Origin of the sequence: Pseudoalteromonas sp. OOF1S-7 (genome assembly GCF_022347765.1) — a bacterium.
Classification (GTDB): Bacteria; Pseudomonadota; Gammaproteobacteria; order Enterobacterales; family Alteromonadaceae; genus Pseudoalteromonas.
Genome location: NZ_JAKRFZ010000026.1, coordinates 1 through 55,927, shown reverse-complemented (window position 1 = coordinate 55,927; position 55,927 = coordinate 1). Strand labels below are relative to the sequence as shown.

Sequence of the window (55,927 nt, the reverse complement as noted above, 5' to 3'; positions counted from 1 at the left end):
ACAAAAACCCTGATTGCGATGGAAGATACTGACAAGGCGGATCTGACAATTAAAGTGACTGGTTCACAATGGAAGTGGCATTACGAGTATCTGGGACATGATGTTGATTTCTACTCTCTGATGTCGACTCCCAGAGCTCAGATAGACAACATGGAGAGTAAAACCGAACACTATTTACTAGAAGTCGATAAACCTTTGGTAATTCCTACTGGTAAGAAAGTGCGGTTTTTGCTGACCTCTGACGATGTGATTCATTCCTGGTGGGTACCTGATTTTGCAGTAAAAAAAGATGCTAATCCTGGTTTCATTAATGAGGCATGGACGAATGTGAACGAGCCCGGCACCTATCGGGGTCAGTGTGCTGAGCTGTGCGGTAAAGATCATGGCTTTATGCCCGTTGTAGTAGAAGCAAAGCCTGAAGCAGAGTTTCAGGCGTGGCTTGCTAACGAAAAAGCGCAAAACGTACTCGCTGCGCAGCAGGAGGCTGCGTTACTGGAGCAGACGCTTAGCAAAGAAGAGTTGATGACGACCGGCGAGCGCGTTTACATGGCTTACTGTGCGGCGTGTCACCAGCCTACAGGATTGGGTTTGCAAGGTGTTTTTCCTGCATTGAAAGGCAGCCCAATGGTTACCGGAGATTTGCAGGCACACATAGAAATCATCATGGAAGGGCGTCCGGGTACTGCGATGCAAGCCTTTGCAAAGCAATTATCGTTAAAAGAAGTCGCTGGAGTTATTACTTATAAAAGAAATAGTTGGGGGAATGATACCGGAGAAGTCATTCAACCTAGTCAGATACAAGCTTACCTTGACGACAAACAGGAGAAAGCCAAATGACTTCGAGTACACAGCAGGCTGCTCATGAGCAAGAGCACGACCACCACGGTCCGGCATCCGGCATCAAGCGTTGGCTTTTTACGACTAACCATAAAGATATAGGGTCGTTGTATTTACTGTTTTCTCTATTGATGTTCCTAATCGGTGGCGGTATGGCCATGGTGATCCGGGCAGAGCTGTTCCAGCCAGGGCTTCAGCTTGTAGATCCCCACTTCTTTAATCAGATGACGACAGTACATGGTTTGATCATGGTGTTTGGTGCCGTAATGCCGGCCTTTACTGGGCTTGCAAACTGGATGGTGCCCATGATGATAGGTGCGCCCGATATGGCGTTGCCGAGGATGAACAACTGGAGCTTTTGGATCTTACCATTCGCTTTTCTGATACTACTCTCCTCATTATTTATGGAAGGCGGTGGCCCGGCGTTTGGTTGGACTTTTTATGCGCCGCTTTCCACTACTTACAGCAACGACAACACAGCTTTATTCGTCTTTGCCGTTCATATCATGGGAGTCAGTTCAATAATGGGGGCTATTAATGTCATCGTGACCATAGTCAACATGCGAGCGCCGGGCATGACATGGATGAAGTTACCCTTATTTGTCTGGACCTGGTTAATCACCGCATTTTTACTGATTGCTGTGATGCCTGTACTGGCTGGAGCAGTGACTATGGTATTGACAGATAAGTACTTTGGAACGAGCTTCTTTGATGCTGCTGGCGGGGGTGACCCAGTGATGTTCCAGCATATTTTTTGGTTCTTTGGTCATCCTGAAGTATACATCATGATATTACCGGCATTCGGTGTGATCTCTACGATAGTGCCCACCTTCTCGAGGAAAAAGCTGTTTGGATATGCATCCATGGTATATGCAACCTCCTCCATAGCATTGTTGTCTTTCATTGTATGGGCCCATCATATGTTTACCACCGGTATGCCGTTGGCCGGTGAGCTCTTTTTTATGTATGCGACTATGCTTATCTCTGTACCGACCGGTGTTAAGGTCTTCAATTGGGTAGCTACAATGTGGCGTGGCTCTATTAGCTTTGAAGTCCCGATGTTGTTTGCCATCGCATTTATCGTGTTGTTCACCCTGGGAGGTTTCTCTGGGCTGATGCTGGCAATTACTCCGGCTGATTTTCAGTATCACGATACTTATTTTGTCGTTGCTCATTTTCATTATGTGCTGGTCACGGGGGCTGTCTTTTCAATCATGGCGGCAGCTTACTACTGGCTGCCTAAGTGGACGGGCTATATGTACAGCGAGACCTTGGCTAAATGGCACTTTTGGTTGTCATTGGTCAGCGTTAATATCTTGTTCTTTCCGATGCATTTTGTTGGGCTCGCAGGAATGCCACGACGGATCCCTGATTACGCCCTGCAATTTGCAGATTTCAATGCGTTGATCAGTATTGGTGGCTTTGCCTTTGGTTTGTCTCAGCTGTTGTTTGTGGCTGTGGTATTCAAGTGTATAGCTGGCGGGCAGCGTGCGCCAGCCAAAGTGTGGGATGGCGCAGAGGGGCTGGAGTGGGATGTTGCCTCCCCAGCGCCTTATCATACTTTTAGTACACCGCCCGAGGTGAAGTAATGCATACCCCGTTACTGAGAAAGCTCGTGTTATTGGTGCTGGGCATGTTTGCATTTGCGTTTGCCTTGGTACCACTTTACGACGTGTTCTGCGATATCACGGGGCTCAATGGCAAAGTTGAACTGAAAGCCGCTGAAGCAAGCGAAGAGCAAGACTTAGCGCGCAAAGTTGATGTGAGCTTCACAACGCACACACAAGGGAAAGCGCCATTTAAAGTGCAGGCTGCGACCTACCAAGTCACAGTTACGCCTGGCACGTTGACTGAAGTGAGTTTTACGGCTGAAAACTTGAGTGGCGATGCTCGCATTATGCAGGCTATTCCATCAGTCTCACCCGGTAAGGCAGCCAAGTACCTGCATAAACTCGCGTGTTTTTGTTTTGACCAGCAGAGTATGAAGGCACATCAGAAGATGGCATTTACGTTACGCTTTTATGTCGACACGGAACTACCAACAGGTATTGGAGAGCTGACACTCGCATATACGTTGTATGACATTACAGACAGAAATGCGGCTAACCAAAATTTTCCTACGCACCCAACAACAAAGCAGCTAGGTGATTTTAGCCGCGCCGCAGTCGGAAGAGATTATGCTCACAGCATTCAGGTAGCAGTGTATCAACAAATACGAGGATTAAGTCATGGCTAATGGTTACGAAAAATATTATGTACCAGAGCAAAGCCCTTGGCCCATCGTGGGAGCCATTGCCCTGTTTGGGGTTGCCGTCGGGGGAGGGTTAACTGTGATGAAAAGCCCTGCTGGCCAATTTATTTTATACGCTGGTATTGGCTTACTGCTATTTATGTTAGCCGGGTGGTTTAGGCATGTTATTAGAGAGTCGCAGGGGGGCTTGTATTCTGAGCAGATGGATCGCTCATTCCGACAAGGAATGGCTTGGTTTATCTTTTCTGAAGTGATGTTCTTTGCCGCGTTTTTCGGCGCCTTGTTTTATGCTCGCATGTTTGCCGTCCCTTGGTTGGGTGGTGCTAGCAACAACGTAATGACACATGAATTACTTTGGCCGAGCTTCGAAGCTGTATGGCCACTGCTAAACACGCCAGGCGGAGACAAAACACAGGCTATGGGCTGGCAGGGTCTACCGTTAATAAACACCATCATTCTCTTGATATCATCTGTGACACTGCATTTTGCACACACTGCAATGGAACAAGGGCAAAGAAATAAAGTAAAGGTATTTCTAGGATTAACCATTTTGCTGGGCTTTGCTTTTTTGGTCCTGCAAGTTGAGGAGTACGTTCATGCTTATCAGGATTTGGGCCTAACCTTAGAGTCTGGTATTTATGGTAATACCTTCTTTATGCTCACCGGGTTTCACGGCATGCATGTCACACTTGGGGCTATTATTTTAGCGGTGGTGTGGCTTCGGGTAATGAAGGGTCACTTCACCGCGCATAGCCATTTTGCGTTTCAGGCTGGTGCCTGGTATTGGCACTTTGTAGATGTAGTCTGGTTGTGCTTATTTGTGTTTGTTTATGTGTTGTAGCGCCTGGAGCCGGGTTGAAGTTAAGCCAGCCCAACCCTTTGGCTAGTAGTATAAGCAGTAACACGCCGGCTGAAAAAAACACCCTTTTTCCCAGGAGTTGAGACATGGACTCATCAGAGTGAGTCCCTTTGAGCATAATGAACAAAGCTCGAAACAGGTTATAAATGATGCTGAAAAGCAAAACAATAATAATTAACTTGAGTAGCATGGCATATGACGCAGTTAAACATGAGTAGATTAAAGGTTAGCGCATATTGCTCAATTTTGGCAGTGAGTGTAGTGGTGTGTACATGTCTGGCACTTTCGGTGTGGCAATGGAAAAGAGCAGCCCAAAAGGAGTATCTTATTGAAAAACGGCAAAGTAACCAGTCACTGCACGAGTTTAATGCGCTTGAGGACTTGCAAAACCAAAGTGCGTTGGAAGGAAAGCAATACCGAGTGCGTGGCTATTTCGAAACGTCACGTTTGTGGTTGCTCGATAATCAGATATTAAGTGGCGTACCCGGTTATGATGTTGTCACTCTGTTTCGTCCTATTTACGGCGAGAAATGGCTGGTTGTCAACCTTGGCTTTATCCCGGCTGCACAAAGCCGCGCCGTTTTACCGCAGATTGAGCTCCCAACTGCGTTACAAACCGTCGACGTTGAATTCAAGATAGGTAAGTGGGCTGGCTTTACGTTAGCTGACCGGCCTGATCTGAATGCGGCTCAGCCTGAACTGATCCAATATCTGGATCACGCCTTTTTTGTTGCTCAGACACAGCGCCCGATAGCGTCTTCTCTGGCCTATGCGTCGCACCCGGTTGTGAGCGAGGTTCAGCCACACTATGAAGCCGTCGTTATGGGGCCAGATAAACATCGGGCTTATGCAGTGCAGTGGCTGTTGTTGGCGGTGGCGGCGGTGATTATTCCCTATTTTGCTTACAAAAGGAAGAATGATGAATAAGGTGCCCGGATTATTTTTAGCCTGCTGCGTGTTACCTCTGATCGCTGCATGGGTAGTGCTCTGGTCGGGATGGCAACCGGAGAGTACGACCAATCAGGGAAGCTTTTTGAGTCAGGAGGTCATACTGGATGTGCCTGAACAAGGCCACAATGCTTGGTTTATTGCGTTGAATCAGCCTGAGAATTGTGGCCAGTTGTGTCAGGGTCAGTTGGCTGTAATGGAGCAACTAACCGTCGCGCTGGGGAAACATCGTCAGCAAGTAGGCTTACTGTTGATAGGTCAGGGACAAAGTGAGGTGGCCGATGTTGTGCCTGAAGTTTCGACTTTGTCTCCGGGTGCATTTTATCTGGTCGATAAGCGCGGTCTGGTAGTACTAGAATATTTGCCGCAGCCGGACCAAACCGCCAACAGGGTGTTGCTTAAAGGCCTGCTAAAGGATTTAAAAAAGTTACTGTCTTACGAACGAAGCAGCTCAGGAGGCAAGCAATGACACAGGGGTTTAGAAGATTGGTGCTCATATCAGCGCTACTGGCGGCGTTGGTTGTAACATTAGGCGCGTATACCCGGTTGAGTAATGCTGGTTTGGGGTGCCCGGATTGGCCGGGTTGTTATGGCTTTCTCACTGTGCCCAATGAGTCACATGAACTGATGTCGGCGCAACAAAAGTTTCCTGGTAGTGAGGTACATCAAAAGAAAGCCTGGATTGAAATGATACACAGGTATTTCGCAGGCAGCTTAGGCTTGATAGTCGCTGCGATTTTTTTCATAGCGCTGCGTCATCCGAACTATAGTAAGCATATCAAAGGGTTGTCGACGCTGCTTGTCATATTAATCGTATTTCAGGCAATGCTGGGCATGTGGACCGTGACGATGAACTTACAGCCTCTCGTTGTCATGGGCCACTTGCTGGGAGGATTCACCATACTCAGTTTGTTAACTTTGTTGTGGCTGAAAGCTCGTCAGCCAGCGGCCGTCTTGATACCGAATGTCACTGGATTGAGGATTATGGCTTTGGTTGCACTGACGATATTGATACTGCAAATCGCACTGGGTGGATGGTTAGCCGCTAATTATGCTGCACCACATTGTCGGGGCTTGCCATTGTGTGAAAATGGTCAACTCTTTTCGTTGACCAGTTTATTTCAGTTACCTCATTCCTCTGCCAGCTACGAGTTTGGTGTGTTGCCATTTGAAACCCGACTTTCCATTCATCTGGTTCACCGGATCTGGGCGATGGTAACGCTGGTTGCAATCTTATTATTATGCTGGCGCTTGTACGGACAGATTGCTGACTCTCACATACGGCCTGTAATTGTATTACCAGCTATGCTGGTGCTTTGCCAGGTGCTACTGGGTGGGGCGATTGTACATTGGCAATTTCCGTTGTCGTTGACGTTGTTCCATAATGTGATGGCTGCACTTTTACTACTAAGTATGGTTCGGGTGTGTTATCTGCTGTTTTATCAATCGAAGGAGTAAGTTATGGCTATGAGCGTACATCAACTCGGATCAGCATTTCCCGATTTCTACGCAGGTATCAAGCCCTATCTGGCGATCACCAAAGCTAAGGTGGTCATGATGCTGGTGCTTACTGCCTGGGTAGGCCTTGCGCTTGCACCGGATACAGGGCGCACTCTGGTGCAACAACTAATGAGTTTGCTGTCAATTGGTCTCATCTCTGCGGCGGCTGCGGCGGTTAATCATATAGTTGACCGAAACAGAGACAGTAAGATGGCACGAACGCGCCACCGCCCTCTGGCGAGGCAACAACTCTGTGTATCAAAGGCTCTGCTTTTTGCAGCTTGCCTGGCTACTATCGGAACCACAGGTTTATTGGTGTTCAGTAATTGGTTGTGCACCGTGTTAACTCTACTGGCTTTGCTCGGATATGCGGTTGTGTACACTATGTTTCTCAAGCATATGACACCACAAAATATTGTCATTGGCGGGCTGGCAGGCGCTCTGCCCCCTTTGCTGGGGTGGGTTAGCGAAACGGGGAGTCTGGCTGCAGAGCCCTGGCTATTGGTCATGATCATTTTTGCCTGGACGCCACCGCATTTCTGGGCCCTGGCGATCGCTCGCGAAGCTGATTATGCCAGAGCAGGTACGCCGATGCTGCCTGTAACACACGGGATTCAATTTACTAAACTGTGTATGGTCGTGTATACATTATTGTTGGCGTTGATATGTGTACTTCCCTATCTGATAGGTATGGTCGGATATGTGTATCTGGTATCGGCAAGTACTCTTAACGGACTGTTTATTTATCTGATTGTACGGCTGTATGTTAATCATACGGTGTCGCAGGCGATGGGGGTTTTTCGTTTTTCTATCTGGTATTTACTGTTACTCTTTGTCTCATTGTTTGTTGACAGAGCGCTGATATGAGAAATTTTTTTCTTCTTTTTTTTATGGTCATGTTGTTTAGCGGGTGTCAGCCAGCCCCTAAAATATCAGAGTTTGCTGTACATTATGAGCAGCCTCGGATGCTCAAACCTTTTACTTTGCAAGATCAACATGGCATGCCGGTCACTGCCGAGCAATTAAAAGGGCAATGGAGCTTGCTATTTCTGGGCTATACACATTGTCCTGATGTGTGCCCAATGACTTTGGCTAAGCTCACCAATATTGCTGCACAGCTCGAGTCTTACCAGAACTTGAACGTCTGGTTTGTCGCGGTAGACCCGCAGCGCGATACGCAAGAAAAGCGAAAGCAATATATTGATTACTTTAATCCTGATTTTGTCGCAGCATCTGCGCCTCATAACATCTTATTCCCATTCGTGCGGGACATTGGTTTGATCTATGCCATTAATAGCAGCGACCAACCAGAGTATTATGTCGACCATAGTGCATCGATTGCATTAGTTAACCCACAGGCACAATTGGAAGCCATATTTAAACCCGAATTTAAGGTGGGTGAAGTGCCCGTTATTAATGAGGCTCAGTTGATTAAAGATTTTAAGGTGATTGTACCTGAGTACTAGCAAGTCCCGTAAAGTTACTGAATTTCATAATTAATTATTTCTTTTCCGTTATAAATATGGCAATTTCACGGTCACGGTCTAATCTATTCATATCAATAAGATTTGCAAGGAATGTGCAAGGCGCATGATTAAACTTCCCCCTGAGCTGGTTATAAACCAGGTTGAAGAACTGCATCAACAGTTGATGCTTGAGCTTGATGCTGGCCATGCTATTTCTTTAGACATCAGTGAAATTCAGCGTGCAGACACCGCTTCGATCCAACTGCTGTGTGCATTACAAAAATATTTGCTGGATATTGGGCAACATATTTCCTGGGTGGGCGAAAGTGCCGCGTTGTCTTCATCTGTTGAGAAACTAGGGTTAACCGAACTTTTATCTATCAGTAGTACGAATTAAGAGGTCATTATGAAAAAGATTTTAGCTGTGGATGATTCTGCTTCAATGCGTCAGATGGTTGGCTTTACATTAAAAAAAGCGGGCTTTGATGTAGTCGAAGCAAAGGATGGCAGTGAAGCGCTCAATCTGGCTAAGCAACAAGGGTTTGATGCTGTGATCTCGGATGTGAATATGCCTGTTATGGATGGTATTACCCTAATTCGGGAGCTGAGAAACTTGCCTGATTATAAGTTTACACCACTTCTGATGCTCACCACCGAGTCCGGCCTGGATAAGAAAAGCGAAGGTAAAGCCGCAGGCGCAACAGGTTGGATTGTGAAACCATTTAACCCTGAACAATTGCTGGCTGTGCTGAAAAAAGTCATTCGTTAACCCTCGCGAGGTGCTGCCATGAGTATCGACTTAAGTCAGTTTTTCGATGTGTTTTTTGAAGAAAGCTTCGAGGGGCTCGATGCGATGGAGTCTGAGCTGCTGAATCTTGAGCCTGGCAAAGAAGATCAAGAGACCATAAATACCATTTTTCGGGCTGCACATTCAATAAAGGGGGGAAGTGGTACTTTTGGTTTTACAGCGGTTTCTGATTTTACTCATGTACTGGAAACCTTATTAGATCAAATCCGTAACGGACAACGGCAGCTCACCGCAGAGCATGTCAATTTGCTGCTCAAGGCTGTTGATTGTTTGCGCGCCATGCTGACTGCTTTGCAAGCGCAACAGGAACCCGAACAGCAAGATGCAAACGAATTGAAACAACGCTTTGAAGCCATTCTGAACGGAGACAGTTGTGCTGATAACCGGGGAGACGAGAGCAGTAAGTTCGAGAACAAGTCTGAAGATCAGATGCATCTTCCCATAACTTTCCAGGTAGATTTCAAGCCGTTGCCCTATCTATTTAAAACGGGTAATGAGCCGCTATACATGATTGCCGAGCTCTCTGAACTCGGAGAACTGGAAACCCGGGCGCTACACGATGAGTTACCGAAGTTTAAACAGCTGACACCTGATGATTGCTATCTTTATTGGCGATTTTTTCTGACGACAACACGTGGAGAGGCGGCAATTCGCGAGATATTCGAATGGGTTGAAGATGATGCTGAAATCAGCATAGTGCATTGTGGCGGCCTGTTCGATGAGCCTGAAACTCATATTAAACAAGCTGAATCACTGCAAAGTGTTCAGGCTGAGCCGGCGTTACCAGTCGAGATAAATGCGCCCTCCCCAGCTGTTACGGAAGTTAAAACAGAGTCTGCGACGGGCAAAGACGCACGTAAAAATGCGGACCCCAGCACAACCTCTATCCGGGTCGGCATAGATAAAGTTGATTCACTGATCAACATGGTAGGCGAACTGGTCATCACACAAGCTATGCTTAGCCAGATAGGTGAGCAGGACATTACTGAATCCAGCATTGCGGCGCTGCAGGAAGGTTTGGCTCAACTGGCACATAATACCCGCGATCTGCAGGAAAATGTAATGCGAATTCGCATGCTGCCTATCAGTTTTGTATTCAGCCGCTTTCCAAGGCTCGTCCGCGATATTTCGCAAAAATTAAACAAGCAGGTTGAACTAAAACTGATTGGTGAACAAACCGAGCTGGATAAAACGGTAATGGAAAAGCTGTCAGATCCTATGGTACACCTGGTGCGCAACTCGCTGGATCATGGCTTGGAGACTCCCGAACAACGTATTGCGCAGGGTAAAGATCCCGTCGGGACGGTCACGCTGAATGCATTTCATCAGGGGGGCAACATTGTCATCGAGATTATGGATGACGGCAAAGGGTTGGATACAGATAAAATCCGTAACAAGGCCATCCAGAAAGGGCTGATCCAGGAGCTGGACGATCTCTCTGTTGACGAAATCAATGAATTGATTTTTATGCCGGGTTTTTCAACTGCGGACAATGTCAGTGAAATATCTGGCCGGGGTGTCGGAATGGATGTGGTTCGTAAGAACATTCAGGCATTAAATGGCTCTGTGGAAGTGAGTTCGCAAGCTGGTGTGGGGTCGACTTTTACGATTCGCTTGCCGCTGACTTTGGCGATTTTAGATGGTCAGTTGGTGCAGGTTGCAGAGCATACTTATATTATTCCGCTGATCTCAATCGTTGAATCGTTGCAAATTGACATTACCAAAGTCAGTAATGTCGGCAAGGGCTTACAGGTTCTGCGTTTGCGCGATGAGTACATTCCTATCTTGCGTTTGTATGACATTTTTAATCACAAAGGTGCGCGTGAAGAACTGGATAAGACCTTGTTGGTGGTAGTTGAAACCGACAATTACAAAGTGGGTATTCTGGTGGATGATTTATTGGCACAGCAACAGGTCGTGATCAAAAGTCTGGAAGCCAACTATCAGCGCGTAGACGGTATCTCAGGGGCAACCATTTTAGGAGATGGCACGGTGTCTCTGATAATTGACATCAGTGGTTTAATTAAGCTGAGCGGCTTAAGGCGACCTGGTTCTTCTGAGCTACTGGTGGACCTGAAAACGGATGAGGGTGTCCCGGCATGACAGATCGTGTGAACTTAAATCAGCAGCTAGTGCTGGATACCGAATCGGACGAAAAACAGTTTCTGACATTTATGATGGACGAAGAAGAGTATGGGATTGATATTTTGGCGGTCCAGGAAATTCGTGGCTGGGAGCCTGTTACGGTGATCCCCAACTCTCCGCCATTTGTAAAAGGCGCGATGAACCTGCGTGGGACCATTGTGCCCATCATCGATCTGCGACAACGATTTGGTATTACCCATATTGATTACGGTCCACTCACCGTGGTGATAGTGGTGTCGGTGACACTGAAAGAACAAACCAAATTGATGGGCATTGTTGTGGATGCTGTATCCGATGTTTACAGCATCTCCGAAGAGAAGGCGAAAGATGTTCCAGATTTTCAGGACTCAGATAATGCGCAGTTTGTTCATGGTCTGGTCAATGTTGGGGAAAAGATGGTGGTGTTATTAAACTTAAGAAAAGTGCTCGATTTACATGACAAAAGTAGTGTTAAGAGCAACGGGGGCTGAGATGAATAGTCAGAGTATCCAAAGTAGTGTAAACAATAAAATCATCATAGCGGGTGTGATACTGGTGGTCAGCATCGTACTGGGGCTGCAGCTCGGAGGCACAGATTCTGAAAACATGAAGCTGGTTGCAGTGGCGCTACCTTTGTTTGGAGTTGTGGTTGCACTGGGATACCTAAGGATGGGGTTAGCAGCGCTCAGTGCCCAGCTTGGCTGTGTTTATCGCATATTGCCGCACATTTCTGTGGCGGAACAGGATGTATTACAGGGGTTAGATCTCACAGATTTTCCTGAATTATTTCAAGCCTTAAAGGTCTCAGATGATGAGCAAGAGCACAACGACCATACGCAAAGTTTATTGCTGGCGTTGAAAGGTTGTCAGGCCAATATTATGATGGCTGACGCTGATCTGAATATTGTTTACCTCAATGACTCCGTAAAATCTATGCTCAAAGTTAACGAGCAACAATTACAGCAGGACTTACCAGGGTTTAGTGTGGCGGGCCTGATTGGCACCAATATTGATTCTTTCCATAAGAACCCCAGTCATCAGCGTAACATTCTGGCCAATCTGCGTGAAACCTATCAGACCAGGATCAAGGTTGCCGGGCTCTCATTTGACCTCATTGCAACCCCGGTATTTGATGAGGGACATCGAATTGCAACACTAGTGGAATGGAAAGATCAGACGCAGTGGCTTGCTGCTGAAGCAAAACACAGAAACCTGGCAGAACATAATGCCCGAATTTCTCGTGCTCTGGATGTCTGTCAGGCAAATGTGATGCTGGCGGATGAAGATCTTAATATCGTGTATGTGAACGAATCGGTATTGGCAATGCTCAGACGCAACCAGGCCCAGCTGCGCACTGCACTACCTAGCTTTGATGCTGACTCTTTGATTGGTACCAATATTGATGTGTTTCATGAGAATCCGCAGCATCAGCGCGGATTACTGAGTAAGTTGTCAGATGTTTATAACACCGACATTGTGGTTGCGGGCTTTAATTTTGGATTGATAGCCACACCTGTTTTTGATCAAAAAGGGATGCGTATTGCCACTGTGGTTGAGTGGGAAGACAAAACCGAGCGTTTGGCTGCCGAGCAAAAAGCATTGAAAGCAGCCGATGAAAACCTTCGTGTGCGTTGTGCACTCGACAATGTACAAACCAATACCATGATCGCAGATTCCAATAACACTATAGTGTATATGAATCAGGCGGTGCTCGACATGATGAGAAACGCCGAATCGGATATTCGCAAGGATCTGCCAGACTTCGATAGTAATCAATTGATTGGGCAGAATATCGATGTATTCCATCGCAACCCGGCGCACCAGAGACGCCTGTTAGAGACCTTATCAAAGCCCTATCAGACAGAAATCAAAGTTGGCGGGCGTACCTTTGGCTTGGTCGCCAACCCCATAATTACGGATTCTGGCGAGCGAGCGGGCACCGTCGTCGAGTGGGACGATAGAACTGGTGAAGTCGCAATTGAGCAGGAAGTGAATACATTAGTCGAATCAGCCCGTACCGGTAATTTGTCAGTCAGACTGGATGAAGGTGATAAGCGAGGGTTCTATTTACGCCTTACCCAAGGGCTTAACGGCTTGCTGGAAAGCGTAGATGGCGCCGTGACCGATACCGGTAATATGCTAGATGCGCTCGCCAGAGGCGATCTCACGCAGCGTATTGAAACGGACTATCAGGGGGCGTTTGACAAGCTAAAACAAGATGCCAATAGCACTGCTGATAAACTGACCAATGTGCTAGAGCGGATCAGTGCTTCTGCCTCTTTGGTTGCGAGTGGTGCGGAGGAAATATCGCAAGGCAATGCTGACTTAAGCCAACGCACGGAAGAGCAGGCTTCATCGTTAGAAGAAACAGCTTCCAGTATGGAACAAATGACCAGCACGGTTCGTCAGAACGCTGACAATGCTAAGGTAGCCAATGAGTTGGCTGAAGAAACCAGTGAAAAAGCGACGCGCGGTGGAGAAGTTGTGAATCGTGCAGTAGAAAGTATGTCAGCAATCAACGATTCAAGTAAGAAAATCGCCGATATTATTAGTGTAATTGACGAAATTGCTTTCCAGACTAACTTATTAGCGTTGAATGCGGCGGTAGAGGCTGCACGGGCCGGCGAACAGGGGCGGGGTTTTGCCGTGGTTGCTGGCGAAGTGCGAAACCTGGCTCAGCGCTCAGCCGGTGCAGCAAAAGAGATCAAAGATTTGATCCGGGACAGTGTTAGTAAAGTTGAAGATGGTACGCTATTGGTTAATGAGTCCGGTGAAACGCTCAAAGAGATAGTGGCGTCCGTCAGACGCGTCACGGATATGATCTCCGATATTGCAGATGCATCGGTCGAACAGAGTTCAGGGATTGAGCAGGTAAATAAAGCGGTTACTCAGATGGATGAAATGACGCAGCAAAATGCAGCACTGGTAGAACAAGCATCAGCTGCGGGTGAGTCTATGGCGGAGCAGGCTAATGATATGCGTAATATGCTGAACTTCTTTAAAGTTGGAGAAGCGCCTGCGGCCCATCAGGCTATCCCGGATAAACCTCAAGCGACGAATGGTCAGGCCCGCTCGCCTGCCATGGGCTTGTCGGCACCGGACAGTCGCAGTGCGCGACCACCCATAGAAACCAAGGCCAATCGTTTTGCCGACGACTCTGAGGAGTGGGAAGAGTTTTAAAAGTTCTGGTTTGTTTGCACCCCTGTGGAGCTGTACCGCGTACCCAGTGTCAGCTCCGTTACAGTGACACGTCTTAACTCACCGGAATTATCACATACCGATCACGTGTAACAAGGCAAGTTGCGGGCGGTCTGGTCTCATTGCGCATAGGTGAGGAGGGATATGAAAGAGTTTTTGATGACGGATGAGGACTTTAGCAGTATATCTCGGCGTGTTTACGAGACCTGTGGTATCGTGCTTGGACCGCATAAACGCGACATGGTTTACTCACGGCTTGCGCGCAGAATAAGAGCCAATGGGTTAGGCTCATTTTCAGCGTATTTGGCGCTCCTGAATGAGAAACCTGATGCTGAGTTTAGCCATTTTATCAATGCCATCACAACAAATCTCACCTCCTTCTTTCGCGAAGCACATCACTTTGACTTTTTACACCAACAGGTGATCCCTGAGTTAAAGCTTAAACACAAAACAGATAAACGGGTACGAATTTGGTCCGCAGGCTGCTCTACGGGTGAAGAGGCGTATAGCATTGCCATGACCATAAGAAATGCATTTCCAGCAGACTGGGACGTTAAGGTATTAGCAACGGATCTGGATTCGAATGTTTTGCATAAAGCGCAGGAAGGCATTTATAACAGTGCATCTGTGACTGGCCTGAACAGTGAGCACTTGAAAAAGTGGTTTATGTGTAGCTCCGATGGTACTCAGTACAAAGTTAAAGAGACATTGCAGGCAAGTGTGTACTTTAAACGCCTTAATTTACTTGAACCTTGGCCAATGAAGGGGCCCTTTGATGTGATTTTCTGTCGTAATGTGCTGATCTATTTCGACAAAGAAACCAAAGACAGGCTGTTTGAGAACTTTTATCAACTACTGGCGGAGCAAGGTTATTTATTTATCGGTCACTCTGAGACGATGGGAAAAGAGCACTTGGAATTTAGAAATCTGGGGAGGACGATGTATCAGAAGGCGGCGCAGATATGAAGCAGTTTAAGCCTGTGTTACATGGTTTTGACCATGTTAAGCGATTCTGGGATTCAGGCCGTGGCGCTGTCGTTGCTAAAGTACTGCCTGGGGAGTTTTATGTGTCAAAGAGTGATGAGTTGATTTCTACGGTATTGGGTTCCTGTATTGCTGCGTGTATCTATGATGAGCAACACAAAGTGGGTGGCATGAACCACTTTATGCTGCCCGGTGTAAAGGGAGCGACCGCCATTCACGCCGACGACCTCAATTGTCGCTATGGTAACTGGGCAATGGAATACCTGATTAACGAAGTGATTAAAAACGGTGCCCGGCGAGAGAACCTGAAAATAAAACTGTTTGGTGGTGGGAAAATCATTAGCTCTATGACAGACATTGGTGTCGGTAATATTCGTTTTGCTGAAGCTTATGTGGAAGAAGAAAACCTCACGTTAGTTTCTCATGATGTAGGCGGACCCTGGCCGCGTAAGGTGGTATTTCACCCACAGACAGGTAAAGCTCAGGTGAAGAAGTTGCGTCAGATGCATAATGACACCATTGAGAAACGCGAGGTCAAGTATCTGCATGATATTGAAGAGCAAGGTAAACAAACTGATATTGAGCTGTTTTAGAGAGATTGCATGATTAAGGTATTGATAGTTGATGATTCCCCTTCACTCAGGGCGATATTGACCGGGGTTCTGGAGCTGGCCCAGGACATCAAGGTAGTTGGGGCGGCCGAAGACCCCTATGAAGCGCGTGAGATGATAAAGAAGCTCAACCCCGACGTACTAACCCTGGATATTGAAATGCCAAGGATGAACGGGCTGAGCTTTCTTAAAAACCTAATGCGCCTGCGCCCGATGCCCGTGATCATGTTATCAACATTAACACAGCAGGGCTCGCCTGCAACGCTTGAGGCGCTGGAGCTTGGTGCCATTGACTTCATTGCCAAGCCAACCACTAATGTCGCTGCTCAGCTGAGTGCCTACGCCGAGACATTACATCAGAAAATTCGTATTGCCCGCCAGGCTAACCTCTACGCCTTCCGGGCAGACAAAGATGTGCAACAGCTTCCGGTGTCTCAGCACGCACAATTCAAAAGTAGCGCCGTTTTAGCATTGGGAGCATCTACCGGTGGCACCGAAGCGTTGCGTGAAGTATTAGTACGTTTACCTAAACACTGTCCTCCTGTTGTAATTGCGCAGCACATCCCACCGGTCTTTAGCACCTCGTTTGCGCTGAGGATGGACCGCTGCTGTGAGGTCCGTGTCAAAGAAGCCGAGGAGGGAGATGTGCTCATCCCCGGACAGGTATTTGTTGCACCGGGTGATATGCACCTCAAGGTGGTTCAAAAAGGAGGACGCTTGCAGTGTCACTTGTGTCAGAGTGAAAAGGTCAATCGGCACCGGCCATCGGTGGATGTGTTGTTCGACTCTTTGTTACCATGGGCAAAGCACGTCTGTGCTGGCTTGTTGACAGGTATGGGCAGTGATGGCGCGGCAGCGTTATTGCGTCTCAGGGAGGCCGGGGCAAAAACGCTGGCGCAGGATGAAGCGACCTCTGTGGTGTGGGGCATGCCCCGGGCCGCCGTTGAAATGAAGGCGGTCGAGAAGGTGGTCTCGCTGTCTAAGGTGACGGTGGAGCTGCTTAACGCTGTGAAGCGTCAGTGATCACCCAGGGTTGTGAGTACCAGTAAAATTGTCCACTTTCTTTTTTAGAAGGTGCCGTACAGTTATAGCGAGAACGCCCATTCGATAAGGGTTTTGGCGTCGTAATCGTCACTGTTTTATCGCCCTGCCAGACCAGCTCTGCTTTGCCTGCGCCTGATACAAAACAGGCGAACTGGCTCTGGTAAAAATCCATCTCTTTAAAGGTCAAGGTAATCGAGGGTGTGCGGTTATCCGTGACCGAATCCTGATATTTAGCCTGTGCCAGTGAAAACGGCAGTGAATAAAGCTTGGTTTTTAAGGTTTTCAGGCTGGCATAGATGCCCGAAGCGGGAAAACGTGGCAGACGGGTAAAGTCTGAGTCTGGTCCAACGGCGCCAGAATGTTGTCCAATCCCGATCAAGTTCAGCTCGGCGACTAACGCCTGTAAAGGGCGGTTAAATTCGCCATAGGGATAAGCGATATAAGGCAAGTCATGGCCCACCTCGTCTTTGATCCGCGCTTGTGACCAGAGCAAATCCTCACGTACCCGGCTGAGCCACTGAGCCTGATTTTCTCCGGCCAGCGTGTGATGCAGGTAGTCGTGCTGAGCGCTATGATTCGCAATTAATGCGCCGCGTTTTGCCAGCTGGCGCAGCTGCTCCCAGCTCATTACATAGCCCTTTTTCTCATCAATCAGCTTAGGATTAACAAAAATCGTGTAGGGGTAACCAAATTGCTCAAGCAGTGGTGCTGCGGTTTCCATGTTGTTCAGGTAACCATCGTCAAAGGTAATGGCGACGGTTTTTGCTGGCAGTGCATTACCTGCCTGCAGTTGCGTGATCAGCTTATCCAGTGCAATCACATTAAACTGCTCTGTTTTGAGAAAGGTCAGGTGTTCAAGAAAAGTGGCTTCACTGACACTGGTGACGGCCGGCAGTTTTTCACTGACATGATGATACTGTAGAATGACCGCGGCCAGACCTGCCCGGGTGTTGAACAAAACGAGTATAAGAACTAAAACATGAAACCACTTAATCGCGTGCATACTTCTCACCATTTCCAGTTGCTTGCTATTGCTGCTCCGATGATTTTATCAAATATCTCGGTGCCCCTGTTAGGGTTAGTTGATACGGCGGTCATCGGTCATCTGAGTGAAGCCTATTACCTTGCCGGGATAGCACTGGGTTCTGGCAGCATTGCCTTGTTGTTCTGGCTTGCCAGTTTTTTGCGCATGAGTACCACCGGGGAGATAGCACAGGCAAATGGCCAGCAAGACGCAAGGCGGGCGCTCCAGTCGTTGTCGGCCAGTATGAGCTTTGCCGTGTTGTTTGCTCTGCTGCTGATAGCGAGTACGCCCTGGTTACTCGACCTGGTCGCGGCGCTATCCGCGGCCACCCCTGAAGTTTTTGAACAAGCGGCGATATACTTTTCCATTCGTATCTTCAGTGCGCCCGCTGCCATGCTGAATCTGGTGATGCTCGGATTTATGCTGGGGATGCAATACGGACGCGGTCCTTTCTACGTGGTGCTGTTTACCAATATCGTTAATATAGTACTGGATGTATTGTTTGTGGTGGTGCTGGACTTTGCCGTTGCAGGTGCGGCCTGGGCATCTGTGGCTGCCGATTATTCAGCACTGGGACTGTCTTGTTATCTGCTGCGCGGGGTGCTGAAGCGGGCAGGCTGGCAGTGGCAGTTTAAAGTGCCACACAAAGAGGAGATGCAACGTCTGCTGCATCTTAACCGCGATATTTTCATTCGTTCCCTCATGCTGCAGTTGTGTTTTAGCTTTATGACTTTTTATGGCGCGAGGCTGGGCGAAGATATTCTGGCTGCCAACGCGGTGCTGCTGAACTTTCTGATGCTGGTGAGCTTTGCGATGGATGGCATCGCGTATGCTGTGGAAGCCAAAGTCGGGCAGGCCAAAGGTGCCCGTGACTTAGTTATGTTAAGGCGTTGGGTGCGGCTGAGCTGCTTCTGGGCTGGTTGCTTTGCCCTGGTGTATACCCTGGTGTTTGCCTTGTTTGGTCCGGCGGTGATTGGTTTACTCACCGACATTCCGGTGGTCATTGATACCGCATTGGTGTATCTGCCCTGGCTGGTGGTGCTGCCTGTGATAGCGACGAGCTGTTTTTTGTTTGACGGCGTATTCGTCGGCCTGACCCGGGCGAAGGAAATGCGCAACAGTATGATGTTCTCTGCGATGTTCGGCTTTTTTGTACCGTTCTGGCTAGTCCAGCAATGGGGTAATCATGGACTATGGTTTGCCATGAGTTGCTTTATGGGATTAAGAGGGGTGACGCTGGTAATTAAGTATCGACAGTTGAGTGTGAGACAGCAATTGCTGAAGTAGGCCATACATCGGATAGTCAGTTGAGTGCCGCAAAGAGGCGTTGATAGCTTATTTTTCATCCTCAAATGCTTCTTTTGCCGCCGCTTTTGCTGAATCACGCGCCGATAGCACCTGCGAAAAGCGATTGGCGAAGATCCCCAGGTAGCCATAGCCGGCCACGCCCAGTGCGAGCGCCAACAGGAGTAAGCCCGGCAGCTGGAGCCAGGCTTGATAGAAATAACCTAGCACAATCAGCGTCGCGCTGAGTGCAAACAACGCGAGCCCGCAGAGGAAAAACCGCAGACTCCGCTTAGGGTGAGACCCTAAGCGGTAAATCAAACGTCGCATACAAAATTAATAGTAGGAATGATCGCCTCGTGAGTGCTCGGTGATATCACGTACGCCGGTGATCTCCTCGAACTTGGCGATCATTTCTTTTTCGATGCCTTCTTTAAGCGTCACATCAATCATTGAGCAACCGTTACAGCCACCACCGAATTGTAATACGGCGATTCCTTCAGCCGTGATTTCGACCAGGCTAACCTGACCACCGTGGTTGGCCAGCTGTGGATTCACCTCGGTAACCAGCATGTGCTCAACACGTTCTTCCAAAGAGGCATTGTTGCTGAGTTTTTTGGCTTTCGCATTCGGCGCTTTCAGGGTGAGCTGGCTGCCCATTTTATCGGTGACAAAGTCAATTTCAGCTTCTTCCAGGAAAGGCGCACTTTCTGCGTCGACGACGGCATCAAATCCATTAAAGTGAAGGCGAATATCGCTGTCTTCAATTGCATCGGCTGGGCAATACGACACCCCACACTCCGCCTGAGCGGTACCTGGGTTGACGACGAATACGCGAATGTTTGTTCCATCGGCCTGATCGGCCAATAACTTGGCAAAGTGTGACTGAGCCGTCTCTGAAATTGTGATCATAATCTACGCTATACTTGACTAAATTACTCGGTTAATCCCTATGATACTCCCCTCATCTTGTTGTAGCTAGTGTTGGGCGTAAAAATTTGCAGCAACTGGAATCTGATTGCTAGCGTACTGGCTGGTTAAAAATTGCCAGAATAAACGGAGTATTTATGCATCGCCTGTTAATCGTGCTGTGTGTGTTGAGTTTACAGCTCAGCGCCAGGCCCCTGAGTTTTTATTTTGATGACACCAGCCAGTTCAACCCTAGCATCCCAAAACCACATGAGGTGATAGGCTATGACGTGGGCGAGTGGCATGTACGCCCCGAGCAGTTGGTTCAGTATTTAAACGTGCTGGCAGAGGCCAGCCCTAGGGTATCGATAAAAACGATAGGGTACAGCCATGAACGGCGTCCTTTGGTGTTACTGACTATTACTGAGCAGTCACGACAGAATAATATCGAATCCGTCAAAAGCGCTCATTTAGCCGCGCTTGAGCAGCCGCAGCCTCGCAAAGATGCTCCGGCGGTTGTCTGGCTTGGCTACAGTGTGCATGGCAATGAACCCTCGGGCAGCAACACCGCTATGCTGGTGGCATACTATCTGGCCGCGGCACAGGGCGAGAAGATTGACGCCCTGTTACGCGATACCGTGATCCTGCTTGACCCGTCACTGAATCCTGATGGGCTGGCCCGCTTTGCCAGCTGGGCGAACAGCCATCGGGGAGTGGTGTTATCCAGTGATCCTCAACACAGAGAGCACGTAGAAAGGTGGCCGTCTGGCAGAACGAATCACTACTGGTTTGATTTAAACCGCGACTGGCTGTTGTTGCAGCATCCAGAGTCACGCGCCCGGATCGCCGCCTTTCATGACTGGAAACCAAATGTACTGGCCGATTTCCACGAGATGGGCCCGAACTCCAGTTACTTCTTTCAGCCAGGGATCCCGTCACGCACACACCCGCTGACGCCAGAGCGCAATCAGAGTTTAACGGCGGCAATTGGCCAGTTTCATGCCGATGCGCTGGACCAGGCCGGACAGCTGTATTTTACCCAGGAGAGCTTTGATGATTTTTACTATGGCAAAGGGTCCACCTATCCGGATATCAATGGTGCGGTGGGCATATTGTTTGAACAGGCCAGCAGTCGTGGTCATGTACAGCAAACCATCAACGGTTTGCTGACTTTCCCGCAGACTATTAAAAACCAGTTGATCACCTCGTTATCTACCTTGCAAGGCGCGGCGGCTAACCGCCAGGCACTGCTTGACTATCAACAGCATTTTTATTTCAGTGCAGAAAAAGAAGCCAAACAGCTGGATTTTCAGGGTTATGTGGTATCGGCTGGTCAGGATCCCTATCGGCTTAAGCAGTTTGTTGAGCTGCTCAGACAGCACCAGATAAAAGTACAACAGCTGGAAAAGGCGATGAAAATCAAGGACAGGCAGTTTAAAGTAGGCGACCTTTATATACCACTGGCACAGCCGCAGGTGCGTCTGATTAATGCCATGTTTAGCAAGCAGACACATTTTAAAGACAATACTTTTTATGATGTATCAGGCTGGACACTACCCTATGCCTACGATCTGGATTTTGCCCAGGTCACCAGCAGCTGGGGACTCAAGGTAAGTGAGTCAGGTTGGCAAAGCCGCGGCCCTGTGGCGCAAACGTCTGACATTGAAGCATATGCCTACGCTTTTTCCTGGCAGCATTATCTGGCACCTAAGTTACTCAACCGCTTGCTGACAGAAGGTATTGAAGCGCGCGTTGCATTGCAGCCCTTCAAGGCTAGGCTTAACCAGGGAGAGCAACAGTTTGAAGCGGGTACTGTGGTGATCCCGGCTGGCTTACAAGACCTGGAAAACTGGCGAACTGTACTGGCTGAACAGGCAGGGAAACTGGGAATAGAGCTGAAGACTATCAGCTCAGGTCTGACGCCCGAGGGGATCGATTTGGGCTCGCGCCGGATGATGCCGCTGCTTAAGCCACAAGTGCTGTTGGTGGGTGGGCAAGGTACCAGTCAGTATGAAGTCGGCGAAATCTGGTATCACCTGGACAGACATGTGGGGGTAGCCCCCAGCATCATAGAGCTGGACCGTCTTGAGCGGGTTGATTTGAGTCGATATAGCCACCTGGTTCTGGCCGATGGACGTTATTCGGCGCTGAGCAAAAAAGCGCAGGCAGCCATTATCAGCTGGGTCCAAAAAGGGGGCGTGATCTGGGGGCACAAACGCGGTGCTCAATGGCTGATTGAGCATCAGTTGCTCAAGGCTGAGATCATCAGCACGAAAGACCTGCGCGCGACCTTTGACACTCAGGGACTGCGTTTTAAAGATAAGGAGCAGCTGGCCGCTCAGCAGCGTATTGCAGGTGCTATTTTTGGCACTCAGTTGGACCTTTCTCACCCACTTGCATTTGGCTTTGATAACAGCACGTTACCAGTCTTCAAAAACAGTGCCTGGGTGCTGCAGGCCAGCGAGGCGCCCTTTCGGGATGTAGCTGTATATCAGCCGCAGCCTTTGCTGGCGGGGTATGCTGATGAGAAAAACGTCTCACAGATAGCGCAATCGTCTGCACTGATGGCTGATACCTATGGTAAAGGGGTGGTAATCGCCATGCCGGATAACCCGGTGTTTCGTGGCTTCTGGTATGGCAGCAGCCGGTTGTTTAACAATGCGCTGTTTTTCTCGCAGGCCATTCATTAAGCTGGTGTCAGGCAGGTTGCACAGGCCCAGATCTGAGTCGCGCCGGCGCGTCGGCAGAGCTGGGCAGCCGCATTGATAGTGGCCCCTGTGGTGATCACGTCGTCAACCAGTAAAATTCGTCGGCCTGTTAGAGCACTTGCCAGAGTAAAGGCCTGACGCTGGTTATATAATCGCGCACGACGATCCAAGGTTTGTTGTGTAGGTGTCATGCGCTTTGACAAAACCGGCAGGATCGGCAGCTGATCGTTAAGTACGCTGCCCCAGGTTTGCATTACCTGATTAAAGCCCCGATTGATCAATCGGGGCCAGGGTAGGGGGATAATAATGGCGGCATCAACATCCGGCACTTGCTCGGTGCAATAGTGCTGCCACTGATAGGCGATGACTTGACGCAGTAAAGCCGCTGCGTGGCGTCGCTGGCGCAGCTTTAAATCACATAACCAGCGTTTTAAAACCCCATGGTACCAGCCACAGGCAATGAGGCCATCACAATCAGGCAAACTGAACTGAGATTGGATATCTGCACGCAACAACAGGTTCCCCTCCTCGGGGAAAAACAGCGGTAGTGCCTCTAAACAGGGCGTGCATAAAGCAGCGTGAGCAATTGGGCATTGGCAACAGGCACAGTAGCGGGGAAACAGTGCCTGTGCGAGTACACGGGACAATGACATTGCTTTCCATCCTTGAATCGCTATTATAGCGTCAAGTTTGGTTGAGGAAGTGAGTAAATGCAAAGCGAGATTGTCTTATTGCACGGCTGGGGTATGAATAAACAGGTATGGCAGCTGAGCATTGAACAGCTTCAGCAGGTACAGCCTTTACCGGTTCGCGCAGTCAATTTAGCGGGTTTTGGTGGTGCCGTTTTTCGTCAAAATTATAAGAAACTCGATGACATAGCGGATGACATAGCGTGCGACCTCAATGAGAACTCCGTGTTAGTCGGCTGGTCTTTAGGCGGGCTGGTGGCACTAAATCTGGCGCATCGCTATCCGGACAAGGTCGCTAAGCTGGTGCTGGTGGCATCAAACCCTTGCTTTGTTGAACTGTCAGACTGGCCCGGGATCAAGCCCAAAGTGCTGGCTGGGTTTAAACAGGCACTGGCAGGTGACAGTGACAAAACCATAGAGCGATTTTTGGCGATTCAGGCGATGGGCAGTGAACATGCCCGGGATGATATAAAACAGCTGCGTCAGTTATTATCTCAGTTGCCAGCGCCGCACCCTGAAGCACTGAGACTAGGTCTGGATGCCCTGCAAAACTGCGATTACCGGGCTTATTTTGAGGCGCTTCACCAGCCGGTATTCGGACTGTTTGGTCGTCTTGATGCCCTGGTGCCGAGCGATGTGATTGAGCGTATGGCGACACTCAACCCGCAATTTAAGGCGTTTATTTTCCCCAAAGCTTCTCATGCACCGTTTATCTCCCACAAAGAAGAGTTTGTTACCTATTTAAAATCAATTCTTTAGTTTTCTACAACGAAAAAAGCGGCAATTTTTTGCCGCCCTGGCTTTATTTTGTTTATAAATTAAGCAATAATTAGGTGGAGAATTTCTAACTTTAGGGCGAAATATGGCAGTCAATGATATCCTCAATGCAGGTGTTCAGGGTTTTGAGTTTGCCCGCCAAAGTGCCGCGCAAGCTGCAGCCGATATCAACAAGGCAACACTGGACCAGCAAAGTGAACAACAGGTTGTACAGCAACGTCAGCTTCAGGGCGCATCCGGTAATGAAGGTGTCACTGCACCTGTTGGGCAGGTGCCCAGGTTGGATGAGGCCGTGGTTGACCTAAAAGTAGCAGAATTTAATGCCAAAGCGAATGCACAGACCATTCGTACTGCCGATGAAGTATTGGGTACTTTGATTGATATTAAAGTGTAATGAACATAGTAACGCCACCCCCGGCGATGAATCTAAACACGGCGAACGTCTACACTGAGACGGCGCAACGTGACAATCAGCTCCGCGAGGTTATTCCAAAGCCCGCGCCAGTCTCCCCTGCGTTTACAGAAAACAAACCGCTGTCTGACGGTGACAAACAAAAGTCGTTCTCGGCGGATGATTCGGGCTTGTACGACAGTACGGGTCAGCTTAAAGATGGTAAAACCATCGAAGAACGTCAGGAGGGGGCGCAAGGGGATCAGGGGGAGCAGCAGGAACAACAAGACTCTCAGGAGCTAAGCGAGCGTGAACAAGCTGAGCTGGAAGCTGAACAGGCTCAGCTGCAAGAGCTTAAAGACCGCGATCGGGAAGTGCGGCTGCACGAAGAAGCCCATGCCAGGGTGGGTGGCCAGTATGCAGGTTCACCAAGCTATGAGTACCAGCGTGGCCCCGATGGTAACAACTACGCAGTCGGTGGCGAAGTCATGATTGATGTTGCCCCAACCGGGGATCCACGTGAAACCATAGATAAAATGCAAACTGTCCGTGCTGCAGCGTTAGCACCGGCAGAGCCGTCGGGGGCTGACAGAGCCATTGCCGCAGATGCTACGGCTAAAATCGCGCAGGCTCAGGCGGATTTGGCTAAGCAATCTATCAGCGGTGAAGAAGAAAATGAAAGTGGCAACCGAGTCGTGGGGTATCAAACTCGTCGCCTGAATGAAGATGAGCTAAGTGAGCAACAACCTGAGTCCGCCCGGTTGGAAGAAGAAGTGGATCCCTTTGCAGTGGCACTGCCTATCGAGCGGGATCCTGAAATTGCCTCACGGGCGCTGCGAATAGAGGGCTTTTATAGTCATGTGACTCAGCCCAAAGAAGCCTCTCAGTTATCCGTGGTGATATAGCATTGGTATTAGCACCAATCAGTTAAACGACACAGGCCCGCATTTGCGGGCCTGTTTTTTTTGCTTTTATTTCTTTGCCTCTATAGCAATTATTTTTTCAGTTTTGCAAAGGCTTCAGCAAAAGCATTACCCATAGCGGCATTGCCACTGTCACGTCGATTATCACGACGAGGCTCTTTGCGTTGCGCAGGACGCTGAGATTTGCCAGCAGGTTTTTGCGCGGCAGGTTTGCTTTGCTTGTGTCCGTGATTTGCCGGGATCTCATCGTTCAGGCGCATAGTAAAGCTGATCCGTTTGCGGGCAACGTCTACTTCGATGACTTTAACTTTAACAATGTCACCGGCCTTGACTACTTCACGTGGATCTGAAATGAATTTGTCGGTTAACGCTGAGATATGGACCAGTCCATCCTGGTGCACACCAACATCGACAAAGGCGCCAAAATTCGCCACGTTTGAAACCACGCCTTCCAGCGTCATGCCGACTTTCAGGTCGGCAAGGGTTTCTACGCCGGCCTTGAATTGTGCGGTTTTAAATTCAGGACGCGGGTCGCGACCAGGCTTGTCCAGTTCACCTAGAATGTCTGTGATGGTAGGCACTCCAAACTTATCATCGACATAATCTGCCGGATCCAATTTACTGAGTACATCGCTATTACCAATCAGAGCAGCGACGTCAAGTGCATTGCTGCCACAGATACTTTTCACCACAGGGTACGCTTCGGGGTGAACTGCCGAGGCATCCAGAGGATCATCGCCATTGGCAATACGCAAGAAACCGGCTGCTTGTTCAAAGGCTTTTGGTCCCAGGCGCTCGACCTGTTTCAGCTGTTTGCGGTTGCTGAATGAGCCATTGGTATCTCTAAATTTCACGATATTGGTTGCCAGAGTTTTATTTAATCCTGACACGCGCGTTAACAAAGGGACGGAGGCCGTGTTGACATCTACACCGACCGAGTTTACGCAGTCTTCTACAACTGTGGTGAGTGTCTGGCCCAGCTGACTTTGTGAGACATCGTGCTGATACTGGCCAACACCAATCGACTTAGGTTCAATTTTTACCAGCTCGGCCAGAGGATCCTGCAATCGGCGCGCGATTGACACTGCACCACGCAGCGAGACGTCCAGGTCCGGGAACTCGTTGGCGGCAAACTCCGAAGCGGAGTACACTGAGGCGCCTGCTTCACTGACCATAACTTTCGTCAGCTTCAGCTCGCTGGCTGCTTTAAGTAGCTCGGCTGCCAGTTTGTCGGTTTCACGAGACGCCGTGCCATTACCTACGGCGATTAGCTCGACCTTATGCTGACGACACTGTTGTTCCAGTGTACGTAGTGACTTATCCCAGTGGTTTTGCGGCGCATGAGGATAGATGGTAGTCGTTGCCAGCAACTTGCCCGTTTTGTCGACAATGGCCACTTTACACCCGGTTCTGAGGCCAGGGTCGATTCCCATGGTAACACGCGGGCCCGCCGGGGCTGCCATCAGCAGATCTTTGAGGTTTTTAGCAAACACATCAATCGCGCCTTGTTCGGCTGCCTCACGTGTGGCACCCAGCATTTCATTTTCAAGGTGGGTAGCCAGCTTGATTTTCCAGGCCCACTGCACAACCGTCATTAACCAGCTGCTGGCAGCGCTCCCTGACACATCCAGGGCGTAATGATCCGCTATCATTTGTGCGCAGTACTGCTGTGGATCTTCTGCCTCTGGCTCCGGATTAATAGATAGCTGTAAAATGCCTTCGTTACGGGCTCTGAGCATGGCCAGTGCACGGTGAGAGGGGACACTCACCAGCTTTTCATCGTGTTCAAAGTAATCACGATATTTACTGCCGGCCTCTTCCTGCCCGGGAACCACGCGGCTTTGTATATAACCATGCTGTTTTAGCTGGTTTCTGAATTTACTCAGGAGTTTTGCGTCTTCAGCAAAGCGCTCCATCAGAATAAACTTGGCGCCATCGAGTGCTGCTTTACTGTCTCCAATGCCTTTGTCGGCATTGATATAAGCTTCGGCAGCCAGCTCGGGTGTTTGCTCTGGATCTTTAAACAGCAGATCTGCCAGTGGTTCAAGCCCTGCTTCAATGGCTATCTGGCCTTTGGTGCGACGTTTGGGCTTGTAGGGCAGGTATAAATCTTCCAGTTCGGTTTTGCTTTGTACCTGGTTTAGCTCTGAGGCTAATTGCTCAGTGAGCTTACCTTGTTCATCAATGGTTTTGATAATAAAGGCACGGCGTTCCTCCAGCTCCCGCAGATAACCGAGGCGCTGCTCAAGTAACCGCAGCTGAGTATCATCCAGGCCACCTGTTACTTCTTTACGGTAACGGGCTATAAACGGAACAGTTGCACCTTCGTCCAGTAGTGCGGTGGCAGCATTCACTTGCTGTTGTGATGCGTTTAGCTCAGCAGCTAAACGGGCTGAGATGTTGCTCATGCAAAATCCTTATATAGTTCAATTGGCTAGGCTACTTTCTGGGCCTGCGTTTGCGGTCATCATATCATATCTGTAACGGAAGTGTTCAGGCCGTGTAATCGATCTTATTGACGTACCAAAGCATGTCACCTTGCGGGGTTTTGACACTGAATTCTTCATCGACGGATTTCCCAAGCAGCGCTCGTGCCATTGGAGAATCTATAGAGATGTAATCGTTCCGCTCGTAGATTTCATCAGGCCCGACGATGCGAAACCGTTTTACATCGCCGTCGTCATTTTCTATTTCGACCCAGGCTCCAAAATAAACCTTGCCCTGTTGCTGCGGTGAGTATTCAACAATTTTCAAGTCTGGCAGACGTTTACGCAGGTAGCGCACGCGGCGGTCTATTTGTCGTAACAGACGCTTGTTAAAAGTATAGTCGGCGTTTTCTGAGCGATCGCCTAAACTTGCCGCCCAGTTAACAATTTTGGTCACTTCCGGGCGTTTTTCAAACCACAAATGGTCGTGTTCTTGTTGCAGCTTGCGATAGCCCTCGGGGGTAATTAGATTGGTTTTCATTCTGTTGCTTACTATGGCAGAGCACCTACATGTGCCTAGTGTAATTCGGATCCGGGTCGATACCAATCTGACTCAGCCAGATAATAGTTGGCTGAGATAATGTCATATCAAGCCCGCACTTGTAACGTTCGGTAACAATCTTATTCAGTGTTAATGGTGTCTAAGCGTTTTAATTTCAATTATATTTAGGGTCAACTAAAGAAAAAATAAGAAGCATGCCAATGGGGAATGAAACCACCAAAGTGTTAGTCGTTGACGATGATATGCGTTTGCGCAGCCTGCTTGAGCGATATCTGGTCGAGCAGGGGTTTATCGTTCGCAGTGCAGCCAATTCTGAGCAAATGGATAGGTTGCTGGAACGTGAAAACTTTCATCTGATGGTATTGGACCTGATGTTACCTGGTGAAGATGGCTTATCTATCTGCCGTCGGCTCAGGCAGAAAGAAAATGAAATTCCCATTGTGATGTTGACGGCGAAAGGGGATGAAGTAGACCGCATTATCGGTCTTGAGCTGGGGGCCGATGATTACCTGCCCAAGCCATTTAATCCACGTGAATTGTTAGCCCGGATCAAAGCGGTGCTGCGCCGCCGCGCCAAAGAAGTGCCGGGCGCGCCTGCTGTTGAGGAAAATGAGGTCGAATTTGGTGCCTTCAAACTCAATCTGGCAACCCGGGAAATGCAAAAAGGCGATGAAACCATTGCCCTGACCAGTGGCGAGTTTGCGGTACTGAAGGCGCTGGTGAGTCATCCCCGTGAACCGCTGAGCCGTGATAAGCTGATGAATCTGGCTAGAGGCAGGGATTACAGTGCACTGGAGCGAAGTATTGATGTTCAGGTATCACGGCTACGCAGAATGATAGAAGAGGACGCGTCTAATCCGCGTTATATCCAGACCGTTTGGGGTCTGGGTTATGTTTTCGTGCCAGATGGCGAAAAGTAAATGAGTATTCTGCCTCGCAGTGCATTTGGGCAAACGGTGTTTTTTGTCGGTGCGCTGCTCTTGATCAATCAGATAGTCTCCTACATAACCGTGACTTTGTATGTGTTCAAGCCGACCTTTGAACAGGTCAACCTGATGCTTGCCAAGCAGGTTAAGACCGTTTTCATAGACTGGGAAGAAGGGGTGGAGGTTGACTCTGCTTTGTCGGAAAAGTTCTTTGAGATCACCGGTATCGAGGTCATGGACCAGCGAGAGGCGTATCGCAATGGACTTGGTGAAGCAAAAGAATACACATTATTGTCGCGCAGCATGTCTGAGCAGCTCAATGGTTCTGCTCGGGTGCGGATCAGTCAGGGCGATCCTGTGGTGTATTGGGTTGAAGCACCACAGGCTCCGGGTTATTGGGTTCGGGTGCCGCTGACCGGGTTTTCAGAAACCAAAATGGAGTTTCTGGTATTTTACCTCTCCAGTATTGGCTTTTTAAGCGTATTGGGAGGCTGGTTGTTTGCCCGACATCTGAATCGGCCACTCAAGGCATTGCAGATTGCGGCCAGCCGGGTAGGTGTGGGAGATTTTTCTACCCGTCTTGTTGAACATGGCTCTACCGAGGTCATCGAGGTTACCCGGGCCTTTAATAAAATGTCTAAGGGGATTGCTGAGCTGGAGAACGATCGACGCTTATTGATGGCAGGCGTATCACACGATTTAAGAACACCACTTACCCGGATCCGATTAGCAACGGAAATGATGTCAGACGAGGAAGCCTATCTGAAAGAGGGCATTATCGACGACATTGAAGATATGAATGCCATCATCGATCAGTTTATTGAATACCTGAGACATCATAATAGTGGTGAAATGGTACTGGATGATGTGAATGCGGTTGTTGAAGAAGTGGTGCATGCTGAGCAACAGCATCAAAGAGAAATTGTCCTGACGACGACTGCCAATATCCCTGCCGTAATGATGAATCATGTTGCACTGAAGCGCGTTGTGACGAATATGATCGAAAATGCCATCCGCTATTCTGAAGACGAAATAGAGGTAATGACGGAATTCAGCGCTCGCCATAAAGCGGTGTTTATTAAAGTTAAAGACAAAGGTCCCGGGATCCCCGAAGAAGAATTAGAGTCGCTTTTTGAGCCGTTCAAACAAGGTGACCAGGCGCGGGGTAGTGAGGGCAGTGGGCTGGGTCTTGCGATCATCAAGCGCATTGTCTCTACGCATGGTGGTAAAGTACGCCTGCGTAACCGTAATGAAGGGGGATTGAGCGCTGAGGTGATGCTGCCGGTGGCGAAAAAATTTGCTCCTGTGAGCACTTCTCCTGAGTCAAAAGCGTGTGAATAAGCACGACTTGACATATAAACCCGGTTGTATCAGTAGCGCTGCGAGAGCACAGCTGCTGTCTATTATCGGGCAGTGTTTTGAAGGGATAGAGCCTGAAGCCTATTTTGCTTACTATTTTGAGCAGGACGGAGCCATTGTTCGGCGATTGCGCTTGTACTATACGCAGGCAGGTGAGCTGGCAGGTTATTGCCTGCTCACCTTTGACGACAGCCTTCAGGCATTTTGTGTGATCGGCGCATCGGCTGGCTTTTTACCGCAGTTTAGGGGCAAGAACAACACCTTTTCTTTTTCCATTGCTGAGGTCACCAAAGCTTATCTGCGTCGTCCCTGGCGTACTTTATTATATGCCGATACGATGCTTAGTCCCGCGATGTTCCGGGCGATGGCGAAGAATATTGCCACTGTCTACCCAACGGCATCGGGCTCTGATGCTGAATCGCAGCTTTATCTGGCGTTAAACCCCAACGGGCTGGCATGTGATGCAAATGGTTTGCTGTGTCTTAAAGCCGTAGGGCGAAAAACGCGTTATTCAGCTGCGGAAGTGGCCCGGTTTAAAACCAGTGACAAACCCGAAATAGCCCATTACTGCGCCTTAAATCCAAACTTTGATAAAGGGGTGGCATTACTTGCCGTGATCCCGGTGACCTTAAGTCAGCTCCTCGCCACGGCCTGGAAGCAGCTCAAAAATCAACTTTAGTTGAGCGGCACTCGATTTCAGTTCAATTGTGAATTTCAGGCATAAAAAAACGCCCAACGAGGGGCGCTTTTGATAAAGGAATCTGATCCTAAATCCGCTTAGCCGCGAGGACCTGCTGATTTGATGGCTTCAGAGACATCGTATTTTGCGAAGTTCGCTTCGAAGTCTGCAGCCAGTTTAGACGCATACTCAGCATATTTTGCTTTGTCTTCCCAGGTATTGATTGGGTTAAGCAGTTTGCTGTCTACACCTGGTACAGCAACTGGCACGTCCAGGTTCAGTGCATCAATATGTTGTGTTTCTACGCCTTCCAGTGTGTCGTTAACGATTGCATCAATCACAGCTCGTGTGGTCGGGATATCGAAACGCTTACCAATGCCGTAAGGACCGCCCGTCCAACCAGTGTTAACTAAGTACACTTTTGAGTTGAATTCACGGACACGCTTCATCAGAAGTTCAGCGTAAACGCCTGCCGGGCGCGGGAAGAAAGGTGCGCCGAAACAAGTAGAGAAGGTTGACTCAATGTCAGAGGTTGAACCGATTTCAGTTGAGCCCACTTTTGCGGTGTAACCGCTCAGGAAGTGATAAGCCGCGGCTTCTTCAGACAGAATAGACACAGGCGGTAATACGCCGCTCACGTCACAAGTCAGGAAGACCACTGCGCGAGGCTCGCCAGCACGGTTTTCTACTTTACGCTTCACAACGTGCTCAAGCGGGTAAGCTGCACGTGTGTTTTGCGTCAGACTGGTGTCATTGAAATCAGGGACGCGTGCGTCATCCAGTACCACGTTTTCAAGGATGGTGCCGAATTTAATTGCGTTCCAGATAACTGGCTCGTTCTTTTGCGACAGGTCAATACACTTTGCATAACAACCGCCTTCAATGTTGAAGACACTGCCAGGTGCCCAGCCGTGCTCGTCATCACCGATTAGGAAGCGTTTAGGATCGGCCGACAACGTCGTTTTACCTGTGCCAGACAAACCGAAGAATAAGGTGGTGTCGCCTGCTTCGCCTACGTTTGCACTACAGTGCATTGGCAGTACGCCCTTCGCTGGTAACAGGAAGTTCTGTACTGAGAACATAGACTTTTTCATTTCACCGGCGTAATGCATACCTGCGATAAGCACTTTGCGCTCTGCAAAGTTGATAATCACTGTACCATCGCTATTCGTCCCGTCACGCTCTGGGTCGCAAACGAAAGAAGGTACATTCATTACCTGCCATTGGGGTAAATCAGCTGCATTGTATTTTTCAGGCTCGATAAACATGTTCTTGGCAAAAATATGGTGCCAAGCGGTTTCTGTTGTCACAACAACTGGAAGATAGTGCTCTGGATCTGAACCCACTTCAAGGTGAGAGACGAAGTGGTCGTTGCTGTTCACGTGTGCTTCTACACGGGCCCACAGCGCGTTGAATTTGTCTGCATCGAATGGGCGGTTAACGTTACCCCATTGGATGTCGTTTTCTGTGCTTGGCTCTTTAACGATAAAACGGTCGTTAGGTGAACGCCCTGTGCGGCGGCCTGTTTTTGCTACAAAAGCTCCATTTGCGGCCAAAGTCCCTTCACCACGGCGGATGGCGTGTTCGACAAGTTCAGCTGCAGTTAAATCGACAAAACGAGTAGCGCTTGAAGTCATGTTTATACCTAAATGTGAGAATTGAACGGGATAGCTCTGGAGAAGTTTCACCAAAAGCTGAAATTATAGTACCAGATGAAATTCAGATATTCGAGCCCTGAAACCAGGTAAAACGCCATAAATTTGTCAAAAAAATCGAATAATTTCAATGATACCGGTGTCATGAAATGTGACTTTAAAATGACACCGGTATCAATTTTTTGAGACAAAAAAGCCGCCAAAATGGCGGCTTGTCTTCAATATGATAAAAACTGTACGGCTAATTAAAAATTGCCTTGATATCCTGTTCTTCAAATCGGTAATTTTTTAGGCAGTAGTGACAGCTGATGTTGATCTCACCCTGCTTCTGTACATCTTCCAAAAGCGCTTCACGGCCGATATTGACCAAGGCGCTGATGGTTTTATCGCGGCTGCAGCCACAGACAAAATTAATTTCCTGGGGCTCGAACAACTGTGGGTTATCTTCGTGATATAAGCGTGTCAGGACTGTTTGTGCGTCGAGTTCGAGCAGCTCTTCATCTTTAATGGTATTGCTCAGTGCTTCTAAATGCGCAAAATCTTCTTCCGATTTGGCCTTGTCAACTGGCAGTACCTGCAAAAACAGTCCGGCTGCCTTAGCACGCTCGCCACTAACATCGGTGGCAAACCATAAGCGGGTCTTCAGCTGTTCTGACTGAACAAAGTACTCTTCCAGACATGCAGCCAAAGTTTCACCGCTTAAAGGGACCACACCCTGGTAGCGCTCACCTTTATCTGGGGTAATGGTGATCACCATATAGCCTTTGCCCATCAGGTCCTGGACACTGCTGCCCGTGATTTCACCTTGCACTCGGGCAATGCCACGCATATTCTGCTTGTGATCGCCATTGATAGCAGCGTATTTAACCGGGCCATCACCTTGCAATTGTACTGTGATGTCGCCTTCAAACTTTAGCGTTGCAGTCAGCAGGCTGGATGCAAGTAATAGCTCGCCCAATAGAGTTTGTACTTCTTTCGGGTAGTTATGGCCACTAATAATATCATTAAAGGTGTGTTCAATTTGTACGAGTTCACCGCGTACATCAAGTTGGTCAAAAATATATCGATGAAGTAAATCTTGTTGCATCAATTCAAATCCTAGCTAGATTTCAGTTTGAGCAGTTCGCGACGCTGCTTTTTATCTGGTTTATGATCGGGGCGCGGGGCAAAAAAACTGTTGTTTTTGCGCGCAATAGCGTTTTGCGCCCGTTTTTCAAGGCTGGCTGCGGACTCCTCGTAGAGAGTCTGGGCAATGGGGGCACTTTGGCGTTTTTCCATAATTTGCAGCACAGTGACTTCCTTTTCATCAAAGCCCTGTGCCAGCTTGATTAGCGCACCCACCTCAACCGTTCGGCTGGGTTTACAGCGCTGGCCGTTGTAGTGTACCTTGCCACCCTGGATCATCTCTCGGGCAATGGTACGGGTTTTATAAAAGCGTGCCGCCCAGAGCCATTTGTCCAGGCGTACTTTCACTTCGCTTAGGTTGTTTTCTTGATTGACTTTTGTCACAATTCGTTAACTAATGCCCAAAGCTAATTTAATCGGTGAAATTTAACACATTTGATGAGGCAAAAAAAGCATCTGAACACGCGCTACTGTGGTTACATCTCAGCCACAGGCATTGTTAATACTGTGTTCAGTTAGGTATCCTAAGTTGTACCTATTTACTTTAAAGTTTCATATACGCGTGCTTGTTGAATCGAATTCGAGGCGGTACACTGAGGCGCTTAACAGAATAAGAATATGACATATGGAATTACAGCTACAACAGTTGCAAAAATTACTACATAACCTACCCCATGCGAAGCTTAGCCGTCTGGTGGTGTATTTGGCTGTTGTGTATATTGCTTTCCTTTTTGCTAAGTTATTCTGGCTACTTTGGCCAGCACCTCAGACCCAACCTTTACCAACTCAATCTCAGGTCTATGCACAGAATTCAGCGGCGATCAGCAGCCGATCTATTCTGGGGCATAATGTCTTTGGTAAGGCCAATGAAAAGCCCGTGGTTGAAGCCCCCAAGCCAGTTATCTCTGATGCGCCCGAAACACAATTAAATGTGCGTCTGACAGGTATTGTTGCAGTTAGTCAGAATGATGCGGCGGGCCTTGCAATTATCGAATCTCAGGGTCGACAGGAAACGTATGTAGTAGAGGATCCTATCAAGGGGACGCGTGCAAAATTAGCCCAGGTACTGCCAGATCGGGTGATCCTGGATGTCAGTGGCCGGTTTGAGACTTTAATGCTTGATGGTATAGAGTTTAGCCGTCAGGTCGCAACACCGGTACAATCGCGCCGCACTAGCGCCAGCCATCGCGCTCAGCCAGACAGAATGAGTGATAAAGCCCGTGAGGAACTAAAGCAACGTCGCAATGAGCTGCTGGCTGAGCCGGGCAAACTATTTGACTATATTCGTATTTCGCCTGAACGACGCAATGGCCAGTTGGTTGGCTACCGCTTGCGTCCGGGCAAAGACCCTGAGCTGTTTAAGAAAATGGGTCTTAAAAATAACGATCTCGCCATTGCTATTAATGGCTTCCAACTCACGGATATGAAACAGGCTATGTCAGCAATGAACGAGCTGAGAAATAGCACTGATGCCAATATCACGATTGAACGTGACGGCCAGACTGTCGATGTGCAATTTAGCCTGTAAAGACAATAATTTTGGAGTTATAAAAATCATGGGTAGAAAGCTACACCTCACAAAAATCAAAAAAGGGTTAGCTAAGTATGCAGCTCTGTTGTTTGCGGCTGGATTGTCCTTGTCTGTTTCTGCGGTTGAGTATGCGGCCAATTTTAAAGGCACTGATATTAACGAGTTCATTAATATCATCAGTAAAAACCTCAACAAGACCATCATCATAGATCCCAATGTGCGCGGTAATATTAACGTTCGCAGCTATGAGCTAATGGATGAAGCGCTCTACTATCAGTTTTTCCTCAATGTTCTGGAAGTATACGGCTATGCGGTCGTCGAAATGGAAACCGGGGTACTGAAAGTGGTGCGCAGCTCGGACGGTAAAAAAGCCAATGTGCCTTTGGTCGGAGATGGTAACGACAACAACGGGGATGTGATGATCACCCGAGTTGTTGAGGTTAAAAACGTCAGCGTGCAGGAGCTGGGTCCACTGATCCGCCAGTTCAGCGATCAGAAAGATGGTGGCCATGTAACGAACTTCAACTCGGCGAACGTGATGATGCTGACGGGTCACGCAGCGTCGGTAAATCGTTTGGTAAATATTATCAAGTCAGTTGACCAGGCGGGCGATCAGCGCGTTGATATCGTGCGTCTGCAACATGCAACTGCCGATGACGTGGTTCAGGTCGTTGAGAAAATCTATAAAGATGGCGGTAAGAACCAGGTCCCTGAATTTCTGATCCCTAAAATTGTCTCTGACAACCGAACCAATAGCGTTGTGGTCAGTGGTGAAGTACAAGCGCGTACCCGAGCCATTGAATTGATCAAACGTTTGGATGAAGAACTGGAAAATCAGGGTAATACACAGGTGTTTTACCTGAATTATGCCAAAGCCGAAGAGCTGGTTAAAGTGCTGCAGGGGGTGAGCAAAACCTTGCAGGAAGAAGCGCAGGGCGGCAGCAAGACGCGTACCCGAAGCAGTCAGAATGAAACCAGTATTGAGGCACACGAAGATTCTAATTCGCTGGTGATCACCGCACAGCCCGATACCATGCGTTCACTGGCCAGTGTTATCGAAAAGCTCGATGTGCGTCGTGCCCAGGTCCTGGTTGAGGCCATTGTGGTCGAAGTTCAGGAAGGCGACGGTATCAACTTTGGCCTGCAATGGATCACTGAAAAAGGTGGTATGTTGCAGTTTAACAATGGCACAACTGTGCCGGTTGGAGCGCTTGCTGTTGCTGCCGAGCAGGCACGTGATAAGACGGTTACTAAGAATGTAATAGGCACAGAATCAGGAAAGGGTACCGAATACGAAGAAACCATCGAAGGTGATTTAGGGCCCCTGGGTTCCTTGCTGGGCGGCATCAATGGCCTGGCGATGGGGGTTGTGAAAAATGACTGGGGAGCGATCATCCAGGCCGTATCAACCGATACCAATTCCAACATTCTGGCTACGCCGTCGATCACGACGATGGATAACGAAGAAGCGTCTATGATTGTTGGTCAGGAAGTGCCTATCATCACAGGTTCTACGGCCAGTGAAAATAACTCGAATCCGTTCCAGACGGTCGATCGTCAGGAAGTGGGTGTGAAATTGAAAGTGACACCGCAAATTAATGATGGTACAGCGGTTCAGCTAACCATAGAACAGGAAGTCTCCAGCGTCAGTGGTGCAACTGCGGTTGATATCTCGGTGAATAAGCGTGCAATCAACACCACTGTGATTGCTGATGACGGCGGCATGGTGATTCTGGGCGGTTTGATTGACGAGGATGTTCAGGAAAGTGTTTCTAAAGTCCCACTGCTGGGCGACATTCCATTCCTGGGACATTTGTTTAAGTCAACCAATACCACTAAGCGTAAGCGTAACCTGCTGGTATTTATTCGTCCTACAATTGTTCGTGACAGCCGCAGCATGAACGAGCTGAGTCATGCTAAATACAAGTTTATCCGTGGTGAGCAGACTAAGCAGCGTGAAGATGGTATTGATCTGATGCCACTGCAGGATGCGCCAATTCTGCCACAGTGGGATGATGCGATGGTGTTACCACCAACGTACGAAGAGTTTCTGAACGAGCAAAACGAGAAGAACAATGACTGAGGCAATACAGGAACTCATTGACGGTCATGATGAAACCGCGTTGGCGTTGGATGAACCAATGGATGCAGAGGTTGGGTCGCATGTGCGCCTGCCCTTTGCCTATGCCAGACGCCAGAGCTTGCTATTAAGCCAGCAACCGGAAGGGCTGAAAGTTTTCTATAAAGGTCAGCCTTCGCTGGATGCGCTGCTTGAAGTGCGTCGTATTGCTCAGGCTGGATTTACCCTGGAGCAGCTGGACGACGATAAGTTCGAACTGCTACTTGAAGCGTCTTATCAGCGCGACAGCTCTGAAACACAGCAGATGATGGAAGACATAGGTAACGAAGTCGATCTATTCTCGCTCGCCGAAGAAATGCCACAAACGGAAGATCTGCTTGCTGCTGATGACGATGCACCGATCATCAAACTGATCAACGCCATGTTGAGTGAGGCAATCAAAGAAGGGGCCTCGGATATTCATATCGAGACCTTTGAGCAGGAACTAGTGATCCGTTTCCGGGTGGATGGTGTGCTGAAAGAGGTGCTTAAGCCTAATCGCAAGCTGTCTTCACTGCTGGTGTCACGGATCAAGGTTATGGCTAAACTCGACATTGCGGAAAAGCGAGTGCCGCAGGATGGCCGGATCAGTTTACGTATCGCTGGTCGCGCCGTCGACGTGCGGGTGTCTACCATGCCCTCCAGTTTTGGTGAGCGCGTCGTATTGCGTTTGCTGGATAAGAACAATGCGCGACTGAACCTGGAAGATCTGGGAATGACGGAGCGCAACCGTGAGCTGTTTGCCGAAATTATTGCCAAGCCGCACGGCATTATCCTGGTCACCGGTCCAACGGGTTCCGGTAAAAGTACCACCTTGTATGCCGGCATGACGCAGATAAACTCCAGAGATCGCAACATACTGACTGTAGAAGACCCGATTGAGTATGAAATACCGGGCATTGGTCAGACTCAGGTCAACCCGAAAGTGGATATGACCTTCGCCCGTGGTCTGCGCGCCATTTTGCGTCAGGATCCGGATGTGGTCATGGTGGGTGAGATCCGGGATCTCGAAACCGCACAGATTGGCGTACAAGCGTCACTGACCGGTCACTTGGTGATGTCAACGCTGCACACTAATACGGCTTCCGGTGCGATTACCCGGATGGAAGACATGGGTGTTGAGCCTTTCCTGTTGTCTTCTTCTTTGCTGGGCGTGTTGTCACAGCGATTGGTACGAACCTTGTGTCCTAGTTGTAAAGAAGCACATCTGGCAGACGAGCGTGAATGTGAATTACTGGGCGTTGAAAAAGGCTCACAAACCACTATTTATCGTGCCGTCGGCTGTGAGGAGTGTAACTTCAATGGTTATAAGGGCCGGACGGGTATTCATGAATTACTGATTGTGGACGAGCACATTCGTGAACTGATCCACAATGGTAAAGGTGAGCAGTCGGTTGAAAAATACATTCGTACCTTTAGCCCCAGTATTCGTCAGGATGGCTGTGCCCGAGTGCTGAAAGGTCAGACGACGCTGGAAGAGGTGATGCGGGTCACCCGTGAGGAAGGCTAATGGCTGCGTTTGAGTATCGTGCTTTAGACGGCAAAGGAAAAGAGAAAAAAGGCATACTGGAGGCGGATACCGCCAAACAGGTTCGCCAGATGCTGCGCGAAAAAGCCATGATGCCGCTGGAAGTGTCACCCGCTGCGGAAAAAGAAAAATCCGCCAACTCAGGTGGTTTCAGTCTGACACGTGGCTATAAACCCTCAGTATCTGATATTGCTCTGATCACGCGCCAGTTAGCGACGCTGATCCAATCATCTTTGCCGGTAGAGGCGGCGGTTATGGCCGTTGCAGAGCAGTGCGAAAAGCCACGTCTTAAGCGTATGTTGATGGCAGTGCGCTCTAAAGTTGTGGAAGGTTACACCCTGGCCGATGGCATGTCCGAGTTTCCGCACGTATTCGATAATCTTTATCGGGCCATGGTGGCAGCCGGTGAAAAATCGGGTCATCTGGATGAAGTACTGAATCGTCTGGCGGATTACACCGAACAACGACAGCACATGCGCAGTCAGATCACTCAGGCGATGGTTTATCCGACTATTCTGGTGATATTTGCTATTGCGATTGTGTCGGTTCTGCTCGGTACTGTTGTGCCTAAAATATTAAAAACGTTTGAGAAATCTAAGCAGGTACTGCCCTGGACAACGGAATGGGTTATGGCTGCCAGTAATTTTGTGCAGGCGTACTGGATGATTTCGTTTATTACCATTGTGGGCAGTGTCTTTTTGGTCAAGCAAGCGCTGAAAAGGCCTAAGGTCCGTTTTTGGTACGATGCCAAGCTGTTGCAGCTTCCGGGCATAGGTAAAATCAGTCGCGGTATTAATACGGCGCGGTTTGCCCGGACTCTGAGTATTTTGTCTTCCAGTTCAGTGCCTTTGCTGGAAGGGATGAAAATTTCCGGTCAGGTACTGGAAAACGAGAAGATAAAATCAGCCGTGACTGAAGCGGCAACCCATGTCAGTGAAGGTGCAAGCCTGCGAGCAGCACTGGCACAAACAAAGTTATTTCCGCCCATGATGCTTCATATGATTGCAAGTGGTGAAAAGTCCGGTGAACTGGAGCAAATGCTTGAACGTGCTGCCAACAACCAGGACAGGGAATTCGAAAGTATGGTCAGCGTTTCGTTAAAACTGCTCGAACCCGCCATGATTGCAAGCATGGCCGTGATCGTGCTGTTTATCGTAATGGCTATCCTACAGCCAATCATGGCGATGAACAAAGCAATTGGTCTGTAGTCAAATTAATTGCATATACAACATCAGCGTGTTGGCCCGACGCCGCACGCGAATAGCATTGAGGTAATCAACGTGAATAAACAATCCGGCTTTTCATTATTAGAAGTAATGGTGGTTCTGGTGATCATCGGTATGATCATGTCTATCGTGGCACCCAACATTATGGGTCAACAAGAAGAAGCAGCAAAAGAAAAAGCGATGCTGGACATTCGTCAGATTGAAGACGCAATGAAAATGTACAAGCTTAAAAACAAAAAGTACCCAACCACAGAGCAAGGCCTGGAAGCTTTGGTAACACAAACCACCATAGATCCTGTGCCTAAGCGCTTCCCGGAAGGCGGCTTTATTTCAAAGCTACCTGAAGATCCTTGGGGCAATCCGTACCAGCTGGTGAGCCCAGGTGAAATGGGTAAAATCGACATCTTCTCTATGGGTCCTGACGGCGAAGTGGGTACTGAAGATGACCTGGGTAACTGGGACAGCGAAGAAGACCGTTAATTCTTATGCACACAGCAGTAGACGTTCAGTCGGGTGTGCATCAGGCGCACCTACCTAAATCCGGTCGTCAGGCCGGATTCAGCCTTATCGAAATCCTGATGGTGCTGGTGATCATTGGCTTTTCTGTCAACCTGGTTACATATACACTCTCTGACGATATGGAAGAAGAACTGGAACGTGAAGCACTCCGACTGCACAGTGTGATCAATATGGCCTCTGAGTTCGCTATTCTCAACCAAATAGAACTGGGCTTTCATCTGGATAAGAAGAAGCTCGAATTCTTGGTTTTTGATGGTGAGAAGTGGGCGACATTTGATGCCGAAGAGCTCTATGAGGCGGTTGAGTACACTGATGAGTACAAAATAGAACTCAGCACAGAAGATTTAGCCTGGGCACAGGACAATATGCTGGAGCAGGCAAACTGGCGAGAGCTAATGGGCAGCGGTGACGAAGAGAGTCTGCTGGAGCTAAAAAAACTAAAAATTCCTCAGGTTTTGCTGCTGTCATCAGGTGAAGTCAGCGCGTTTCAGCTCAGCCTTGAACTCGAGGAACAGAGCGAGCCGGTGTATTTTATTGAAGGCGAGTTTATGGCACCGGTGAATTTACGCAAGGAGCCGGAAGATTCATGAATGGTCTGATTACACGGACAAAACAAGCTGGCTTTACGCTCTTAGAAGTGATGGTGGCGCTCAGTATCTGTGCCGTGGCGGGCATTGCCGCGATGCAGGCAACTGGTGAACACATCAACCATATTAGCACCCTGGAGCAGCAAGCTTATGCATCCTGGGTGGCAGAAAACCGTCTCGTCATGATGCGTGCCGGTGCCAAAGAAGGCGCCGTTAGAAATGGCTTAAAGGGAGACGAGGAGATGGGGGGCGTTACCTGGTACTGGTCCCAGTCAACCCTGGCTACGGCTGATCCCACTTTTGTGAAGGTGACGATAGAAGTGTTTTCCGATGAGAAGCGTGAACACTCAGTGTACGACCTGACCACCTTTATCTACAAAAAAGGGAAGCGATAATGCGCGTGCATATCTCCTCCCGGCAGGGCGGCTTTACCCTGATTGAAGTGTTGCTGGCACTGGCTATTCTGGCTATGGTGGTGACCGCGACACACCAGATCCTGGATACCACACTCAGGGCCAAGGAGGCTTCTGAGGAAACGATTGCTGAGCTGGAATCATTACAAACCATGTTTCGTCTGATGGATCAGGATTTCAACCAGATGACCAAGCGGGAAGTGCGTAATGAGGCGGGTGACTTTAGCCCGACTTATGTTATCCATGGTCGTTACAACCTCAGTAGCCAGTATGACGGTATTGCGTTTGTTCGCGATGGCTGGACGAATCCGATCAGTCTGTTACCTCGCTCTGAATTACAGGCTGTCGGCTACCGGGTGGTGGATGACAACCTGGAGCGCATTTACCGAATTTATATTGACCAGCTGGATGGCACTGAGCCTCGCAGCCAGGTGATCCTGGAAAATGTTGAAGAGCTCAAGTTTGAATTTCTGGACGATAAGCAGAAATGGCAAAATAGTTGGGACATTAAAGCCTTGCCTCTGGCAGTGGCTGTTACGGTACAACAAAAAGAAGCTGATCCCATCCGGCGTATATTTTTGACTCCGGGCGATGGCAAAGTAAAACAGGCCAACAGCGATGACGACAATCGCAATGGCAATGGCAATAACAACACCGATCAGGATAACGATGATGGACAAAGGAGGGGCTAGCGTGAAATCTCAACGTGGTGCAGCGTTAGTCATTGTTTTGTTTATCGTGGCGTTGGCTGCGACTATCGCAACAGAAATGACCATGAGTCTGATGGTACAGGTGCAAAAAGCGACGAACCTGCAGACCCATCAACAAGCCAAGTGGTACAGCTATGGGGCGGAAGAGTTGGTAAAAAAGGTGTTGCTCGATAGCCGTAAAGACGACCCAGATAAAGTTCACCTTGGCCAGCCCTGGGCACTGGAAGAAGTGCCATATCCGGTAGATCATGGCACACTGAGCGGTCAGGTTACGGATTTGCAGGCATGTTTAAACCTCAACGCATTGCGGGCTAAAGCGCAGGGTAAAACAGGTGCCCGGAATGAAACGAACCCGGCACATAAAGCATTGCTTGAGTTGTTAAAGAACATCGAAGACTTGCCCAGTGAAGAAAGCGAAGAGGCTATGGCTGACAGCGTGTATGACTGGCTGGACGATGACAGTATCACCTTTCGATCTGGTGCTGAAGAAGATGAATATATGTCGCTCCGAACCCCATATCTGACAGCGAATAACTTGTTTGCGTCGGTCAGTGAGCTGAGAGTCATCAAAGGGTTTAACCCGCTGGTAATGGAAAAACTTTTGCCATATGTGTGTGTTATCCCGGGTAGTACTGAGCTGGCCATCAATGTCAATACCATTAAGCCTGAGCAGGCTTTGTTATTAAGCGCTTTGATGGAGGGACTCAGTCAGTCTGGTGCGGAGGCGATTATTTCGGCTCGCCCGGAAAAAGGCTTTGACTCAATTCAGGAATTTTATACAGAAGCGGCAAATCAGGGCGCTTCAGACAAGCAAAAGAACGATAAAATTTTTACTATTTCAAGCAATTATTTTAAGTTACGAGCAAAGGCTCAGTTCGATGAGCGTTTGTTTCGCCTGACCTCAATAATCGAAATAAAAGATGGTCGGGCGAGCATCCTAGCGCGTAAATTTGGAGGCGTTTAGTGTCAGAAAAATTGATGATCCGTGTGGGTCACTCACAACAAGAGCCGGTTCACTGGTTAGTCTGGTCGGCGCAAGACGCGCAGATCATTGCCAGCGGGGAGCTGGAGCATGCCGGGCTGCTCGGTGAGCTCAGTGAAAAATCACAAAGCCGCTCGGTTGCCGTGTTGTTGCCTGCCTCTAGTGTGCAGTTAAAAACGATTGATTTACCCGCAAAGTGGAATCGTAAGCTGGAACAGGCTCTGCCGTTTATGCTGGAAGAGCAGATTGCCTGCGACATTGATAAGGCGTTTATTGCGGTTGGTAAAGCGGGACAACGTGACGAACAGCACACCATAGATGTTGCGCTGTGTGATAAAGCCTGGTTAACGGCATGGATGGCGTTGTTTGATGATTTTGATATCAGTGTTCAACGCTTGTTGCCAGATGCGTTATTGTTGCCAGCGCCAGCGGAAGATACCATCAGTGCCATAGAGCTGGGCACCCAGTGGTTGTTCCGTACGGCTGATTGGCAGGTGAGTGGCGTTGAGCCAGACTGGTTGGTGGGCTACTTGAGCTTGTTATCTGCTGAGCGTGTGCAACATTACAGTCCCGGCGAAGCCCTCGGGTCGACCAAAACACTGGAAGCCATGGAAAGCGAATATGACTTACCCTTGGCACTGTTTGCTAAACAGTTAGAGCAGCAAAGCTTCAATTTACGTCAGGGTAAATTTGCTGCTAAGAAAAAACAGCCCCAGTGGTGGCGTGACTGGCAAAGTGGTTTAATTGCCGCATCAGTGGCTTTAGTGTGTTTTATCGCGGTCAAATCTACACAACTGATCTTATTGCAAAGTCAGGCGGAGGAGCTTAGTGCTCAGGCGATTGCCAGTTATAAAAACGCTTTTCCGAATAAAGTGGTGCGTCCACATCTGCTGAAAAAGCAGATCCAGAATGAGTTGAACAGTTTATCGGGTGAGCAGCAAGGCGGGTTTTTAGAGTTGACCAATCACTTTGTGACTGTGTTCGACGAGGTGGAGGACTTTGAACCGGAAACACTGCGTTATGATCAACGCCGTAATGAGTTGCGGATCCGCGCTAAAGCAAATGGCTTCCAGGTATTCGGTCAGGTGAAGAGTATTCTTGAGCAGCGCGGTATGACAGTGCAGCAAGGTGCACTCAACAATGATGGCGACTACGTGATCGGAGAGATCCGCATTCGAGGTGCAGCATGAAACAGCAAGTGATCAATTATTGGCAATCTCTGAAAGAACAGGAGCAAAAGCTGCTGATCATTGCGGGCGTGGTATTTTGTATCTTTGTGTTAGTGATGGGTGTGATCCGACCCCTGAATAGCGCAGTAGAGAAAGCTGAAAAAGAAGTCGACAAACAACGAGCGCTGGTGTCCTGGGTAGGCAAAAGTGTGACTCAATTAAAGAGCCAGGGGGCGGGTCGTGCTTCTGCGGCTAATGTTAACCTGACTCAACTGGTTAACCGCACACGTGGTCAATATAAAATTGCCATCAGCAAAATGCAACCAAGCGACAATTCATTGCGTGTGAATATCGACAACGTGGAGTTTAACCAGTTGATTGCCTGGCTGGACGAGCTGACCAATCAGCATGGTGTTAAAGTGGCTAATCTGGATCTGGGGAAGGAAGATGCCCCTGGATATGTTCGGGTTAGTCGCCTGGTATTAGAGAATTAAGTATGAAGAAGATCATCAGTTTAGTGCTGGTTTTTTTACTGGCCTTTGGTGTATTTACAGCCATTAGCATGCCAGCGAGCATCGTTTTGCAGTTATCACAGAGCTCTCTGCCCAGGGCGCTGGCCGTTGGTGCTGTGTCAGGGTCTGTGTGGGAAGGACGGATCAGTGAGGTTCGTTACGAAAATGTCCAACTGAATGATGTGACCTGGCAGCTGAGTGGCTGGGGACTTCTGACCGGCCAGTTACAGGGTAAAGTGCGTTTTGGTTCTCCCAGAGCACTTGACGAAATCTCCGGGAACAGCAATTTTTCTGTGTCGTTGCTGGATCAGACGGCCATGCTGGACGGTGCTGTACTGCGTTTTAGTGTTGAACAGGCAATGCAGCAGGTTACCCTGCCGTTACCTGTGGATGCCAAAGGCCGGGTGATCCTCAGCATTGATGAGTATCACACTGGACAGCCATATTGCGAAGCACTGACAGGTGAGATCAGCAGCCCTAATATTGACATTAAAGGCCTCACTGGCTGGTTTAGTATCGGTGATATGAGTGGCACATTGAGTTGTAAATCCGGCGATATCGCCGTGACCGTCGACCCGGAAAACCGACTAGGACTGCATGCCGATGCGACTTTGGCGGCCAATATGCAGTTCCGCGTTGCGGGCAATATCAAACCAGAGGCCTCCTTGCCAAAAGAAGTGCACGATGCGGTTAAATTCTTGGGACGCCCGGATAGTGAAGGGCGTTATCCGGTCAATTTATAAGTTATGATGAGCTTTAATTACGAAACGCAGCATCAGCAAGCGCTGACTGACTACCTGGCAAAACGACCCGGGGCTTTGAGCTTACATGGTGTGGAAGGCTACCTGTTTGCACTCATCTGTAGCCCGGATGGCATTGAGCCAGAACAATGGCTGAGTGAACTCAGTCTGAATGATGAGGCGCTTGAAGAGCACACGGTGTTTGCCTTTTTGGCGCTCCATCATCATATCAGCGAGCAGGTTTTCTCTGATCAATTCTCCCTGCCTGTGCAGGCGAGTTCTGCCTGGGCTGACAAGCAGCAGTGGAGTCAGGGGTTTTTACTGGCCAGCCAACATTATTATGAGCGCCTGGTGAGCACCCCTGGCGTGCCGCAAGAGTTGCTTCAGGCGCTGCAAATGGCGACCGAGCAGTTGGCCTTTTTCAGCCTGCAAGAGCAGCAGGTTACCCTATATTGTCAGCAATCGGGGCAGGATATGGCGGCGTTTTGTGCTGAGCAGTTGGCGTTAGCCAATGACTTTGCACAAGGGTATGCCGCCTTGATAGAGCAGGTCGCCCTGGCGAGCGGCCTCTACAACGAGTAACTCAGTTACATCAAATCAAGTGCAATGTGGGTGCAGCCTTTTACGCAATGTGCACTGCCCTTGGTACCCTCAGCGACCTTCAGATCAAGCTGAACAGGCTGGTTACAGTGCTTACATAACACCGTCTGGCCTTTACTCAGCTTCTTGAGCAATGCCTTTTGTTCGTTAAAAGATTTGGCGCTGGCTTTGTTCAGGTGTGAAAAGTCCATTACAGTCCCGCCTCACGCAGCGAGCCGGCCGCGATCTCACACACCGTCAGCAGTTTTGGGCCATAGAAATACATATTGAGCTCGTTACCTTCGCAAAACTTCAGGTGAAACACCTTCATTTTTTCATTGGTCGACAGGGCGGACATAATGTAATCCTGCTCTGACTCCGTTAATGTCAGCTCTTTGTTGATCTGCTGGCGTGCAAGTTTGGCCGCCAGGCTGTACTGAGCTTTGCTGGTGTCTCCAAGCAGGTCAACGCCGTACTGGATTATTTGCTCGCGTGGCTCTTTGACCTTTGGATGATCTATGGTGAACAGTGCCAGGATCACCACCACTAAAATCAGATACTTTTTCATAACTGCAACTACTTTGATCTAAACAGCCAAAAGATGTCGCCAGTGTAATAAAATGACGGAATTAAAAGCAAGTTTAGCGCTCAGAATTTTTTATTACCTGGATTGGTCGCAATGCTGTTTTATGTCGGCTTTTCCCTTTAAAATGAGCGAGATCTAACCCAGATTGATATACTACATATATAAATAGAGGTCACTGTAGCAAGTACCTGTCCCAGGCGCGTAAGGAGCTGTGATGGACAAGCAAATTAAGGTCAAAAATATTCCCGTCGATGTCAAAATCCATAAACCCGACGATTTACAACCAGACAGATTTAACCCTCGCAACCGCATTTATGTCAGGGCTGTCACCGGACTACATCAGAAACTCCGAAAGCAGATCGGTTTTATCGGTATGCTGGCTTTCATGCTGCTGCCCTGGATTAACTTTAATGGCGAGCAGGCGGTGCTGTTTGATATTTTTGAGCAGAAATTCAATATTTTTGGATTGACGTTGTGGCCACAGGATTTGACAATCCTGGCCTTTATTCTGATGATTTCGGCCTTTGCCTTGTTTTTGGTGACTACCTTCTATGGTCGGGTATGGTGTGGCTATACCTGTCCGCAAACGGTTTGGACCTTCATCTTCATCTGGTTTGAAGAAAAGCTAGAGGGCACAGCCAATCAGCGTAAAAAACTCGATCAGCAACCAATGAGTTTTAATAAGTTCTGGCGCAAGTCTGCCAAACACTCCAGCTGGATGCTGTTTTCTCTGTATACGGCCATTTCGTTTGTGGGTTATTTCACACCTATTCGTGCGTTACTCCCCGACCTGCTGATGTTTTCGGCTTCCGGGTATGCGGCGTTAAGTGTGGTGATCTTCACTTTGTGCACTTATGGCAATGCTGGCTGGATGCGGGAGATCATGTGCTTGCATATTTGTCCTTATTCACGTTTCCAGTCTGCGATGTTCGACAAAGATACTTTCACGGTGAGCTATGATAGTGAGCGAGGTGAAAGTCGAGGTCCACGAGGTCGTAAGCAGAACCCGAAAGAACTGGGCCTGGGAGACTGCATCGACTGTAAGTTGTGTGTGCAGGTTTGCCCAACTGGCATTGACATCCGAAATGGTCTGCAATACGAGTGTATTAATTGTGGCGCCTGTATTGATGCGTGCGATGACGTGATGGATAAAATGAATTATCCAAAGGGGTTAATTTCCTACACAACCGAGCGCAACCTGGAAAGTGGCAGTGAAAAAACCAAAGCGGTACGGGGTAAATTAATCGGCTACGTACTGATTCTGATTGTGTTAAGTGGTGCTCTGGCTGTCAATGTCGCAATGCGAAAAACACTCGATCTGGATATCATCCGGGACAGAAACCAGCTTTATCGGGTCAATGTAGAAGGGTTGGTTGAAAATACCTACACGCTGAAGATGATCAATAAGGCGCAGGTGCCTCAAACTTTCCTGATCAGCATTCGTGGTTTATCAGACTTTACCATTATCGGTAAACAGGAAATTGCAATTGCAGCCGGTTCAACGGTCGATCAACCCCTGTCTGTGGTGATTGATCCGTACGATCTGACATTACCGGTGACAGAGTTTGAATTTGTCATCACAGTGAAAGATGAGCCTTCTGAGTTTATTGCACAGCCGACGAACTTTTTTAAAGGTCGTTAGCAGAGATAGGGTACAATGAGGCAACTCATATACATCACAAAAGCGGGTTAGCCCGCTTTTTTGTTACTTGGCCCACCGCCATAGAGGTGCCGGGCTGTGAAAGGTAAAAACTATGACTGATTTCAGCTTTCAGAATTTAACCCCAGATCTGATCCTCGATGCCATTGAAAACGTAGGGGTTTATCCTGAATCCGGGTTGCTTCCGCTCAATAGTTATGAGAATCGGGTGTACCAGTTTCGTGCTGACGATAATTGCCGCTATGTGGCTAAATTTTATCGTCCGGAGCGCTGGCACTCTGAGCAGATCCAGGAAGAGCATGATTTCACACTCGCCTTGCAGCAAGCCGAAGTGCCTGTTGTCGCCCCGTTACGTGTTGACGGGCAAAGCTTGTTCGAACATCAGGGCTATCGCTTTTGCCTGTTCCCAAGTGTTGGCGGTCGTCAGTTTGAAATGGACAACCTGGATCACCTGGAAATGCTCGGGCGTTACATTGGGCGCTTGCACAGTGTTGCCAGGCAAGGGGAGTTTGCGCATCGTCCGACGATTGATGCAGCCAGCTATCTGTATCAACCACGTACGGATATTCTCGCCTCTGACTGTCTGCCGGACACATTGCGACTGGCGTTTAGTACCGTGCTTGATCAGGTAATTAACAAGGCAGGAGAAAAATTTACACCATTCCAGCAGATCCGTTTGCATGGTGATTGTCATGCTGGCAATATTCTATGGTCTCAGGAACAGTTAATGATTGTGGACCTCGATGATTGTCGTCGGGGCCCTGCTGTTCAGGATCTCTGGATGATGCTAAGTGGTGACAGGCAAAATCAGGTTATGCAACTTGATACCCTGTTATCCGGCTATGAAGAGTTTGCATCATTTGACACCCGAGAGCTTGCTCTGATTGAGCCGCTCAGGGCCATGCGTATGGTGCATTACATGGGATGGCTGGCCAAGCGCTGGCATGATCCGGCATTTCCCCGGAACTTTTCGTGGTTTGCAACAGACAAATACTGGGAACAACAGATCCTGGCGTTAAAAGAACAACTTGCCGCACTGGATGAAGCGGCGCTCAGTCTTTATCCATAAAAATTTAGAGAGAATAGTAATGTTAAAATCGATTAAGGTTGCGCTAATTGCATTGTGTATGCCTGTGTTGGCGATGGCCGCCGACTTCACGGATGGTAAACACTATCAGACATTAACGACAGCAAAGAGCGACTCAGCCAAAGTCACTGAGTTCTTTTCCTTCTACTGCCCGCATTGCTTCCAGTTTGAGCCTGTGGCTAAAGCGCTAGAAAAAAACCTACCGGCTGGCGCTGTATTTGAAAAAAGCCACGTTAATTTCCTGGGCGGACTACCACCTGAAGTGCAGAGTTATCTGAGCTATGCCTACATCATTGCCAAACATCATGGGAAGGCGCAACAGGTAAGCGAGCAAATCTTTAACACCATTCATGTGCAGCAGGTACAACTAAAAGAGCTCAAAGACATCAAAAAGCTGCTAGAAGCCAATGGCATTACTGCTGAGCAGTTTGATGCCGCTATGGCCAGCATGCCTGTGCTCAGCGCTGAGAAAGCCATGGTTGAAAAGCAAGATACGTTCAGTAAGGCGGGTGCACTGACTGGCGTCCCCACTTTCGTTGTGAATGACAAATATAAAATTAACCTGAGAGAGCTGAGCAGTCAGGCTGAGCTGGATGAGCTGGTTAAACACTTACTAGAAAAATAATGGGAGCAGTCTATGTTTAAATCAATTTATGCCGCCGCACTGGCGCTGTTACTGCCTGTGATGGCCCAGGCTGCCAATTTTCAGGAAGGCAAGCACTATGAAGTAGTCGCAGAGCGCGGCACAAAGAAACCAGAAGTCACTGAGTACTTCTCCTTTTACTGCCCGGCGTGTAACAACTTTGAGTCGCTGATCGGTGAGTTTAAGCCAAAACTAGACCAGGATGTAAAATTCAAAAAGAGCCACGTTGACTTTGTGGGCGTGCGTGACCCCGAAATTCAACAGATGATGAGCAATGCGCTTGCCACAGCGTCAGTACTGCCACAAAAAGACAAGATTGTTGCGGCGATGTTTGCCCACTTACACGGTAAGCGTGGTAAGTTCAATGAACTGGCAGACATCAAAGACTTGTTTGTCGCGAATGGTGTGTCTGCCGAGAAGTTTGATAAGCTTTACAAGAGTTTCTCGGTGCGTACTAAAGCAAAGAAAATGAAGCGTTCACAAGAGCAGATGCAAGATAAAGGCGCGCTGACTGGTGTCCCTACATTTATCGTTAATGGCAAATACAAGCTGATCTTATCGCGTGAATCAGGAGTGACGTCACCAGATGACATCGCTGCTTTGATTAACTATCTTGCTAAGAAGTCGTAATTTGTAAGATGATAAAAAAACCCGCGATGATCGCGGGTTTTTTATATCTGCAGCCAGCTATTACTTTCTGGTCAGAAAGACGCCAGACTCCACATGGTGGGTATAGGGGAACTGATCGAATATAGCGATACGCGAAACCTGGTGTGTATTGCACAACATGTCTAAATCGCGCTCCAGGGTGTCAGGGTTGCAGGAAATATAAATGATGTTGTCGTACTGACTGACCAATTTACAGGTGAGCTCGTCCATACCTGCACGGGGTGGATCGACTAAAATGGTCTGGCAGTTGTAACTTTTCAGATCTATGCCTTTGAGGCGAGAGAACTGTTTTTCGCCTTTCATGGCTGCCGTAAATTCCTCACTCGACATGCGAATGATATCCAGATTATCCACCTTATTGGCTGCAATATTGTATTGCGCCGAATGAACGGATGATTTTGAGATCTCTGTGGCCAGTACGCGATTAAATTGTCCGGCCAGGGCAATAGAAAAGTTACCATTGCCACAATACAGCTCCAGCAGGTCATTTTGCAGTGGCGCGCACAGGTTCTGTGCCCAGGTCAACATCTTTTCATTCACTGTCGCATTAGGTTGAGTGAAACTGTTTTCAACCTGCTGATAGGTATACTGCCTGCCATTGACGGTAAGCTGCTCTGTCACAAAGTCATCGCCAAACACCACTTTTTGTTTTCTGGCACGACCAATAAAGTCGACTTTATAACTTTGCTGTAAATCCTGACGTAAAACCTGCATGGCCTCTTGCCAGGCGTCGTCTAGTGCTTTGTGATAAAGCAGGCTGATCAGCACTTCACCACTGAGCGTGGTCAGGTAATCGATCTGGAATAGTTTACGGCGCAGGATCTCGTTATGGCGCAGTTTCTCCATCATGACCTGCATCATTTCATTGACCAAGGGGGCGCCCGGATCGAACTGATCGACTCGGATCTTTTCCTTGGTCTGTTGATCGAACATAATGTGGAACAGATCGTCTCCATCATGCCAGACGCGGAACTCGCAACGCTGGCGATAGTGGCTTTTGGGGGAGTCGTACACTTCCAGCTGTGGCGCATCGAAGCGGGCAAATTGCGCACTGATCCGCTGTTGTTTTTCTTTCAACTGTTGCTCGTAGGTCGAAGTGTCAATCGTGATCACCGCCATATTAAAACCACCATAGTTAATGCAAAGAGGCGCTATTTTAGGATGCACTTTTGATTTGTCCAGCAAAGAGCAAAATTTTTTGCTCTTTTATTGTACAATAGGCTTTAGTTAAAGGCGTTTTGGCCGATAACCAACTATCAAGTAAAGCGGAGAGCAGACATGAAAATCGGACAGTTGAATCAGCTGTTGAATCCGGCGATGCAGCATAAGGCGGGTAAAGCCAAATCGCTTATCCCTAATATGTCAATTAATACGGATAGTTACCACGGAAACAAATCCCAGGCAGCGGCAAAGATCCTCGATGACAAACTGGCGCAGGCGCTGGGGATTGAGAAAAAAGAAGAAAAAGACAAGCCCCTGTTTGATTTTGAAGAAATTGTCAAAAATGTATTGGGGTTTGTGCAGGGGGCGGTAAAAAAAGCCAAAGCCGCAGGAGAAGACGACGACACACTCAAAAATATGCTTGAGCAGGCGCGCAAGGGCGTGCAGATGGGGATCGATGAAGCGTCTGAAGACTTAAAAGGCAATGGCCTGTTTAATGATGAAATTGAGGAAGGCATAGAAAAGTCCCGGGAAGGGATTTTTAACGGTCTGGACGAGTTTGAAAAAGAACTGTTTGATCCTAAGCCACAGCAAGTATCAGTGAGCGCGGCACAATTCGCCAGTTTATCTAATCAAGCCGAGTATGCCTTTACCACAGCAGAAGGCGATGAAGTGGTGATCTCCTTCAGTGATGCGATGAGCCAGTCGAAAGCGGCAAGCTATGCGCGTAATGGTGACGGTGAAGGGTTTGCTTATGGCGAACAAAGCAGTCATGAACTTAATTTTTCCATCAGTGTGAATGGCGACCTCAACGAAGATGAACAGGCAGCGATCAATGACATGATGAAAGACATCCGCGATGTCAGCGACACCTTTTTTGCCGGTGATTACGATGATGCTTTTGCCAAAGTCCAGGAGCTGGGGATCAATAGCGAGCAAATTGTCAACTTCACCATGGATTTACGCCAGACCAAAACGTCGGCAGCAATTGCTCAATACCAGCAGAGTAATCCGATGAAAGATCTGGAAAAAGCATTGCAACCATTGGATCAACGCCTGGAAGGGATCCATGATGAAGCGAAAGGATTGGGTATAGAGGCGCAGTTACCGGATATTATGGCGTGGATTAATGAAGGTCAGACACGCCTGAATGAGTTTCTTGATTATGCACAAGGATTCTTTAGCGCACTAGAATCGCGTCAGGCTGATAAGCAGGAGCAGCAAGTATAATAAAGCGCCAAAACCCTCCCAGCTTAGGATTTGACGTAAGTATTTATTTTGAACCCTGACCGTGGCACACTGCGCGCGAAACTGTAAATAAGGAGCGCATGTGCCACACATTCTTGTTTTTGATTCTGGTATTGGCGGAACCAGTGTACTCACGCACATTCGTAACGCTTTGCCTCATGCAGATTACAGTTATGTGATGGACAACCAGCTGCTGCCTTATGGCCTGCAGTCTCAGCAGACGATCCAGCAGCGTCTGGCTTCCTTGGTTAGGTGGCTCGATCGTGAGCAGCTCTCTGTCGATATTATAGTTATTGCGTGTAACACCGCCTCAACTTATGCATTAGCGTCTACCCGTCAGTTAACTTCTATTCCTATAGTTGGGGTTGTGCCAGCAATCAAACCCGCGGCTTTTGCTAGTGGCAGCAGGCACATTGGGTTGCTGGCGACGCCGGCGACCTCTCGGAATATCTACACTCAGCAACTGATCAAGCAATTCGCGAGTGAATGCCGGGTGGATCTTTATCAGTCGACTAAGTTGGTTGAACTGGCTGAACAGTTTTATTGGTCCGGCGAAATTGACCATAAGCAGCTTACTTCTGAGATCAACCAGCTTGACCTCGCATCTGAGCTAGATCATCTGGTACTTGGGTGCACGCACTTTCCTATTATTGCGAAGCCCTTGAGCGAGTTTATTCCAGAGTCTGTTACGCTGATTGATTCTGGTGCTGCAATTGCCAGGCGTGTAGTTTCCTTATTGGTGAACGACAACGTCACCCATACTACCAGTGAAATAAAGGTAATAAGTCAGCATACGCAAGTGAGACAAGGCATAATGAACTGGTACGCAACAGCACAGCAGGCACATCCAGTTGAGCGACTGGAAATCAAATTGATCAACCTTGATCATGAATAAAAAAGGGTGGTAATCGAATCGCCTCCACCTGTTTGTGCGTACAACGAGCTGTTATAAAATGAAAGAGATCAGTCCTGATCGTGAGTAGTCCGTGACGCTTGTTTTTGTTCCATCTCTCTGACTTTTAACGTGCGATGCTGAAATTCAGATTCATTGAGTTCGTTGATGGCCCTCAGTGCATCTGAATGGTGGGCGTATTTCGATATGGCTGTAAGCATGTACAAGACAAAAAAGGGGTGGTAACCGAACTGGCACCACCTCTGTTTGTGCGTACAACGAGCTGTTATAAAATGAAAGAGATCAGTCCTGATCGTTAGTCGTCAGCGGCTCTTGTTTTTGTTTCGCCTCTCTGACTTTTAACGTGCGTTGCTGAAATTCAGATTCATTGAGTTCGTTGATGGCTTTGAGGGCATCAGGCTCAGGCATTTCGACAAACCCAAACCCCCGGCGTTTACCTGTGTTCTTATCTTTAAGCAAACGGACTGAAAAAACACGTCCCTTTTCTTCGAACAAATCCCGGACGACTTGCTCATTTGCTCTGTAAGGTAAATTGCCGACATACAGTGTGGTTGTCTCCACTGAGGTACTGTTGTCACTACCTGTATTTCCTGTTGAGGAAGCAAAAGCAGATGCCACGCCTCCGATTACGATGCCCAGAGCCAGTAATAAGGCGGGATCAATTTGACTGTTTACTAGTACAAAGTGGCCGAGCGCATAACTCAATATGGCCAGGAGAAGTACAGTAATCAGTGTCTTACGATCGAGAATATTCATAAGGATCTACCAAAAAACGTTGAATACACATTAATTTAACAAGAAAGGTTGCTATATTAACGACTTAATCAAATATCGCAATAATTAAATATAGAACCTGTTGAAAAGATTGCACCTTCTCGATGGATTTCCCGTCAGTATTGAAGGTTTAAAGATAAAAGATCAAAAAGATCCAAAAAAATGAAAAAAGGGGTTGCATCGTTTTTCGATTTCCCTATAATGCGCATCCACCGACACGGGGCACAACGCTGAAAAGCAAGGCGCCAAGTGACGGGAAGCCAAGCGGAAAGCTTAATTAAGAAAAATTAAATTTTCTAGTTGACTTTAAAAGTGAAGCGGTTAATATGGCGCTCCACTTCGCAGCGAGGCTGCGGTAACTAACCAGGGTTAGTTACTTTGTTCTTTAAAAATATGAAGCAATCATCTGTGTGGGCACTCGTACAGATTGAGTTCTAACAGCAGATTTCAGTTTTACTGAATGACGCACAAAAATTTAGAGTCTCAACTGAACTGAGTGACTAA

Annotated in this window: 57 protein-coding genes and 2 pseudogenes (1 of these 59 cut by a window edge); 44 read left to right on the top strand and 15 right to left on the bottom strand. The window is 48.5% G+C overall.

Annotated elements, in window-relative coordinates; genetic code table 11:
- The 4 genes and pseudogenes from coxB to MHN33_RS22885 form a co-directional block, all read left to right on the top strand.
- Positions 1–837: the 3' portion of a cytochrome c oxidase subunit II gene (gene coxB / locus MHN33_RS22900; RefSeq protein WP_239401698.1), read on the top strand. 276 nt of this gene lie to the left of the window's left edge; only the last 837 of its 1,113 coding nucleotides appear in the window; the start codon falls outside the window, past its left edge; its stop codon occupies positions 835–837.
- Positions 834–2,426: a cytochrome c oxidase subunit I gene (gene ctaD, locus MHN33_RS22895; protein WP_239401682.1), complete on the top strand. Its 1,593-nt coding sequence runs from the start codon at positions 834–836 to the stop codon at positions 2,424–2,426. The genes coxB and ctaD overlap by 4 nt, the downstream gene beginning before the upstream one ends.
- A pseudogene (locus MHN33_RS22890) lies at positions 2,426–2,950 on the top strand (cytochrome c oxidase assembly protein); the annotation flags it as partial. The gene ctaD and the pseudogene MHN33_RS22890, both read left to right, overlap by 1 nt.
- A 115-nt stretch (positions 2,951–3,065) precedes the next feature.
- Positions 3,066–3,929 carry a cytochrome c oxidase subunit 3 gene (locus MHN33_RS22885; RefSeq protein ID WP_239401680.1) on the top strand — a complete coding sequence of 288 codons (864 nt, stop codon included), beginning with the start codon at positions 3,066–3,068 and terminating at the stop codon, positions 3,927–3,929.
- On the opposite strand, the gene MHN33_RS22880 is transcribed toward MHN33_RS22885, so the two are convergent.
- Positions 3,829–4,137 carry a DUF2909 domain-containing protein gene (locus MHN33_RS22880; protein ID WP_239401678.1) on the bottom strand — a complete coding sequence of 103 codons (309 nt, stop codon included), beginning with the start codon at positions 4,135–4,137 and terminating at the stop codon, positions 3,829–3,831. The genes MHN33_RS22885 and MHN33_RS22880 overlap by 101 nt on opposite strands.
- A gap of 20 nt (positions 4,138–4,157) precedes the next feature.
- Here MHN33_RS22880 and MHN33_RS22875 point away from each other — a divergent pair, with 20 nt between their 5' ends.
- From MHN33_RS22875 to MHN33_RS22815, 13 genes are all read left to right on the top strand, one after another.
- Positions 4,158–4,874: an SURF1 family protein gene (locus MHN33_RS22875; protein ID WP_239401676.1), complete on the top strand. Its 717-nt coding sequence runs from the start codon at positions 4,158–4,160 to the stop codon at positions 4,872–4,874.
- Positions 4,864–5,364: a transmembrane cytochrome oxidase associated protein gene (locus MHN33_RS22870; protein WP_239401675.1), complete on the top strand. Its 501-nt coding sequence runs from the start codon at positions 4,864–4,866 to the stop codon at positions 5,362–5,364. Before MHN33_RS22875 ends, MHN33_RS22870 begins: the two co-directional genes overlap by 11 nt.
- Entirely contained in the window at positions 5,361–6,353 is a 993-nt protein-coding gene (locus MHN33_RS22865) for a COX15/CtaA family protein (RefSeq protein WP_239401673.1), read from the top strand. Before MHN33_RS22870 ends, MHN33_RS22865 begins: the two co-directional genes overlap by 4 nt.
- Before the next feature lie 3 nt (positions 6,354–6,356).
- A complete protein-coding gene (cyoE, locus tag MHN33_RS22860; protein WP_239401671.1) occupies positions 6,357–7,262 on the top strand; it encodes a heme o synthase in 906 nt (301 codons plus the stop codon).
- The gene (locus tag MHN33_RS22855; protein WP_239401670.1) at positions 7,259–7,861 is read left to right on the top strand and encodes an SCO family protein; all 603 of its coding nucleotides are present in this window, start codon (positions 7,259–7,261) and stop codon (positions 7,859–7,861) included. The genes cyoE and MHN33_RS22855 overlap by 4 nt, the downstream gene beginning before the upstream one ends.
- A 124-nt stretch (positions 7,862–7,985) precedes the next feature.
- Positions 7,986–8,258, top strand: a complete 273-nt coding sequence (locus MHN33_RS22850) for an STAS domain-containing protein (protein ID WP_239401668.1) — start codon at positions 7,986–7,988, stop codon at positions 8,256–8,258.
- A 9-nt stretch (positions 8,259–8,267) separates the two neighbouring features.
- Positions 8,268–8,630, top strand: coding sequence for a response regulator (locus MHN33_RS22845; protein ID WP_046007072.1), 363 nt, complete (start codon positions 8,268–8,270; stop codon positions 8,628–8,630).
- Positions 8,631–8,648: 18 nt separating this feature from the next.
- Positions 8,649–10,772: a chemotaxis protein CheA gene (locus MHN33_RS22840; protein WP_239401666.1), complete on the top strand. Its 2,124-nt coding sequence runs from the start codon at positions 8,649–8,651 to the stop codon at positions 10,770–10,772.
- Complete coding sequence (locus tag MHN33_RS22835; RefSeq protein WP_239401664.1) at positions 10,769–11,284, top strand: chemotaxis protein CheW; 516 nt, start codon at positions 10,769–10,771, stop codon at positions 11,282–11,284. Before MHN33_RS22840 ends, MHN33_RS22835 begins: the two co-directional genes overlap by 4 nt.
- A 1-nt stretch (position 11,285) precedes the next feature.
- Positions 11,286–13,973 (top strand): methyl-accepting chemotaxis protein, encoded by a 2,688-nt coding sequence (locus MHN33_RS22830; RefSeq protein ID WP_239401696.1) that lies wholly within the window; start codon positions 11,286–11,288, stop codon positions 13,971–13,973.
- A gap of 162 nt (positions 13,974–14,135) precedes the next feature.
- A complete protein-coding gene (locus MHN33_RS22825) occupies positions 14,136–14,957 on the top strand; it encodes a protein-glutamate O-methyltransferase CheR (RefSeq protein ID WP_239401663.1) in 822 nt (273 codons plus the stop codon).
- On the top strand, positions 14,954–15,568 hold the full coding sequence (gene cheD / locus MHN33_RS22820) for a chemoreceptor glutamine deamidase CheD (protein ID WP_239401661.1): 615 nt from the start codon (positions 14,954–14,956) through the stop codon (positions 15,566–15,568). Before MHN33_RS22825 ends, cheD begins: the two co-directional genes overlap by 4 nt.
- A gap of 9 nt (positions 15,569–15,577) precedes the next feature.
- Positions 15,578–16,609: a chemotaxis response regulator protein-glutamate methylesterase gene (locus MHN33_RS22815; protein WP_239401660.1), complete on the top strand. Its 1,032-nt coding sequence runs from the start codon at positions 15,578–15,580 to the stop codon at positions 16,607–16,609.
- Here MHN33_RS22815 and MHN33_RS22810 read toward each other — a convergent pair.
- Positions 16,587–17,633 (bottom strand): polysaccharide deacetylase family protein, encoded by a 1,047-nt coding sequence (locus tag MHN33_RS22810; RefSeq protein WP_239401659.1) that lies wholly within the window; start codon positions 17,631–17,633, stop codon positions 16,587–16,589. The two genes, MHN33_RS22815 and MHN33_RS22810, sit on opposite strands and share 23 nt — an antisense overlap.
- 39 nt (positions 17,634–17,672) lie before the next feature.
- Between MHN33_RS22810 and MHN33_RS22805 the strand changes: the two genes are divergently transcribed.
- Positions 17,673–18,941 carry an MATE family efflux transporter gene (locus tag MHN33_RS22805; protein WP_239401694.1) on the top strand — a complete coding sequence of 423 codons (1,269 nt, stop codon included), beginning with the start codon at positions 17,673–17,675 and terminating at the stop codon, positions 18,939–18,941.
- A 48-nt stretch (positions 18,942–18,989) separates the two neighbouring features.
- On the opposite strand, the gene MHN33_RS22800 is transcribed toward MHN33_RS22805, so the two are convergent.
- Positions 18,990–19,268: a hypothetical protein gene (locus MHN33_RS22800; protein WP_239401657.1), complete on the bottom strand. Its 279-nt coding sequence runs from the start codon at positions 19,266–19,268 to the stop codon at positions 18,990–18,992.
- A 6-nt stretch (positions 19,269–19,274) separates the two neighbouring features.
- Positions 19,275–19,850, bottom strand: a complete 576-nt coding sequence (gene nfuA, locus MHN33_RS22795) for a Fe-S biogenesis protein NfuA (RefSeq protein WP_239401655.1) — start codon at positions 19,848–19,850, stop codon at positions 19,275–19,277.
- A 155-nt stretch (positions 19,851–20,005) separates the two neighbouring features.
- Here nfuA and MHN33_RS22790 point away from each other — a divergent pair, with 155 nt between their 5' ends.
- Positions 20,006–22,537: a M14 metallopeptidase family protein gene (locus tag MHN33_RS22790; protein WP_239401653.1), complete on the top strand. Its 2,532-nt coding sequence runs from the start codon at positions 20,006–20,008 to the stop codon at positions 22,535–22,537.
- Here MHN33_RS22790 and MHN33_RS22785 read toward each other — a convergent pair.
- Positions 22,534–23,208 carry a phosphoribosyltransferase family protein gene (locus tag MHN33_RS22785; RefSeq protein WP_239401651.1) on the bottom strand — a complete coding sequence of 225 codons (675 nt, stop codon included), beginning with the start codon at positions 23,206–23,208 and terminating at the stop codon, positions 22,534–22,536. The genes MHN33_RS22790 and MHN33_RS22785 overlap by 4 nt on opposite strands.
- 57 nt (positions 23,209–23,265) lie before the next feature.
- On the opposite strand from MHN33_RS22785, the gene bioH reads away from it, so the two are divergent.
- From bioH to MHN33_RS22770, 3 genes are all read left to right on the top strand, one after another.
- Positions 23,266–24,003: a pimeloyl-ACP methyl ester esterase BioH gene (bioH, locus tag MHN33_RS22780; RefSeq protein ID WP_239401649.1), complete on the top strand. Its 738-nt coding sequence runs from the start codon at positions 23,266–23,268 to the stop codon at positions 24,001–24,003.
- Between the two features lie 103 nt (positions 24,004–24,106).
- Positions 24,107–24,415, top strand: coding sequence for a hypothetical protein (locus MHN33_RS22775; protein ID WP_239401647.1), 309 nt, complete (start codon positions 24,107–24,109; stop codon positions 24,413–24,415).
- Positions 24,415–25,317, top strand: coding sequence for a putative metalloprotease CJM1_0395 family protein (locus tag MHN33_RS22770; RefSeq protein WP_239401645.1), 903 nt, complete (start codon positions 24,415–24,417; stop codon positions 25,315–25,317). The genes MHN33_RS22775 and MHN33_RS22770 overlap by 1 nt, the downstream gene beginning before the upstream one ends.
- Before the next feature lie 89 nt (positions 25,318–25,406).
- Here the strand turns inward: MHN33_RS22770 and MHN33_RS22765 are convergent, their stop codons facing one another.
- The gene (locus tag MHN33_RS22765; RefSeq protein WP_239401643.1) at positions 25,407–27,743 is read right to left on the bottom strand and encodes a Tex family protein; all 2,337 of its coding nucleotides are present in this window, start codon (positions 27,741–27,743) and stop codon (positions 25,407–25,409) included.
- 85 nt (positions 27,744–27,828) lie between these two features.
- Positions 27,829–28,302 (bottom strand): transcription elongation factor GreB, encoded by a 474-nt coding sequence (gene greB / locus MHN33_RS22760; RefSeq protein ID WP_239401641.1) that lies wholly within the window; start codon positions 28,300–28,302, stop codon positions 27,829–27,831.
- 221 nt (positions 28,303–28,523) lie between these two features.
- On the opposite strand from greB, the gene ompR reads away from it, so the two are divergent.
- The 3 genes from ompR to MHN33_RS22745 are packed head-to-tail and all read left to right on the top strand — an operon-like array spanning position 28,524 to position 31,287.
- Positions 28,524–29,243, top strand: a complete 720-nt coding sequence (ompR, locus tag MHN33_RS22755; protein ID WP_054017535.1) for a two-component system response regulator OmpR — start codon at positions 28,524–28,526, stop codon at positions 29,241–29,243.
- The gene (gene envZ, locus MHN33_RS22750; protein ID WP_239401639.1) at positions 29,244–30,590 is read left to right on the top strand and encodes a two-component system sensor histidine kinase EnvZ; all 1,347 of its coding nucleotides are present in this window, start codon (positions 29,244–29,246) and stop codon (positions 30,588–30,590) included.
- A gap of 7 nt (positions 30,591–30,597) precedes the next feature.
- Positions 30,598–31,287: a hypothetical protein gene (locus tag MHN33_RS22745; RefSeq protein ID WP_239401637.1), complete on the top strand. Its 690-nt coding sequence runs from the start codon at positions 30,598–30,600 to the stop codon at positions 31,285–31,287.
- A gap of 98 nt (positions 31,288–31,385) precedes the next feature.
- On the opposite strand, the gene MHN33_RS22740 is transcribed toward MHN33_RS22745, so the two are convergent.
- The 3 genes from MHN33_RS22740 to hslR all read right to left on the bottom strand — a co-directional run bounded on the left by MHN33_RS22740 (position 31,386) and on the right by hslR (position 34,451).
- The gene (locus MHN33_RS22740) at positions 31,386–32,924 is read right to left on the bottom strand and encodes a phosphoenolpyruvate carboxykinase (protein WP_239401635.1); all 1,539 of its coding nucleotides are present in this window, start codon (positions 32,922–32,924) and stop codon (positions 31,386–31,388) included.
- Between the two features lie 259 nt (positions 32,925–33,183).
- The gene (gene hslO, locus MHN33_RS22735; protein ID WP_239401633.1) at positions 33,184–34,029 is read right to left on the bottom strand and encodes an Hsp33 family molecular chaperone HslO; all 846 of its coding nucleotides are present in this window, start codon (positions 34,027–34,029) and stop codon (positions 33,184–33,186) included.
- A gap of 11 nt (positions 34,030–34,040) precedes the next feature.
- Positions 34,041–34,451, bottom strand: coding sequence for a ribosome-associated heat shock protein Hsp15 (gene hslR / locus MHN33_RS22730; RefSeq protein ID WP_239401631.1), 411 nt, complete (start codon positions 34,449–34,451; stop codon positions 34,041–34,043).
- A gap of 241 nt (positions 34,452–34,692) precedes the next feature.
- Here hslR and gspC point away from each other — a divergent pair, with 241 nt between their 5' ends.
- From gspC to MHN33_RS22665, 13 genes are all read left to right on the top strand, one after another.
- Positions 34,693–35,595, top strand: coding sequence for a type II secretion system protein GspC (gspC, locus tag MHN33_RS22725; RefSeq protein ID WP_239401629.1), 903 nt, complete (start codon positions 34,693–34,695; stop codon positions 35,593–35,595).
- Between the two features lie 28 nt (positions 35,596–35,623).
- Positions 35,624–37,681, top strand: a complete 2,058-nt coding sequence (gene gspD, locus MHN33_RS22720; RefSeq protein ID WP_239401627.1) for a type II secretion system secretin GspD — start codon at positions 35,624–35,626, stop codon at positions 37,679–37,681.
- Between the two features lie 58 nt (positions 37,682–37,739).
- Positions 37,740–39,227, top strand: a complete 1,488-nt coding sequence (gspE, locus tag MHN33_RS22715) for a type II secretion system ATPase GspE (RefSeq protein WP_239401692.1) — start codon at positions 37,740–37,742, stop codon at positions 39,225–39,227.
- Positions 39,227–40,453, top strand: coding sequence for a type II secretion system inner membrane protein GspF (gspF, locus tag MHN33_RS22710; protein ID WP_239401625.1), 1,227 nt, complete (start codon positions 39,227–39,229; stop codon positions 40,451–40,453). The genes gspE and gspF overlap by 1 nt, the downstream gene beginning before the upstream one ends.
- 72 nt (positions 40,454–40,525) lie before the next feature.
- Positions 40,526–40,951 carry a type II secretion system major pseudopilin GspG gene (gene gspG / locus MHN33_RS22705; RefSeq protein WP_343224854.1) on the top strand — a complete coding sequence of 142 codons (426 nt, stop codon included), beginning with the start codon at positions 40,526–40,528 and terminating at the stop codon, positions 40,949–40,951.
- Between the two features lie 5 nt (positions 40,952–40,956).
- Positions 40,957–41,580, top strand: coding sequence for a type II secretion system protein (locus MHN33_RS22700; RefSeq protein ID WP_275442999.1), 624 nt, complete (start codon positions 40,957–40,959; stop codon positions 41,578–41,580).
- Positions 41,577–41,972: a type II secretion system minor pseudopilin GspI gene (gspI, locus tag MHN33_RS22695; RefSeq protein WP_239401623.1), complete on the top strand. Its 396-nt coding sequence runs from the start codon at positions 41,577–41,579 to the stop codon at positions 41,970–41,972. The genes MHN33_RS22700 and gspI overlap by 4 nt, the downstream gene beginning before the upstream one ends.
- Entirely contained in the window at positions 41,972–42,682 is a 711-nt protein-coding gene (gspJ, locus tag MHN33_RS22690) for a type II secretion system minor pseudopilin GspJ (RefSeq protein WP_239401621.1), read from the top strand. Before gspI ends, gspJ begins: the two co-directional genes overlap by 1 nt.
- Entirely contained in the window at positions 42,663–43,664 is a 1,002-nt protein-coding gene (gene gspK, locus MHN33_RS22685; RefSeq protein ID WP_239401686.1) for a type II secretion system minor pseudopilin GspK, read from the top strand. The genes gspJ and gspK overlap by 20 nt, the downstream gene beginning before the upstream one ends.
- Complete coding sequence (gene gspL / locus MHN33_RS22680) at positions 43,664–44,872, top strand: type II secretion system protein GspL (protein WP_239401619.1); 1,209 nt, start codon at positions 43,664–43,666, stop codon at positions 44,870–44,872. Before gspK ends, gspL begins: the two co-directional genes overlap by 1 nt.
- Positions 44,869–45,345 carry a type II secretion system protein M gene (locus MHN33_RS22675; RefSeq protein ID WP_239401617.1) on the top strand — a complete coding sequence of 159 codons (477 nt, stop codon included), beginning with the start codon at positions 44,869–44,871 and terminating at the stop codon, positions 45,343–45,345. The genes gspL and MHN33_RS22675 overlap by 4 nt, the downstream gene beginning before the upstream one ends.
- Before the next feature lie 2 nt (positions 45,346–45,347).
- On the top strand, positions 45,348–46,106 hold the full coding sequence (locus MHN33_RS22670; protein WP_239401615.1) for a type II secretion system protein N: 759 nt from the start codon (positions 45,348–45,350) through the stop codon (positions 46,104–46,106).
- A gap of 3 nt (positions 46,107–46,109) precedes the next feature.
- Complete coding sequence (locus MHN33_RS22665; protein WP_239401613.1) at positions 46,110–46,685, top strand: UPF0149 family protein; 576 nt, start codon at positions 46,110–46,112, stop codon at positions 46,683–46,685.
- A gap of 5 nt (positions 46,686–46,690) precedes the next feature.
- Here the strand turns inward: MHN33_RS22665 and MHN33_RS22660 are convergent, their stop codons facing one another.
- Both MHN33_RS22660 and MHN33_RS22655 read right to left on the bottom strand, forming a co-directional pair.
- A complete protein-coding gene (locus tag MHN33_RS22660) occupies positions 46,691–46,894 on the bottom strand; it encodes a hypothetical protein (protein WP_239401611.1) in 204 nt (67 codons plus the stop codon).
- Complete coding sequence (locus tag MHN33_RS22655) at positions 46,894–47,250, bottom strand: hypothetical protein (RefSeq protein WP_239401609.1); 357 nt, start codon at positions 47,248–47,250, stop codon at positions 46,894–46,896. Before MHN33_RS22655 ends, MHN33_RS22660 begins: the two co-directional genes overlap by 1 nt.
- Before the next feature lie 232 nt (positions 47,251–47,482).
- On the opposite strand from MHN33_RS22655, the gene ccoG reads away from it, so the two are divergent.
- From ccoG to MHN33_RS22635, 4 genes are all read left to right on the top strand, one after another.
- Positions 47,483–48,910 carry a cytochrome c oxidase accessory protein CcoG gene (ccoG, locus tag MHN33_RS22650; RefSeq protein WP_239401607.1) on the top strand — a complete coding sequence of 476 codons (1,428 nt, stop codon included), beginning with the start codon at positions 47,483–47,485 and terminating at the stop codon, positions 48,908–48,910.
- Between the two features lie 112 nt (positions 48,911–49,022).
- On the top strand, positions 49,023–49,997 hold the full coding sequence (locus MHN33_RS22645; RefSeq protein ID WP_239401605.1) for a serine/threonine protein kinase: 975 nt from the start codon (positions 49,023–49,025) through the stop codon (positions 49,995–49,997).
- A gap of 19 nt (positions 49,998–50,016) precedes the next feature.
- The gene (locus MHN33_RS22640) at positions 50,017–50,640 is read left to right on the top strand and encodes a thiol:disulfide interchange protein DsbA/DsbL (RefSeq protein ID WP_239401603.1); all 624 of its coding nucleotides are present in this window, start codon (positions 50,017–50,019) and stop codon (positions 50,638–50,640) included.
- Between the two features lie 12 nt (positions 50,641–50,652).
- Positions 50,653–51,288, top strand: coding sequence for a thiol:disulfide interchange protein DsbA/DsbL (locus MHN33_RS22635; protein WP_239401601.1), 636 nt, complete (start codon positions 50,653–50,655; stop codon positions 51,286–51,288).
- A gap of 60 nt (positions 51,289–51,348) precedes the next feature.
- Here the strand turns inward: MHN33_RS22635 and trmA are convergent, their stop codons facing one another.
- Positions 51,349–52,446 carry a tRNA (uridine(54)-C5)-methyltransferase TrmA gene (trmA, locus tag MHN33_RS22630; protein WP_239401599.1) on the bottom strand — a complete coding sequence of 366 codons (1,098 nt, stop codon included), beginning with the start codon at positions 52,444–52,446 and terminating at the stop codon, positions 51,349–51,351.
- A 159-nt stretch (positions 52,447–52,605) separates the two neighbouring features.
- Here trmA and MHN33_RS22625 point away from each other — a divergent pair, with 159 nt between their 5' ends.
- Positions 52,606–53,718, top strand: a complete 1,113-nt coding sequence (locus tag MHN33_RS22625; RefSeq protein WP_239401597.1) for a DUF5610 domain-containing protein — start codon at positions 52,606–52,608, stop codon at positions 53,716–53,718.
- Between the two features lie 100 nt (positions 53,719–53,818).
- A complete protein-coding gene (gene murI / locus MHN33_RS22620; RefSeq protein ID WP_239401595.1) occupies positions 53,819–54,631 on the top strand; it encodes a glutamate racemase in 813 nt (270 codons plus the stop codon).
- A gap of 68 nt (positions 54,632–54,699) precedes the next feature.
- Here the strand turns inward: murI and MHN33_RS24075 are convergent.
- Together MHN33_RS24075 and MHN33_RS22615 are read right to left on the bottom strand one after the other, a co-directional pair.
- Positions 54,700–54,813, bottom strand: a pseudogene (locus MHN33_RS24075) (RNA-binding protein); the annotation flags it as partial.
- A 118-nt stretch (positions 54,814–54,931) separates the two neighbouring features.
- Positions 54,932–55,405 carry an RNA-binding protein gene (locus MHN33_RS22615; RefSeq protein WP_239401593.1) on the bottom strand — a complete coding sequence of 158 codons (474 nt, stop codon included), beginning with the start codon at positions 55,403–55,405 and terminating at the stop codon, positions 54,932–54,934.
- Positions 55,406–55,927 lie beyond the last annotated feature (522 nt).

What these genes read in the sequence shown, in the direction of transcription:
- MHN33_RS22805 (WP_239401694.1), top strand. Translation starts at nt 17,673, where the DNA reads ATGATTTTATCAAATATCTCGGTGCCCCTGTTAGGGTTAGTTGATACG.
- gspC (WP_239401629.1), top strand. Translation starts at nt 34,693, where the DNA reads ATGGAATTACAGCTACAACAGTTGCAAAAATTACTACATAACCTACCC.
- envZ (WP_239401639.1), top strand. Translation starts at nt 29,244, where the DNA reads ATGAGTATTCTGCCTCGCAGTGCATTTGGGCAAACGGTGTTTTTTGTC.
- MHN33_RS22635 (WP_239401601.1), top strand. Translation starts at nt 50,653, where the DNA reads ATGTTTAAATCAATTTATGCCGCCGCACTGGCGCTGTTACTGCCTGTG.
- MHN33_RS22850 (WP_239401668.1), top strand. Translation starts at nt 7,986, where the DNA reads ATGATTAAACTTCCCCCTGAGCTGGTTATAAACCAGGTTGAAGAACTG.
- MHN33_RS22800 (WP_239401657.1), bottom strand. Translation starts at nt 19,268, where the DNA reads ATGCGACGTTTGATTTACCGCTTAGGGTCTCACCCTAAGCGGAGTCTG.
- MHN33_RS22655 (WP_239401609.1), bottom strand. Translation starts at nt 47,250, where the DNA reads ATGAAAAAGTATCTGATTTTAGTGGTGGTGATCCTGGCACTGTTCACC.
- MHN33_RS22665 (WP_239401613.1), top strand. Translation starts at nt 46,110, where the DNA reads ATGATGAGCTTTAATTACGAAACGCAGCATCAGCAAGCGCTGACTGAC.
- gspD (WP_239401627.1), top strand. Translation starts at nt 35,624, where the DNA reads ATGGGTAGAAAGCTACACCTCACAAAAATCAAAAAAGGGTTAGCTAAG.
- cheD (WP_239401661.1), top strand. Translation starts at nt 14,954, where the DNA reads ATGAAGCAGTTTAAGCCTGTGTTACATGGTTTTGACCATGTTAAGCGA.
- nfuA (WP_239401655.1), bottom strand. Translation starts at nt 19,850, where the DNA reads ATGATCACAATTTCAGAGACGGCTCAGTCACACTTTGCCAAGTTATTG.
- MHN33_RS22875 (WP_239401676.1), top strand. Translation starts at nt 4,158, where the DNA reads ATGAGTAGATTAAAGGTTAGCGCATATTGCTCAATTTTGGCAGTGAGT.
- MHN33_RS22785 (WP_239401651.1), bottom strand. Translation starts at nt 23,208, where the DNA reads ATGTCATTGTCCCGTGTACTCGCACAGGCACTGTTTCCCCGCTACTGT.
- gspJ (WP_239401621.1), top strand. Translation starts at nt 41,972, where the DNA reads ATGCGCGTGCATATCTCCTCCCGGCAGGGCGGCTTTACCCTGATTGAA.
- MHN33_RS22765 (WP_239401643.1), bottom strand. Translation starts at nt 27,743, where the DNA reads ATGAGCAACATCTCAGCCCGTTTAGCTGCTGAGCTAAACGCATCACAA.
- MHN33_RS22615 (WP_239401593.1), bottom strand. Translation starts at nt 55,405, where the DNA reads ATGAATATTCTCGATCGTAAGACACTGATTACTGTACTTCTCCTGGCC.
- MHN33_RS22775 (WP_239401647.1), top strand. Translation starts at nt 24,107, where the DNA reads ATGGCAGTCAATGATATCCTCAATGCAGGTGTTCAGGGTTTTGAGTTT.
- MHN33_RS22625 (WP_239401597.1), top strand. Translation starts at nt 52,606, where the DNA reads ATGAAAATCGGACAGTTGAATCAGCTGTTGAATCCGGCGATGCAGCAT.
- MHN33_RS22700 (WP_275442999.1), top strand. Translation starts at nt 40,957, where the DNA reads ATGCACACAGCAGTAGACGTTCAGTCGGGTGTGCATCAGGCGCACCTA.
- ctaD (WP_239401682.1), top strand. Translation starts at nt 834, where the DNA reads ATGACTTCGAGTACACAGCAGGCTGCTCATGAGCAAGAGCACGACCAC.
- MHN33_RS22660 (WP_239401611.1), bottom strand. Translation starts at nt 46,894, where the DNA reads ATGGACTTTTCACACCTGAACAAAGCCAGCGCCAAATCTTTTAACGAA.
- MHN33_RS22845 (WP_046007072.1), top strand. Translation starts at nt 8,268, where the DNA reads ATGAAAAAGATTTTAGCTGTGGATGATTCTGCTTCAATGCGTCAGATG.
- MHN33_RS22870 (WP_239401675.1), top strand. Translation starts at nt 4,864, where the DNA reads ATGATGAATAAGGTGCCCGGATTATTTTTAGCCTGCTGCGTGTTACCT.
- MHN33_RS22835 (WP_239401664.1), top strand. Translation starts at nt 10,769, where the DNA reads ATGACAGATCGTGTGAACTTAAATCAGCAGCTAGTGCTGGATACCGAA.
- MHN33_RS22880 (WP_239401678.1), bottom strand. Translation starts at nt 4,137, where the DNA reads ATGCTACTCAAGTTAATTATTATTGTTTTGCTTTTCAGCATCATTTAT.
- MHN33_RS22790 (WP_239401653.1), top strand. Translation starts at nt 20,006, where the DNA reads ATGCATCGCCTGTTAATCGTGCTGTGTGTGTTGAGTTTACAGCTCAGC.
- gspE (WP_239401692.1), top strand. Translation starts at nt 37,740, where the DNA reads ATGGATGCAGAGGTTGGGTCGCATGTGCGCCTGCCCTTTGCCTATGCC.
- ompR (WP_054017535.1), top strand. Translation starts at nt 28,524, where the DNA reads ATGGGGAATGAAACCACCAAAGTGTTAGTCGTTGACGATGATATGCGT.
- hslO (WP_239401633.1), bottom strand. Translation starts at nt 34,029, where the DNA reads ATGCAACAAGATTTACTTCATCGATATATTTTTGACCAACTTGATGTA.
- gspK (WP_239401686.1), top strand. Translation starts at nt 42,663, where the DNA reads ATGGACAAAGGAGGGGCTAGCGTGAAATCTCAACGTGGTGCAGCGTTA.
- ccoG (WP_239401607.1), top strand. Translation starts at nt 47,483, where the DNA reads ATGGACAAGCAAATTAAGGTCAAAAATATTCCCGTCGATGTCAAAATC.
- MHN33_RS22770 (WP_239401645.1), top strand. Translation starts at nt 24,415, where the DNA reads ATGAACATAGTAACGCCACCCCCGGCGATGAATCTAAACACGGCGAAC.
- gspI (WP_239401623.1), top strand. Translation starts at nt 41,577, where the DNA reads ATGAATGGTCTGATTACACGGACAAAACAAGCTGGCTTTACGCTCTTA.
- MHN33_RS22840 (WP_239401666.1), top strand. Translation starts at nt 8,649, where the DNA reads ATGAGTATCGACTTAAGTCAGTTTTTCGATGTGTTTTTTGAAGAAAGC.
- gspF (WP_239401625.1), top strand. Translation starts at nt 39,227, where the DNA reads ATGGCTGCGTTTGAGTATCGTGCTTTAGACGGCAAAGGAAAAGAGAAA.
- MHN33_RS22645 (WP_239401605.1), top strand. Translation starts at nt 49,023, where the DNA reads ATGACTGATTTCAGCTTTCAGAATTTAACCCCAGATCTGATCCTCGAT.
- MHN33_RS22825 (WP_239401663.1), top strand. Translation starts at nt 14,136, where the DNA reads ATGAAAGAGTTTTTGATGACGGATGAGGACTTTAGCAGTATATCTCGG.
- MHN33_RS22640 (WP_239401603.1), top strand. Translation starts at nt 50,017, where the DNA reads ATGTTAAAATCGATTAAGGTTGCGCTAATTGCATTGTGTATGCCTGTG.
- MHN33_RS22815 (WP_239401660.1), top strand. Translation starts at nt 15,578, where the DNA reads ATGATTAAGGTATTGATAGTTGATGATTCCCCTTCACTCAGGGCGATA.
- greB (WP_239401641.1), bottom strand. Translation starts at nt 28,302, where the DNA reads ATGAAAACCAATCTAATTACCCCCGAGGGCTATCGCAAGCTGCAACAA.
- MHN33_RS22670 (WP_239401615.1), top strand. Translation starts at nt 45,348, where the DNA reads ATGAAGAAGATCATCAGTTTAGTGCTGGTTTTTTTACTGGCCTTTGGT.
- MHN33_RS22740 (WP_239401635.1), bottom strand. Translation starts at nt 32,924, where the DNA reads ATGACTTCAAGCGCTACTCGTTTTGTCGATTTAACTGCAGCTGAACTT.
- bioH (WP_239401649.1), top strand. Translation starts at nt 23,266, where the DNA reads ATGCAAAGCGAGATTGTCTTATTGCACGGCTGGGGTATGAATAAACAG.
- MHN33_RS22810 (WP_239401659.1), bottom strand. Translation starts at nt 17,633, where the DNA reads ATGCACGCGATTAAGTGGTTTCATGTTTTAGTTCTTATACTCGTTTTG.
- cyoE (WP_239401671.1), top strand. Translation starts at nt 6,357, where the DNA reads ATGGCTATGAGCGTACATCAACTCGGATCAGCATTTCCCGATTTCTAC.
- MHN33_RS22885 (WP_239401680.1), top strand. Translation starts at nt 3,066, where the DNA reads ATGGCTAATGGTTACGAAAAATATTATGTACCAGAGCAAAGCCCTTGG.
- MHN33_RS22675 (WP_239401617.1), top strand. Translation starts at nt 44,869, where the DNA reads ATGAAACAGCAAGTGATCAATTATTGGCAATCTCTGAAAGAACAGGAG.
- MHN33_RS22855 (WP_239401670.1), top strand. Translation starts at nt 7,259, where the DNA reads ATGAGAAATTTTTTTCTTCTTTTTTTTATGGTCATGTTGTTTAGCGGG.
- trmA (WP_239401599.1), bottom strand. Translation starts at nt 52,446, where the DNA reads ATGGCGGTGATCACGATTGACACTTCGACCTACGAGCAACAGTTGAAA.
- MHN33_RS22830 (WP_239401696.1), top strand. Translation starts at nt 11,286, where the DNA reads ATGAATAGTCAGAGTATCCAAAGTAGTGTAAACAATAAAATCATCATA.
- MHN33_RS22865 (WP_239401673.1), top strand. Translation starts at nt 5,361, where the DNA reads ATGACACAGGGGTTTAGAAGATTGGTGCTCATATCAGCGCTACTGGCG.